Below are 57671 nucleotides of genomic sequence, written 5' to 3'. Positions count from 1 at the left end.
GAGGGTTGAAAGAGACACCTCAATAATATCAATATCGGCGGCTTTCAATGAAGATACATATTTATCTATTTTTTCACCAGTTACTCCTCTTACAATCGGCAAAATGCGATTTTTCAGGACCTTTTCAACAATATCCATAATTTTACCCCCTAAAACGCCAGCCACCTGGCTGGATTTTCAACGAATATCCGCCTGATGATTGCTTCATCTACGCCCTCGGCGATCAACCGGGGAATGAATTTTTTAATGATATATTCAAAACCCGGCCCTCCCTGATATGCCTTCAAATAACTTTTTCTGCCCATATCACCCGAAATCAGCAACTTATCACCGTATCCGTTGTTTATGATATTTTTTATCAGCTCAACTCTAACACTATCCGGATAGTATTTTATTTTTCCAGGTCCGTCAAATTGGATATAAGCACCCATTTTTAATATGGAAAGATGATAATAAGGATCCGCATTTCTATCAGAATGCCCAACGGCTGTCTTAGAAAGATCCGCGCCTTCCTGCTTTAAGATCTCCAGTTGTTCTAAGCCCATGGTACCGTTTTCGGTATGTACCCAGATGGGCGCCCCTGTCCGTTTCTGAGCTCTTGCCGCCGCTCTCGTGACTTTTTCCTCAACGGCGGTTATGACATTGTAAGAACTTCCCACTTTTATCTGCCCTGCTTTTATGTCGGTATTATCCATTCCTATTTCAATTTCTTTCACGAATAACTCTGCCAGTTCCTCTATCGATTTTTCTTTCACCCACTCCGGGTAATACGGGCCTTTGTTAAAGCCTGTGGTGGCTATAATATGGACAGGTACCTTTTTTGCAATATATTTCAAGCCTTCGGGGTCTCTGCCGTAATCAATAGTGCTGCCTTCCACCAGCGACCTTCCCCCGGCCCTGTGAAAATATTCCAGTTCTTCAATAGCCCTATCTATTTCAGGAAGTTCCAGATCGGGATCCTGCTTGATTTTCCAAGCGGGCGGATGTGTTATTAAATGTTCGTGCGTATAAGTAAATCCAAGTTCCTCCGGTTTTATATCTCCCAACACCGTTCTTATCTTTTTCAATTTGATCGCTCCTTATAAAATTTTATTTTTACAGGCCAAACGCCTTGCCTATCAATCTCATCAATGTAAGGACGATTATAGCATCCGGTGAAGCAAACCAAAGTCCCTCTACACCGTATTTAGTTACATCTGCCAAGGGATATCCAAAAGCGACCATCAGAGGCCATGTAAACCCCAGGAAAAATCCCGCAACTATAGCGCCCCGCCTGCCGCCCAGGGTGTTTCCGAAAACTCCGGCACATGCCCCCATAAAGAACATGCCAATTACACTGGGCAGTACCACCACCGGCGCTACGACTCTTGTAATAAAAGTTGCAAGCAGCGAACCTATAAGCGCCGCAATAAATCCTACTATCACGGCTATGGGCGCGTAAGAATAAAATACGGGAACGTCTAATGCCGGTTTTGCACCGGGAACGATTTTTTCGCTGATTCCCTGGAAAGCCGGTATAATCTCCCCTAAAAACATTCTGACGCCCTGCAGTAAAACCAGGACACCCGCCACAAAAGATAGAGCCTGAAGCATTGAAAAAATTAAGTAGTTTTTACCTCCGCTCAACTTGCCGACGATTTCCGGACCGGCTATGAAGGCCGTGATAGTATAAATTATCACCATAACTATAGACATAAAAATCGCCATATCTCTGAAAAATCCAAGGCTTTCTGGCACTTTCATATCTTCGGTGGTTTGCTCTTTGTTGCCAAAAAGTTTGCCCACCCATCCTGAAAGCGTAATCCATGAGCTGCCCCAGAACCCAAAAGCAACATCGTCGCTGCCGGTAACCAATCTTACGGTTTTCTGGGAAATAGCCGGAAATACAACCATACATATTCCTTCTACTATTGAACCTATTAAAACAACAGTCCATCCTTTAAAGCCCATTTGATCGAGCACTATGGCCATGGTGCCGGCAAAGCTCCACATCATGTGACCTGTTAAGAATACGTATTTGAATGGTGTAATTCGGGCTAGAATTAAATTTATTATAAATGCAAAAACCATAATGAGCGCCGTTTCTTTGCCTAGAAAGGTTGACACAGCGGCCACCAGCGAATTATCTTCAGCAACTATTCCGGTTAAATGAAAAGCCTCCTGAAACATTTGACTGAATGGAATTAAGGCATTTACTATAAGACCAGCCCCACCGCTCAAAATTAAAAACCCCAGAGTGGTCTTTATCATTCCGGTTATTACTTCATTTGCAGATTTCCTGAGGGAGATGAGGCCTAACGCCGCCACCACAGCCAGGACCACCGCCGGTTCCCCCAGGAGCATACTGATGAAATTTATTAATTGCATATAAAAAGCCTCCTTTTTATTTTTTTAAGTTATTTAAATAATCTTCCAACTTTTCCTCTAATTCCTTTTTATTAATCAGATTATTTATAAAAATCTTATCCACCGTGACATCCTTTATTTGGGACATCATCTCTTTAGGTGCAATTATCAAATCAGCATTTGCACTTTTTATTGAACCCAAATCAATATTTGAAATTTCGGCCTTTTGTCCCCTTTTCCGCAACACCTGCTCTATGTACATTTTAAGCATCAGGCTGGTTCCAAGCCCCATTCCACATATGGTTACGATCTTCACTTATTACTCCTCCTTTTCTGAAAAATTGTTTATATATTTAATGAGCAATTTTTTATCGGCATTTTTTTCCCTTAAAAGCTCGATTACATCTTTACTGTCCAGAAACTGCATAAGCTGAGAGAGCGCTTTAAGGTGAGTGATAGAATCTGTAGAGCATAGACAAACAACGATTTTAACCGGGTCATTTTCCGGATGACCAAAGTTTACCGGCTGGGTTAACGTTATGAGGCTCATGCCAATTTTCTTCGCTCCCATTTCCGGCCTGGCGTGGGGCATGGCAATGCCGGGCGCTATTACTATATATGGGCCTAATGTCCTTACAGCATCTTTCATTGCACTTATATACTTTTCTTCTATATACCCGTTTTTTAACAGCAGGTTGCCTCCCACATCAATTGCCTCCTGCCAATCGCTTACTTTTACGTTCAACAAAATGTTTTCTTCTTTTAATACATCTTTTAACACAGGTTTTAATGCCTCCTCAGTTGTATAAAATCTGTTCGCAATTTTAATGTTATGATTTTCGAAAAAGCTTACAAGCGCCTTAACCAAGTTGCGATAATCTATAATTTGACAGTTTTCTCTGATTATGGATAAGAGACTATTTAAAGGCACCACTTCAGACATCCCGACGGGTAGATTAATGCAGCTCAAAAAATTCATGAGCCTGCTTTTGTCTTTTTCGTTAAGAAGCGGTGAAATATGTATGCAGGGAATATCTTTATACTTCAGAGGTATTGTGGAAATTATTATATTTTCTTTAAGGTCTTCTTCATTAAGACAATGATAAGAAGTTATTTTTGTCACCAGTATATTTTCAAATTCACGATTCAGACGGGATGCCAGAAGTCTTGCCGTGCCCATGCCGGTGCTGCATACGATCACTGCCTTAACTTTTCTATTGTTTCTCAGTCTTTCTATTGCCGCTCCAAAATGCATAGCTATGTAGGCCACTTCATCTTCCATTACATAACTTTGGAACTTATCTTTAAGCTGCAGGCAGGCTTCTTCAACAGCTGAAAAAATTTCCGGATATTCTTTTTTTACTTCATTTAAAAGGGGATTTTTTATGGAAAGGCCATTTCTCATACGATACAGCGCGGGTTTTAAATGTTCTTTAAGACCGTTGAAAAGTATTTCATCAAAAGAAAGATCAACATGGATCAATTTACCTACATGACTAATAAGTTTCGAGGTAATAAGAGATACTTCCACCCAGTTGCCTTCTTCTTCAGGCGAAGGCCTGGTAACTTTTCCGCCCAGGAGATGAAGAGTTATATACCCCACCTCTTCTATCGGAATTTTAAGCCCGAAACGTTTTTCTAATTTCTCCGCAATTTGCAGAGCTATTATAAACTCTTTTTCAACCATCAGCTGCTTTAATTTTTCCCTGGGCATCAGGATTTCTCTGCCGACAGATATGCGCTTTATAGCAATTGCGATATGTATTATGAGACCCGAAAAAGCCATGTCGCTCAAATCCTTGCCCAGCCGCCTCTCCGCCTCTTCGACACAATGTCTTATATACGACACATCGATATCTTTTACAAGCGTTCGCAACTGGTGCGCAATACCGGGCTCAATTGTTTTATATTGCAAGTCCCGGTAATCAAGGATGTTAACTATTTCCTCCAGATTCATGTTCTCGGTTATACTCTCAACCAGAGCTCTTCGTAAATCTTTTTCTTCACCCACTACTTTAATGCCCTTTTTCGTTATATATTTCACTTGTAAATTAAATTTCTTCAACCAGTTCTTGACATCTGCCAGGTCGGAAATGACAGTGTTACGGCTAACAAACATTTTATCTGCCAGTTCGTTTATCTTCACACATTCTTTTGTTCTTAAAAGTTCTGCTACAATTAATTTTTTTCTTTCTTCCGGAGCAAGCTGATAAATATAATAATTTAAATCTGACAATTTTTCTAAAATCTTATCTTTATACTTTCTGTCTACAGCAATTCCAATATTAGGTTTTCTTATCAATTTACCTATATCATTTTTGCTCAGCCAGTAATCCAGCTGATTTAAATCATTTTGAACGGTTCTTTCACTAACATTTAAATAAGTGCCCAACTGACGGATCGTCAAAGGTTCGGTGCTTTGCAATAAAATCTGCAGTATTTTAACCGCCCTTTTTTTTAAATTCATATTAAATCCTCCCGGTTTAAATTATATTTCTATAACGATATGTATTAAAGTCCAAAATACTTCAACAAAATTGCCGCAAAAAAATAATAGTTTTCTGACCGTTTCCACCCCGGCGATAAACCAAGATAGTAAGGCTAGAAATTTTACAGGAAAAGTCCGCATGTCTGTAATAAATTATTTTTTGATGTCAGCTATCTTTCGCTCTGCGAAAGTTGAGTAAATTGTATTTAAAACGATTTGTTGTGAATCTCGAATTTTAAAATGGAAAAAATTATTTTTTTCACAAAGCAGGAATTTTTTGATAAATAACAGAATAGAATATTTATGAACATAAATGAACAGTTTTTAGAGGTCAAATTAAACAGTTTTAAACATGGAGGTTTCAAATGTTAACACTGGAACGGCGCAAAAAAATTTTACAATGGATAACACACCGGGGCCGGGCGGAAGTGGGGGAACTGGCGGCAAATTTCGGAGTGTCTCCAATGACCATAAGGCGGGACCTTAAGTCCCTGGAGCAGGAAGGCCTCCTGCTACGAGCCAGAGGCGGTGCGCTGGCTAAAGATTCTTTTGTCGAAGAGGTACCTTATCGCTGTAAAGCAGGCACCAATATTGAACTCAAGAGGCTCATCGCCGAAAAAGCGTGTTCTCTTATCAAAAACGGCGACTCCATAATACTGGATGCCGGTTCAACTACTCTTGAGGTTGCAAGATGTTTGAAAAAGAGCGGCAAGAATCTCATGGTAGTGACCAATGATTTGAATATAGCTCTGGAACTGGCCGATACATCGAACATTAAAGTACTGACCACCGGAGGCCAGGTGCAATCCGGGATATACTGCCTCCTGGGCGAAGAAGCCGTCAATTTTATAAGGTCCGTAAGTGTAAATATAACATTTCTGGGTGCGGGAGCTATCGATACAGACCTGGGGTTATACACACCCACCCTGGAAAAAGCTCATCTGAAACGGGCTATGATAACCTGCGCTGCAAAATCGGTGGTGGTGGCGGACCACACCAAATTCGGCCACAGAGCTTTCGCCAGAGTATGCGGTCTGGAATCTATAGACACCGTCATTACCGACGATGGAATAGATGAGGAAATAAAAGCTAAAATGGAAAACCTTCAAATCGAGGTAATATTATCTTCGACCAAAAAAACATCATCGAAGCAAAACGAGAAAGGAGGATGAATTTATGGCACTTTTTGCAGTAATCGCCGACGACCTCACCGGCAGCAACGCCACCGGAGCGCTCCTCGCCGGAAACGGTTTTAAAGTGGTTACAGCAATAAACTACGAAAACCTTGATACTTTTAACTTCAGTACATTCGACGGCGTTATTATCAACACTTTTAGCAGGAGTATTGATAAACAGGAAGCTTTAAACCGCGTCAGAACCTGCGCTTCCCTTCTTTATAGAAAAGGAATCCGGTATTTCGGCAAGCGAATCGACAGCACCATAAGAGGTAACCTGGGAGCGGAAATAGAGGGAATCCTGAAGGGTTTAGATTCCGAATACATAGCCGCTGTAGTGCCCGCCTACCCCCGTTCAGGCCGCATTGTGGTGGGAGATTATCTTCTTGTAAACGGTTTACCTGTAGAGCGGACAGAAGCCGCCCGAGACCCGAAAACCCCCGTCACAGTTTCAGATGTGCTGGCGGTCATCAGAGAACAGACTTCCATACCGGCCGGGCATATTCCTCTTGGTACGATTTTGAAAGGTCCTGAAATAATCGCTAAAAGTATAAGGCAGAAAATAGATTCCGGCAAAAAAATCATCGCCTTTGATGCCATAAGCGATGAAGATATCGCCAATATCGCGCTGGCCCTTCAAAAATCAGGTGTAAAAGCTGTAACGGTAGACCCGGGGCCTTTTACCCAGAAATATATATCCTTGATGCTGGAGAAAAACATGCCAAAAAACGCTAAGGTAATGGTAATATCTGCCAGTATAACGCCTTTAACCCGAAGCCAGCTTGAATTTCTTCAAAAAGAATACGGGGCCGGAATTTTAAGTGTCGATGTAAGGCTATTGCTGGATGATAAATTAAGGGAAGACTATCTGCTGAATACGGCCCTCAGTATCCATGACCTCAGTGTCAAAGGCGATATCTTCGGCCTGAGGGTGGCGGAAAAGGAGGAAATGATTCTTGACATGAACACTGAAGCCCGGCGGCGGAACACCACCATAGATTTTCTTTCAAGGCAGATAAACAATGCCCTGGCCCGCATAGCCATAAAAGTTCTCGATATGGGAGTTCCAAACCTCAAGGGTGTATACATTACAGGCGGTGATATGACAGTGGCCTTTTGTCAGGGGGTAAAGGCTCATGCCATTGAAATCGCCGGTGAAGTGCTTCCCCTGGCGGCCCACGGGACTCTGGTGGGGGGAAAATTCCCCGGTCTGCAAATAGTAACAAAGGGCGGGCTGGTGGGAACCGCCGAAAGTGCCGCAAAATGTATCGATTTTATTCTAAAACGGTAATTAAAATTTACTCGCCAAACAAGGAGTGAAGCATCTTGTCAAAAAAACCTTTAATAGGAATCACAGCAGGAGACCCGGCCGGTATCGGACCGGAAATCGTTGTAAAAGCTCTCGCAAAAAAAGAAATATACGAAAAAGTCAACCCCATAGTAATCTGTTCAAAAACGGTTATCGAGAGGGCTTTGGAAATCACAAAGGTAAAGATGGATATTTTTCCCCTGGAAATCAATTCCATCGACCGCGCTGTAGAAAAAGACTTTTCTTTCGATAAAATTTATCTGGTGGATTTAAAAAACGTAAAACAGAATATCCCTTTTGGAAAAATCTCTGCCGAAGCCGGAAAGGCTTCCTTTGAATACATCAAAAAATCCATAGAACTCGGGATGGCCGGCCTTATAGACGGCGTCGCCACAGCCCCCATAAATAAGGAGGCGATTCACGCCGCAGGAATAGATTTCATAGGTCACACCGAAATGTTCGCCGAGCTCACCAAAAGCCGGGATGTGCTGACCATGTTTCAGGTGAGAAACCTGCGCATATTTTTCCTCACCCGGCATTTATCGCTGCTGGAAGCATGTTCCAGGATAAAGCTGGAAAATGTATTCAATACTCTTTTGAGCTGTCATAGGGCACTGCAAAATCTGGGAATAGCAAATCCTTCAATTGCAGTGGCTGCTTTAAATCCCCACGGAGGTGAAGGAGGACTTTTCGGTGACGAGGAGGTGAGAGAGATAATTCCGGCTATAAAAAAGGCCCGGGCGGAAGGTGTAAAGGTGGAAGGGCCGGTTCCTGCAGATTCGGTTTTCTACCTGGCAAACCTCGGCCGCTTTGACGCAGTCCTTTCCCTGTACCATGATCAGGGCCATATTGCAGCAAAAATGCTGGATTTTGAAAGGACCGTAAGTGTCACCACCGGTCTTCCCTTCATAAGGACATCGGTGGACCACGGCACCGCCTTTGATATCGCCGGAAAGGGGATCGCGAGTTCGGTGAGTATGGAAGAAGCCATCAAGGTGGCGGGAGATTATGCTTTTACGGTTAAAACCCAAAAATAAGTTGTAAAGGAGAGGATCTTATGACAGGCGCTCCCGGAGCTCAGATGATACTGGGACTTATTATTGGTGTGGCTGTTCTGGTCTATCTCATATTGAAGACAAAAATCCATGCTTTCCCAGCCCTCATTATTGCGGCGTCACTCACAGGCTTGATTGGCGGTATGCCGCCGTCTGTCGGCGACATCAATGTGGCCAAATCAATAACTACAGGCTTTGGCAATACCTTAAGCAGTATCGGCATCGTCATCGGTTTTGGCGTCATGATGGGAAGATTGCTGGAAGTGTCGGGCGCTGCGGAACGCATGGCCTACACTTTCTTGAAATACCTCGGCCGGGGCAAGGAAGAATGGGCCCTGGCAGCTACCGGATATGTGGTATCCATACCTATTTTCTGCGATTCGGGTTTTGTGATTCTTTCACCCCTGGCAAAGGCCCTTTCCATGAAAACCCGCAAGTCCGTATTGACTCTGGGCGTGGCTCTGGCCATCGGCCTCGTGGCCACCCATCATGCAGTTCCGCCTACCCCGGGGCCTCTGGCGGTGGCAGGTATTTTCAAGGTGGATGTGGGCAGCATGATACTGGCAGGCCTTTTATTCGCAATCCCCGTAACGGTGGCGGGGGTACTCTATGCCCAATGGCTCGGAAAAAAAATATACCAGATTCCCAAAGAGGACGGCAGCGGTTGGGAACGTCCGGAATTTCAGCCTTCCGGGTCTATGGAAATTCCCATAGGAGAAAGGCCTGACCTTCCTTCAACTTTCGCGTCCTTTGCTCCGATTGTCATACCCGTGATATTAATAATCTTCAATACGGTTTTGTCCGCCCTTAAATTAAAGCAACTATGGGCTCAATATCTTATATTTCTCGGCAACCCCGTAATCGCTGTAGGAATTGGTCTTATAATTGCCATATACGGCTTAACTCCAAGGCTTACCCGGGATGAAGTGATTAAAAGGATGGAAGAAGGCGTCAGTTCCGCAGGTATAATAATTCTGGTAACCGGTGCAGGAGGCGCTTTGGGACAGGTATTGAGGGACAGTGGAGCAGGAACCTATATAGCAAATTTTATTGCAGGCACGGCCATGCCGGCAGTTCTGTTGCCCTTTTTTGTTTCAACACTTGTCCGCCTTGTACAAGGAAGCGGCACAGTAGCTATGATTACATCAGCATCAATTACGGCGCCGATTCTGGCAAATCTTTCGGTGAATCCTCTGATAGCCGCACAGGCTGCTACCCTCGGCGCAATGGTTTATTCATACTTTAACGACAGTTATTTCTGGGTGGTTAACCGTCTCCTGGGGATAGAAAATGTCAAGGAACAAACGCTGACATGGTCCATACCCACTACCATCGGATGGGGTGTTTCCTTAATATTAATCCTAATAGCGGGAGCTATTTTTTAACTTTAAATGTCATTAAAAAAATTACAAAATCAGGCGGTGGGGTGCAATACCCACCGCATTTTAACGACTAGCCGTGATACGGCGGTATGATGAATCCTAAAACGTCAAAATATTCCTGGCGTTCCCGAACAAAACGGATTTTTTTCTGGGCTCTCCTGACGGCGGCACCAACGGCATGTGCGCAATCAATGTAATTTAAAAATTCCCTCTTGTGCACTTTTTCTCCCATTCCCAGGCGGTCTTTATGATAAAGCCAAGGTCGTCGTATTTGGGCTTCCAGCCAAGTTTTTCTTTTATCTTGCCGGAATCCGCCACCAGCACAGGAGGGTCGCCCGCTCTCCTGCCGGCCAACTCCACCCGGAAGTCCACTCCCGTGACTTTTTTCGCCTCATTCACCACTTCCATCACCGAAAAGCCCCTGCCGTAGCCGCAGTTGAAGACGTCGCTTTTCCCGCCGGCAAGGAGGTATTCCAGTGCCAGCCTATGGGCTTCCGCCAGGTCCATCACATGTATGTAGTCTCTTATGCATGTGCCGTCGGGGGTGGGGTAGTCCGTCCCGTAGACATAAAGCCTGTCCCTTTTTCCGCAGGCGGTCCTGACGCACATGGTGACTATGTGTGTGGCGTCGGGCTTGGTCTCCCCTATTCTGGCTTCGGGGTCCGCCCCGGCAACGTTAAAATAGCGTAGGGACACATATCTGAAGTCTTCCGCCGTTGAAAGGTCCTTGAGCACTCTCTCCACCATCACCTTACTCGTGCCGTAAGGATTTATGGGTTCAAGCGGCATATCCTCGGTGATGGGCATCTTTTCCGGCTGGCCGTAAACCGCCGCGGTGGAAGAAAAAATGAATTTATTCACGCCGCACTCGCGCATGGCTTTGAGCAGATTGACCGCGCCGCAGGTGTTGTTTTCGTAGTATAAAAGCGGTTTTTGCACCGACTCGGGCACCACTATCTTTGCCGCAAAGTGCATGACGGCATCGGGCCTGAAGGCCGACATCACTTCTTTTAAGCGCGCAAAGTCCAGCACATCTCCCTCCGCCAGGCTGCCGTAGAGCACTGAACTTCTCCTGCCGGTGGAAAGATTGTCATATACCAGGACATTTTGGCCCTTTTCTCCCAAAAGCTTGACTACGTGGCTTCCTATGTAGCCTGCCCCGCCGGTTACCAAAATTCTTGCCATAATTATAAAAACCCCCCCTCTTTTTGCCCGATTGCTATTTTCGTCAGGCGGACTGATCCGCCGCGGCTTCGCTCATGCCGGGAAATCTCTCTTTCATCAGGCCTATGAGATAGGCGGCGAAATCGTCCCTCAGGTCGTCTCTTTTTAAGGCGTATTCTACCGTGGCGATGAGATAACCCAGCCTGTCCCCCACATCGTATCTTCTTCCCTCAAAGTTGTAGGCGTAGATAACCTCGTAGTTCAAAAGCTCCTTCAGGGCGTCGGTGAGCTGTATCTCTCCCCCGGCGCCGGGTTTTGTATGCTCCAGGATTTCGAAGATCCGGGGGGTGATTATGTACCTGCCCAGTATCCCCATGCGGGAGGGGGCCTGTTTCTTTGACGGCTTTTCTATCAGGTCGTTTACTTTGTATACTTTCTCCTCAATGGGGTTTATGTTTACTATGCCGTACTTGCTCACATCGTCTTCGGGGACCTCCTGGACTCCCAGGATGGAGCAGTTGTACCTGTCATAAATATTTATCATCTGCTTAAGCACCGGCTCTTCGGCGTCTATCACATCGTCGCCCAGCAGGACGGCAAAGGGCTCGTCCCCCACGAAGGTCCTGGCGCAGTAAATGGCATGGCCCAGGCCCCTGGGCTCCTTCTGCCTTATGTAGTGGATGTCCACCATGTTGGAGATGTCTTCCACCAGGCTGAGCAGGCCCTCCTTGCCCTTTTTTTTCAGTTCCAGCTCCAGTTCCACCGACTTGTCGAAGTGGTCTTCTATGGCTCTCTTATTCCTGCCCGTGACTATCAGGATCTCCTCTATCCCCGATTTCACGGCCTCCTCCACTATAAACTGGATGGTGGGCTTGTCTACTATGGGCAGCATCTCTTTGGGCTGGGCCTTCGTGGCGGGCAAAAACCTTGTCCCCAGCCCCGCCGCCGGGATAATGGCTTTCTTTATTTTCATTCGCCACACTCCTCTTGATTTATCTTGTATATAAAATAGTATAGCATTATTTTCCTCTGTATGCAGCAAAGACTGTTTTATAAAATTAAAAGAGCCGCACTTCGTGCAGCCCCGAATGCATTTTCAATGTCTGCGCTTTCCATCTTTAAAGCCCTTAAAATGCCCGCTTTAGTGGTATTTAATTATGGAGGTTATTTTTCACTGCTTCAAGAATCTATCGAGATCACTTAGAGACTCAAGCCTTTTTCCATACCTTCAAGAAAACCTTCCTGTTTCCCTCTTTCTTCGGCATACTTGAACACATTTAGCATTCTAAATTCCTCCCATAATTTGTCAAGGGTTTCTCTGTCCAGCAGTTTGTCAACCAGGACTATTATGGTCGCTATAAGTTTGTCTTTTTCATATCCGTCCCCGGGTATTTTCTTTATTATTTGTATGGCTTTTTGTGTAATTTCTTTAACGTCTTCTTTTCTGCTCATTATGGGTGAAAACAGGATTTTGGGGATATCCGGATTTTCTTCTCTCCCGCTCCAATATCCTCAACCCCATTATATTAATTTTTTGAGTATTTGTAAAGGCAAGTGTAAAGGAACGTTTGTTCGTATATATTATACAAAAATGACAATATTTTTCAATAAAAAGATATTGACATAAAAAGATATTGACCGGAGCCCGATCTCACGCCGGAAGGGGGATTTATAAAAAGACCGCCGGAGCGGTCAATTTTAATCCATGAGTCTTTTCTCTCCCTTCAGCTCTTTAATTCTGCCTATTTCCTGAGTCACTTCCAGCGTTCCCGCATAATCGCCCTTCCCATCCCTCACGGCGAAATAGCGGATGTACACCAATTTCCCCTGGAAGTTAATCCAGAACTCCTCCGAGTCTTTTTTACCCTCTTTGAAGTCCTGCAGGAGCCTTTCCACCACGTGCACGCTGGCCGGGGGGTGGCAGTTCTGCACCGTCCTGCCGATGACCGCTGCCGTCCGGGTGAAGATCCGTTCCTTCCCGGCGGAAAAGTATTTTACAACGTCATTTTTGTCCACAAAGGTAATGTCCACGGGCAGGTGATTGAAAATCAACTCCACTTCTTTGGGAGAAAGAGTTCCGGTTTCAAATTTCAAGAGGTCGCCCGTTTTGCCGCCGGCGGGGATTTTTCCCGTTTCCTCCAGAGGTATCCTCGGAGGCCGCCACTCCCCGGCCGGCTTTACGAGGCAGTAGCCTATCTCGTCGCTTTGCCTGTAGATTTCATACCACTCATCCTGGGTGAGGGTCTGGAGGGCCATCGGAAAGAGGATTTTCTCTTCTTTAAAGACCATTTCCTGCACCCTGCTTACGGCTTTTTCCAGCTTTTCCGTAACTTCTGCCTTTTTATCGGGTTGGTAATTTGTGAGGAGGTTTACCGCCTCTTTCAGCGCGCCTCTTATCTCGTCGTCTACCCCCCACATGACCTTGGGGGGCGCTGTTATGCCGTATTTTTCCAGGTAAGGGAAGAGGAGATTTTCCTTCCGCTTATAGTGCCGGTCCACTTCCATAAGGAGTTTAAAACTTTCCAAAAGCTTTGCGGACGCCTGTCTTTCTTCACCGCCTCCGGCGGCTTTTAGCGCTTGTATGGCGGGCATTATTTCCCCGGAAATAAGCCTGTTTATGGCAGAATTTTCCAGTTTAAATGTGTGAAGGGGATGACCCGGTGTGATTTCGGGTTCCGGTTTGCTCTCCAGGCTTTCTTTAAATATGGAGGCGTGGACGTCGCACATTCGCTGGATCTCCTCCACCGGCATGCCTTCCTGGATGAGGGCCTGTTCCATGGCTGCCACCTCATCGTGGGAAAGGTCTTTTACCACCTCCCGGAATCTCTCCTTTACCTCGTCAACGCTTTTCCCCCTGTGAAGGTCCATTATCACATCCTTCAAGAGCTTTAGACGGTATTCACGGTTGGTTATCAGTTCGGACACAATATATCCCCCTTTCAATTTATATTTTTTATAGCTTGCCCATTTGTTAAAGCATCTATAAAAAAAAGCTGCAGTATGTTTGCAGCAATAAAAAAGTTAACATAATTTATTAAATAGCAAAACGAATAATTCTTAGCTCTTCAAAGAATCCATGATACTCTGATCCAAAATTAATGAAAAAACCTATTCCGGGCTATGCTTCCTACTTCGGAGATAATCTGAAGATATTTTATTTAAAAAAGACTCAACTGGGGTTCCTTCTCTTTTTCGCCTTCTGTTAACTCTTTTATTACTTTAATTTTTCTATTCAGCAAAAACTCAGAATCAGGATCATGCTGTTGAAAATTTTTGGTGGCGGTTTCTTTTTCATAATTGGCATAACAATACCAGCAGCGAGGTTGCGTAGTACCTGCTTTTTCTTTAGGTGGTCTTTGAACTGGAGGCGCGGTATTAGTTTTCATTGCCTTTATTGAGCCTGTAGCAATGGGTTCCAGCAGAAGATGTGGTAACCAACATCCCCATTTGAGGCTTGCGGGAACGTCTGCGGTGCGGCTTTGGCGGCCGGTGCTTAGATGAAGATATTGCAGTTTAAGGATGTTAATGTTAAAATATTCTAAAGAAAGGAGAGAAGGTGGATGGCGATGGTTGATCCAACAAAAGAAGTTGCTGCTGGAATGGACGAACCTAAAGAGCCTAAAATAACGGAAATGGGCTATTTTTATTTATCCCAACAGTTCATTAATATAACGCAAAATATAGCTGATATAAGAAAAGAGATCAGTGATTTAAGAAACAACATTGATATAAGATTTGACAACCAACGAAAGGAAACGATAGATTTAAGAAAAGAAATTGACCAAAAAATTAGCGACCTTAGAGCCGAAATAAAGGAAGATAACCGGGATCTAAAACAAGAAATCGGGAATTTACGTATTTGGTCTATAGGCACTATAGTAACCATAATACTGGCCACAGTAGGCTGGTTTATAAGCAAATAATTAGCCCCCTGGAGAAAACCCATGTAATGCAGTTCTGCTGGAATCACTTCTTACCTTGCTTAGTCTTTTTAGGCCTTATGCTATCTATAACTTCCCGGGCATCAAATAGTGGTAAAAGCTTTTCGCTTTGGGTCTTCAGGGCAATACCGTCTATGTGCCTTCTATCCATTTCTATAAAATTACCGGCAAACCTTTTATAGGGGTTCGGTCCCACACCGTAAAAAACATTGAATCCCGATTCCATTAAAAACTTGAACTTGGAATCACCGGGAGAAAGGTTGCTGCCATAAGGGTAAACATATATGGATGTCTGTCCTATCAAAGGTTCAACCTCATTCTTCCACTTCAATGTATCTCTTTTTAGCTTTTCGTAGCTTATTTTTCTCACATCAGGATGGCCGTAACTATGGGAAGCGAAGACCCATCCGGTTTCCTTCAAACGTTCAACCACCCGCAAGACTTCAGCTTTTTGTTTCTCATAATCCGCAGAGTCGACGTTATTGGTCCTGTAGCCCAGTATGCCTTGATAACCCGTAAGCGCAATAATACCTTTTGCTCCATGAAGCGAGAAATCCTCATGCTCCTTTATAAAGTTATCAAGGATGGGGATTAGTTCATTGTCACGAGAGACAATGACCTGCCCCTCCGGAGAAACGGAATACGTGGCAACATCCCCTTTTTCATCCAAAATTAATTTAAAAACATTTCCGTTTTCAATCATGTATTCGTAATAGTTGAGGTCGTCCACTGAAATTATAATAGGTTTTTTGCCCGGAGGAAGCAACAAAGTTTTTTCAACCAGGTTCCTTTTTCCATTCATTATCTTTTCCTCAAAAATAGATCTTACGTCCACCAAAATGAAGTTATTTTTATAAAGTGCGTCGAGGATTTTCTTGAACTCACTTACGGTAACGAACCAGTCATCATACCCTTTAGAGATGCGGTCACCGTCAAACGCTAGCTCAGGATAAGCAATTAAAGGATGAAAGAATATATTTTCTATGGGGCCATCGTAGGGAACAAGTTCGGAGGTTGTTTGCTTTTTGTCGCTATGCGAAAAAGAATTGTTATTTTTATTGTTGTCTATCGTCTTATTTTCATCAATTTGTTTTGTTGTGTCGTTAATTACACCTTGATTGACCACAGTAAAAACAGGTTGCCCATCAGGCATCGAAATTTTAAGCGCTAGAAAAAGAACTGCTATAGATATTACGGCAATCGATAAAAAAGCTTTTTTATTCATTCGACCCGACCTTTCGATAAAAACTGACTATAAGACTCCGACATGATTTTATTCTCTATCTGTTTAGACGTAAAATTTAAGTAAAAGTTCCTTTTTTTTATAAAATATTTTATTTCTTTGATTTAGAAACTAAATTGCGGATGGTTTCTTTAAAGGCCTTTATTTTTCTTGGGGTGGATGTTTATATGCTTGGGGTGGATGATAAACCCCAGTTCCGCTTGTCGGGGTGTCCGGGTGAAGATTAGGATGTCACCGGCATAACGGACTATTCGGATGCCTCTTTGTTTCATCGCCTGGTCAAAGTTATTTGTTCATGAATCTCTCGGATTTTGCTACTGCCTGGTGGCAGAAGCGCCCCGGTCGGTATCCATAGCTTGACGGGTGAAAGTCTGGCTCAAGATCGGCTCGCTTCATGAATCAAAAATACAAAGGTTGTTGACCTGATCCAGGTCAACAACCTTTGTCGTTTAATGCCAGGTCCGGTTTTTGAAGTTAGGGATCTACCTGCACGGGATCGATTTCAATTGAACAAATACGGTTTGCGGGAATTATGATTTTCTTCATGATCTCTTTATCAACGATCTTACCACCGCTGATAACTTTCAAGAAGAGGCAGTCGCCCGGCTCAGGAAGAAGAATAGCGAAATTACCGAGGAAGAATAAATGGGACCCGTTTATGACTTTTTTGCAACAATCTCCACACTCGAACTCAATACCGATTTTTTTGTCTCCCTCGTGTTTCATTTTGTTGATGGCAGACTCCACACCTTCCAATGATGGGTCCTTTTGTTCGGACAGCTCCTCTTTAAGTTTGTCAAAAAATGAATTCAATTCAGTATGTTCAGACATTGAAAATCACTCCTTTTTTTATCTTTTGATAATATAATATGATTTATAACAGGAATTGTTACATGAATTAAAGGATAGAGGTAAAAACATTTTTTCTAAAGTTGAAAAGATACAAAATGGCCTGTAACTGATATCATGCTAAATTATCAACCGGACATGAAAAAAGCCGCGCTTTTTTTGCGCGGCTGAGTTTATTCACTGCTTCAAAAACCTGTCGAGATCGCTAAGCGACTGTATATCAAAAATATGGTCCGCAATGAGTTCAAGAGTCGGTCTATCCTGGCCCTGGATCCTTTCTTTGTATTCAACGGGCAGTTCTCCAAGTCTTTTGCAGAGCAATCTCACCACCGTCTCAGCTATGCCTTTTTCCAATCCTTTTTCAATGCCTTTTTCAATGCCCTTTTCTATACCTCTTTCTATACCTTTTTCTATACCTTCTTCCAATCCTTTTTTATATAATTCTTGATTTATAATGGTTTTACCTTTTTCCATGCCTTCTTCAAAACCTCTTCTGTATATCTCCGGGTCGATTATCATCTTTGCCATTTCATTCACCTCCTGCTCAATGTCCTTTACTTCTTCGCTAAAAAGTTCGCCAGCCAAGGTGCTAAGTTCCAGAAGTATTTTGTTGCATTCTTCGATGATAAGCTCGTTTATTATCAGGGCGTCTTTTAATTCTTTTATTATGCTCTCTATTACTTGTGTTATTTTCTTACGGTATTCGTTTTGAAGTTTTGTTTTTTCTTCTTCCTGAAGTTTTCTTTTCTTCACGTTTTCGAGTTCTTCGCTTAGGTTTATTATCCGCAGTGGGAGCATGATGTAGAGCTTTTGTTTTTTATAATAGTCCGGATCATGTTCCCAGATTTTGAAAGTAGGTACTATGTATTTTATTTTCTGTTCTGTATACGGCATTTTTATTGTGAGGTTTAGTTCGTCGGGTATGGACTTATTGTGTTTTAGAAATATGATGATTTGGGATGGGAATTCTACGGTTATTTCTTCATCTACTTTTATTTTGCTGTAGTCCAGGTCGTCTATGGCGATTCTAAATCCGTAATCTATCATGCGGATTATTAATGTCCTGTCGTTAATGGTCTGGAATTCTATGTGGTATTTTGTTTTTTGTTCGTTTATTTCTATGCTCAAGACGGTGTCGGCTATGGCGGTGGTTTTGTCCAGTCTTATGTATTCCCGGTTTAATTGTTCTATCCTGGCGTCTTCTTTAAAGTTCTTTTTAAAAAGGGCGTTTATGGCGTATATCGTAAGTCTGTTTGAGATGTTAAACAGGTTTTTCAGGATTTTGTCGTAGTGTATGGTTTTTTTCTCGCCGTTCCCCATTTATTTAACTCCCTGTATTTTTATATTACTATTTATGTTATGGTTTTTCAATAAGTTGCATTTGATATTATAGAACATTTGTTCTCTTTTATTATATAACCTTATCTAGATTCCGTCAACGGGATTTTTTTTGCCGGAAAAACCCTGATACCCAGCCAAATAATTATGGTCCTCTGCAAAAAAAGCCGCGCTTTTTTCGCGGCCGATTTATTTTAATTTAAAGAATTTATGATTACAAAGTCGGATTTTCTGTTAAAATATATACGGGTGAAGGATTTTGAAAATAAGATGGTTTAAATGGCTGCCGGTAATCATCTGGTGTATTATAATTTTTTGGTTCACGGCGTCTCCCCTGGCTAAAACTTCTAATGGTTAAACCAGGCCAATGGCATTCCCTGCTCCCTCATCCCCCGAACTTCTTTATCCCTTCTCTCACTTTTTCTACCACACTTCATTCTATCTTAACATTCAACCTCTCAAGAATTTGAATTTGTTTATCAGTTATTTCCTCAAGGCAGCCTATACATAATAATTCTCTTGCTCTGCTAAATCCCACGTAACCAAGACGGTATTCATCACTTTTTGTCCGTAATTTTTTCTTATCTGTTTCCAACCATTTCATCAAAATATTGGAGGTATCCGCTACCATCAGCACACAGGTGGCTTCTAATCCCTTTGCACTATGTATTGTTGAATAATATCCGCAGCATTCCGTAACATTATTATCTGATTTGCGCGGCCTGGCCAGTATCTTCCCCACTTCAATATCGCTTCTATGCTTTTTAACTATAACCTTTCCGAATTCGCTTTGAAACGTAGGTAAAATAGCTAAGCTCGTCAGCCCTGTTTTCAATTTTTGTATCGGTATCTACATCCGTCATCACAACACATCTGATAAAATAACCGTTATGTTGAGAAAATTTCTAAAGGCAAGCCCATTAACATTTACGATATTGCATCTCATTTTTTCAATTTCGCTACCTGTAAACTTTTTAAAGATAACAGGACGCCACTGGCTCGTCTAAACAAAGCGGTCGAACAGCTGCCCCGGCGGCAACAACAAAGACAATAGACTGGAAGTGTTTAACACGCCGAAGAGAGTATAAATGGGAAAATAATTCCTTCTGTCCAGGGGCAAGAGATTAGCAAAGGTATTTAAGGGGCTGGTGGCGATCTGCTGAGCTTTCAGACCAGCTATAACGGCTAAGCCATTCGAGCCACTAAAGGCAGTTTCCACCAAACCTAAGTTATTCTGGATGGCACTGGTAAGAAGGTTTTGGTTGATCGTTAGGGTGCCCGCGGGGTTTTGAGTAATGCCGATAGCAGCCAGGTTAGCAGCCCGGTAAGTATAGCTTTGCTTTAACCCGGTAAGCAATAGGGGATTAATATACTGAGCGTTTTGGGAGGCAAAGGTTATCAAGTTGCTATAAGCAGCGACGAAATTGTTAATGGCGTTACTTATCGCCTGGGTGTCCGGGGTGACACTAATCGCTGCACTGGCCACGGGCCCTAAAAGGTTTAAGCTCACTTTCCGGTTGTCCAGGTACACGGTATTGTTTTCGGAAGTGTAGGGCACCCCGTTAATCGTATAGCTAGCGTTGGCAGCGGCTACGGCAACTGTGTTAGCCCCTGTATAAACGACGGCGTTGCCAGTTACGTCGGTTAAGGTGAAGGCGTTACTGGTGCCGGTATTTTTGGCTTGTATGACCAGCCGGCTGGTACCGGCGGTAGAATCGGTGGCTACGCTGGCTGCTACCGGGGCTCCGGAGGCGTTTATGGCCTTGGCCATATTGTTAAGTACGGTCTGGTTAGTATCCCCTGCGTTAACCGTAAAGGATATGGTGTAAGTTTTACCGCCTGCCTGGAGATTAAATGTATAGCTGCCTGCTGCCAGACCGACAACTGCAGTGCGTCAGGGCCGTACCGAGGTTTTGCTGGGCGGTGGCGATTCGGTCTATGGTGATGGTATAGGTGGCCAGGGTGGCTCCCGGCGTAGCCTGGGCTGTAACGGAATTAGGAGCGGACGAAGCAGCGGCCCTTTGCAGGAAAACGTTGTTCCTGGTACTCAGTTGCAGGGGTTGAGAAGCCTCCCAAAGCTGCCGGGCATAGTTACCCAAGGTGGTTAAGGTAGTAGCCAATATTGACGGCTGCTGGCGAGCCCAGTTATTTAGCCATAAAGCTCTTTGAGCGATATCCAACGGAGTTACAGGTTGGTAACGGTTAGAGCCCAAGGAAGGAGTTAAAAGGTAATTAGCCAACCCAAAATTGGAGTACCAGTAAGTATTGTATAGAGGAGCTGTCATGGCATTCATCTCCTTGTAAGATATATTTAGACATAAAAGGCTATACAAACCCGCTTGGAAGAACAAGCTAAAAACCGCATGAAAGACAAATTAGAGGTTATCCCCCAGGGATAGGGAGTATTAATGGGTTTTTGTTCCGTTATTGGGCAGGTCCATCTTGTCCGCAGGGCTTTTGCTTCGGATTATGTTCTAGCATACCATTTAGTTTATGTTAAAATATTCAACATGTGTTTAATAATTCCTGCATAAGTTAATTATGGAATTTTTTTATTTAATTGAGCCTATAGTAACTCTGGCGGGCCGACCTCTTTTATTTTCTAGGGGGTTTTGCTTTTCCTTCAAAAGCTTAAAAAGGGCTTCTATTGCCTCAGCTTCTCAGGCAAAACCTATGTTGCTCAGGTCTTCGCTTTCTTAATTGCATTTGACGAAAAAAGCCGCGCTAATCGCGCGGCTGAGTTTATTTACTGCTTCAAGAACCTGTCGAGATCGCTCAGCGACTCTATATCAAAAATGCGGTCCGCTCCAGCATGGCACCTTTTAAGTCTGTGTGGCTACCAGATTTTATTTATTTCTTCAACCAGCATTCTGACCCTCGCCGGGTCTACCGGTCTCTTTACTATGCCATCCTCTTTTATATACGAACCGACGATGACACCGTCCGCATATTCCATCAATTCACCTGCATTTTCGACGGTTACCCCGCTTCCGACTAGCAGGGGAACATCAGGGATCTGATTTTTTGCGGACCTGACATCTTCCGCAGAAGGGTTCCGTCCCGTTTCCGCCCCTGTTATTATTATAGCATTAGCCCCTGCTGAAACTGCCTCTTTTAAATCCATTGAAAAGTCCTGGGCAGCCAGAGGATACGTATGCTTTACATTTATATCCGCAAAAACCAGGGTTTCCGCCTTAAGTTTTGCCCGGTAGCGCATGAGCTGCGGCGCCTGGGCGAAGGTCACTCCAAAAGGTCCAATCCTGCTTTCCACAAACGCCTCTACTCTTATGAATTCCGCCCCGCATACATAGGATATCGCCATTTCCTCTCTGGCACAGTTGAACTGAAAATTGACACCAAGGGGTATGGATGCTTCACGTTTTAGTTCCGCCACAATGGCGGTCATAGAAAGCAGTGTTTCCAGCGGATTTTCTGCAGTATAGGGTAAATCGGAAAAATTTTCTATTATCGCTCCGTGGGCCCCGCCGGCCTCCAGAGCTTTTAAGTCTTTCAGGGCGCTTTCGTAAACCTGCCTCAGATTGCCGTCAAACCCTGCAGAACCCGGCAGCGGTTTAAGATGGACCATCCCAATAACAACTTTTCTCTGCGGAAATAAGTCATGGAAGTTTTTCAAATTTATCACTCCTCCAGCCGCCAGAGTTTTCTGGCATTTTCATAGAATATTGCTCTTCTTTTATCCTCGGTCAGGTTCAGGCATTTAAACTTTTCCATTTCACTGCCGATATACTTATATGGCCAGTCGGAACCAAAAATAATCCTTTCGGGCCCCAGGTCCTGAAGTGCCTTTTCCAGCACCGGTATTTCATGCTGGCCGGAAGTTTCGACGTATACGTTGGGCAGGCGCTTTGCACATTCGACACATCCGTAGCCGAAATCATAATATCCTATGTGTGCAAAAACAAAGGTCGCATTCGGATGTTTTTCGGCCACCGCTGCCCACTGCTGCGGCAGGCTCAGCGAAGCGGTGCCCGTATGAGTCAGGATGGGGACTTTATACGGCTCGATGGCATCTATCACATCATGTAATTGAAGGCAGTTATCCGGGTAATAGCCGTGCTTCCATGAGTGAAATTTTATCCCCTTCATCTTTAAATCCTTCAGGCACCGGTGAACCTCTTCAATGGCCTGCGGGTCCCTGGGGTTTATGTAACCATAGCCCACAATGCGATCGGGATATTTCCCCATGGCCTCTGCCACTGCATCGTTTTGCTCTTTCATGCTGACACCAGCCAGCACCGAAAGACCAGCTTTCTGTATTCCGAAATAATTCATGGCTGCAATAAGGTCATCTACAGAAAATTTCTTCCCGCGGCTGGTGGTGCCCAGATGCACATGAAAGTCGAAAATCATTTTTCCACCTTCCTTCCCGATGTTTTTTGCTGTACGGGCCCGGCAACCGGCCCCTCCAAGTCAAGCCAGTATTTTCAGATAAACCCCTATAACTCCAATCAACATAAGTAAAAGCATCAGCGTTACCGGAGACATCCTTTTTCTTGTCATAAGATAATACATAAATAATGTGATGCCCAGAGGAAGAATACCGGGAATCAGGCCATCCAGCGTCTCCTGCAGCTTTATCACCGTATCGCCGGCCTTGTATGCAACAACTGTTTTTACATTGACCACCTGGGGGATAAAACCGCCGATTACAACCAGAGCCGCCACTCCCGCCAGTTCCGTCAACCGGGCTATGAGGCCTGACTCCTGCAGATCAGCCACCATCCGGACCCCATGCTCATACCCTTTAAATACACCGTAATAACGAACTCCCAGGGTAATAATGGTCATTCCGATTAAAAATATGATGGGACCGACAATACTGCCCTTCATTGCCAGAGCTGCTGCAAAACCGGCCAGTATGGGCCGGGCCGTGCCGTTTATTAAACTGTCCCCAAGCGCAGCCAGAGGGCCCATCAATGCGGTTTTTACAGCGTTTATGCTCTCGGGATCAATATCTTTCTTTGTGGCATATCGTTCCTCCATAGCCGCCGCAATTCCTATAGGAATGGCCGATACCATGGGCTGTGTCAAAAAAAGCTCCATATGGCGTTTTAAAACCTCGGCCCGCTCCCGCTGTGTTTTGTAATACTTTCGTATAACGGGAATCATGGCATTTGCAAAACCCATGGCCTGATGGCGCTCAAAATTCAGGGCACTGCGGATAAAAATCTGCCTGAAGAAAATATTCCACAGTTCCTTTTTATTCAGTCTTTCAGTCGTCTGTCCCTCGCCCATATACAATCCCTCCGCTCATTACATTTCAGAGCCTTCCGTGTAATTTTTCTTTCCCGCAAAATGAGAGTGCAAAGCCGCGGCGGTAACAGCCAGCAGGCCTATGCCCAGAATGTTTATTTTTAAATACGCCGACGCTATAAAACCTATCACAAAGTAGGGCCATAGATAAAGAGCCTTAATCGACTTGAGCAGGAGGGCAAACCCCACCGCTCCGATCATTCCACCACCTGCCGCCAGCCCCTGAATCACTTTATCGGGAATCATATCGATATAAGGTTTAACATAGGTAGGGCCGTAATACACCGCCAGAAAGGCGGGCAAACCGTAAAAGATGAAATTCATTAATAAAGGCAGCGTATTCATCAATGTCAGGCCTTTTAGATTCCCTTCGGCAGCATATTTATCCCCGCGATGCAGGAAAAATACATTGACAACGGTGTATTGCAAGGTGGTCACAACCTGCCCGATCAACGCCACAGGTAGAGCCGTAGCCACGGCAATATCGGCGCCCTTACCGGTCAGTATGGCGAAGGCTGTGGCAATGGCCGAACTCAGCGTCGGGTCCGGCGGCACAGCCGTCCCCACAAAAACCACAGCCAGGAACATAAGTTCCACAGTCGCCCCGACCAGCAGGCCCGTTTTAACGTCTCCGAGGATCAATCCCACCACCGGGCCCGTTATTATTGGCCGGGTCGTCTGAAATTGAAAGGTCTGTTCGTCAATAAGGCCCCAGGTCACCCACAATGCCACCAGCAATGCCTTCAAAAACATGCAACCTGCCTCCTTCTATTTTATCAGTGAAAAAAGTGGAATCGGCCTGTCATTCGGTACGACTCTCACCTCCAGTTCTATACCTAAGGAATTTATTTTTTTAAAATGTGCAATATCATCCTCCCCCACCCAGATAGACTTATAAATATTCTTTTTCTTCGGGTCCATACTGAGATTGCCGACATTTACGTATTTGACCGCAATTCCTTTTTCAATGAGAGTAAGGGCCTGCATGGCACCTTTCACCAGGACCAGCGCCCTGCCCGAATTTCCAGGGTCTTTCAAGTACGAAGCCGCCTCCTCCACACCAAATATTTTTAAGTTCATATTAGGCGGCGTAGCCATTTTCAACATCATCTTCTGCAGGTCGTCTTTTACCGTTCTATCGTCAGCCACCACAATGGTATCGACCCCCAGATCCGAAATCCATGCAGAGGTGATCTGACCGTGAATAAGCCGGTCATCAATCCTCACCAACCGGATATCGACCAAAGAACCTTCCCTCCATTCAAGCAAGCCTGGACTCATCCGGAAGCAAATCGGAAAAAAACTTTACACCGGATGTTACCACTGCCTTTACAGCTTCGCCCAGCTCTGTTAAATTTTTTATGTTTTTGAACGTACACGCTTCAATAACCATCGGCAGATTCATTCCTGTCACAATGTCTACAGGAGTCTTAAACCCTTTATCGGTCACCAGGCTGACGCATGAATTAAACGGGGTCCCCCCGAACAGATCGGCGAAAATCAGGACACCCCGCCCATCATTTATTTTTGATATGGCCCGGCTGACCCTGTCCCGAAAAAATTCCATCCCTTCGCCCGGATATAGCCCCACAGCCTCTACTCCATCCTGCGGTCCCATTATCATCTCCACCGTTTTCAAAAGCTCCTGTGCCAGATTTCCGTGCGATACCAGAAGAACGCCCGGCACGATTTCACCTCCTACAAATGCTCCTTTTTCACCCTTTACCTGTCTTTTTAGCCCAGATTTGCGGCAAGAATATCGCACCAGCACATCATAAATTAAACAACCATAAAAACCAGTTTCATAAAATTTACAATCATTGCAGGAAATGATAAAATGATTTTGTAGCAGTGTGTTGAAAACTAATATGATTCTTTGATCTTTTGTTAAATTAACAAAAATTAATTTTTTTGTATCCTCCTTTCTTTTTAGTCGAATTAAAATAAAAAACCCAAAATGTTCCTTATGGGAACATCGCTAATTATATTATAGTGTCTTTTGGGAACATTGTCAAGAATTATTTTACATATTTGTGATGCCTAGAAACATAAAATGCATAGCATTAAAACACGTAATACTGAGCAATCGTATACATATCGGGGGTTCAAATGAAAATGAATTTTGGAGAAAAATTAAAGAAGCTAAGAAATGAGCGAAAAATGACCCAAAAAGAATTGGCTGAAAGGATAGGAGTGAGCCGTGCCACCATAGCCGGATATGAAACCAAAGGAAAGGAACCGCCATATTCTACTTTAATAAAGCTGGCTGAAGTGTTGAATTGTAGTATAGATTATTTACTGGAAAATTCTGTTAATATTAAAAATGAAAATAATATTAACACCGATAACCAAAATCTAAATCATTATTACACTGTAATATCTCGACGCAAGGATCTTCAACAGCTTCTCAAAGAAACTGAAAAATTAAGTCCTGACTCCGTCCATCGGATTATTAAAATAATAGAAATTATAAATGAAGAAGTAAAGGAAAGAGATAAAAACGATTCTTTCTAAAATTGAAAAGGATACAAAATGCCTATAATTGATATCATGCTAAATTATCAATCGGACATGAAAAAGCCGCGCTTTTTGCGCGGCTGATTTATTTTAATTTAAAGAATTTATGATTACAAAGTCGAATTTTCTGTTAAAATATATACGGGTGAATGATTTTGAAAATAAGATGGTTTAAATGGCTGACGGTAATCATCTGGTGTATTATAATTTTTTGGTTTACGGCGTCTCCCATGGCTACCGGAGATAACACCGCTAAAATTATTGCCGAAAATACAAGCCTGCCTTACAATGGGGTAGAAATGGTTAACGTCATAATCCGCAAGTACGCCCATCTTATGGTCTTCGGTATACTGGCTCTCCTTTTCCGGCGTGCGATAAACCCCGCCCGCCATGCATATTTTCTGGCATGGGGTTTTACCAGACTTTACGCCCTATCCGATGAATGGCATCAGGCTTTCGTTCCGGGCAGAAGCGCATCCATACGGGATGTGATTCTGGATTCAGCCGGAGCATTGATGTTCCTGGCAATCCATTATTTTAGAAAACAGACAGCTAAAACTTCTAACGGTTAAACCCGGCCAATGGCATTCCCTGCTCCCTCATACCCGAACTTCTCTATACCTTCCCTCACCTTTTCTACCACGTAGTCTATTTTTTCATCGGAGAGGTTGTTGTGAAAGGGGAGGGACCGGCGTCCCATTGGCAATATCGGCAGGGGCATCAGTTTTTAATTCAGATACTTTCTCGCATCTTCTATGCTGTTTATATTAAAAATATCCTCTACCATTTTTTCGATTTTCTGGGTGTCTTTTGATTTATCGATGATTTCTATAATATCATCTGGAATATTTGAAAGCTTCTTTTTAAGCAGCTTTACAGCCAGCTCCCTGGTTTTCTTCTCTATACCTTTCTCTATCCCTTTTTCTATCCCTTGTTCCATCCCCTCTTTTTTGCTCTTTTCTTCTACCTCTTTTAATTCTTGCTCGGTATAAATTTTAAGCTTGGTCTGCTTCAGAGTCTTTATCACATATTCCTGAACTTCTTCGTTTACCATGTCTTCATACATTTTATACACCTCCACCGCCTTTATTATGTTTTTCCTGAAGGCTGCTTCCAGGAGTCTCTTTTTCTCTGATAGATTTTTTTCATTTTGGATGGTTTGAAAGTATTTTTTCAGTGCTTCCTGAAAATATTCATTGTCGCTCAGTAGCATTAGAGCGAAGTTTTCTTCGACATTTCTTATTTCGCTCTGGACTATTATCTGTACAGGAGTCCATTCGCCTTTTATATAGTATATACCTTCCACGGGTTTTTGTATTTGTTTGTCGTGTTTTTTCAGGTATGATATGAGTTTCTCGGGATATCTGTTGCATACAAAGCTGAGGGTCATTTCTTCTATGTTTATGTCGTTTGTTTCTTTTTTGGTTTTTCCATCTGCGTTCATTGTGGATTTGTACAGGTATGTGTAGCTTAATCCTTTAAAGTAGTCGTCGATGGATATGTAATCTGTGGGGGATTTATATTCTATGATGTTGTATTTTTTGAATATTCTTCCAACCTGCTTTTTTATCTGATGGCTGTCCAGGTTTTTTATGATGATTACGTCTATGCGCAAGGGTTCTTTTGATAAGTATTCTTCCTGTATTATTTTTAGGTTTTCGTCTTTGAACAGCTCTTTTATTGCAGCGTAAAAATCGCTATGCCAGTCGTTCATGTTTCATTCTCCCGTTTTTATTATATTATTTTGGTTGTCCGGTATCAATTGATTTTATTGGTCTTCTAAATTTTCTATATTCTTCTTCATATCTTTTTCGCATGTAATCAGTTATAATGCCACCATTATCATCAGGATACCCAATGAATCTATCTAACAACATATCAATGGTATTGTCAGGATCATGAAACAAAATACCGAATTTGCCGCATAATTCTGGTTCTCTCGTTGTTTCCGTATAAATAGTGCGCAAAAAAATATCCCATTCCCCTAACCGGGTTGATTCCAGTAAAATATTATCTTCCGATGCCGGTAAGAAATTCAGCTCTCCATTTAAATTTTTATTAAAAACGGTAATATCAGAAATTAGATAAAGTACTGAAATGCTGAAGTTAGATAAAAAATCTCTGAACGTAACACCTTTTGGCAGAACAAAAAAATCTATCCTTGCATTATCACGATTATCAATTTCCACGATATAATCAAAAGCATTTATCTGGACATCAGGTACTCCATTCATTTCCATCTGTCCTGGAATATAGAAACTGCATATAGGAAATAAAAAAATATTTCTTTGATTAATTGTGCCTGTATGCCTGTAACACCAAACTTTGTCATTGTTATGTTTAAAATTTATTACGGGTGGTTTTATGTTTTCTCCTCTTTCATCATAAAAGCCATGCCATGAGATTGAATTAATTAACCCTTCACAAAACTTTCTTCCAAATTTGGTTTGTATACATGCCAGTTCGAAGAATAATTTGCTTTTTGCATCAATGATTATATCTACTTCCCCTTTGTTTGTATTATACCTCTTAGGGGTCTGGTTTAACTTTATACGAATTAAACATTTATTGTTTTTTACAATTTTTATAAACCTATATTCTTTAGCCCTTTTCACGTTATGCACCTGATTCAATTACAAAATGTTACCTCCCTCACCCCCCGAACTTCCCTATCCCTTCCCTCACTTTTTCCACCACGTAGTTTATTTCTTCATCGGAGAGGTTGTTGTGAAAGGGGAGGGAGATTGTGGAGGAGGCGACACGCTCCGTCACTGGGAAATCGCCGGGTTTGTAGCCGAACATTTCTCTGTAAAAAGGCTGTGGATGGGAGTAAAATAAGGCCGGCAGCCGATGCCGCTGTCCAGCAAATGCTTCATGACTCTGTTCCTGTCTATGTGATGATCGAGCTGTATTACATATACAGTTTCCGCAACAAGCGCCCGCTTCCGTATAAACTCATCGAGCCTTTCCAGCTGGACCAGACCCAGAGCAGCGTGGAGTTCGCTCATTTTCCACGATCATAAATTCCTTGTTTTGACGAACATTTTCAATAACATATTCAAACTGTCACCATTTAATATTTCAATAAAATCAAACCCTTTGTTTCTCAGAATTTCATTACAACTTTCAATGTTTTTTCTTAATGTAGCCAGATAAAATAAAATAATATCATTTTCCCTTTTATTTAATTTAATTAATTTCATGAGTTCCAACTTTTCCTCAGCATTTCTGGAAAATGAATATTTGTTACTTGGAGGATTGTGGATAAATGTCATTAAATCTAATTTACACTCTATTATTTCAGCAGAAAGTATCTCATTTGAATTATATGAGTAAAATACAACGTCGAAATCTTTTTCCGAATGTAATTTATTTTCTATATTAATTTTGCAGTTCCTTTTTTTTATAACATTATCAGCCACTATATTAAAAGGGCCAATTTTATAAATTATATAATCCAGTAATTCTCCCTTTTTGATTTTATTATTATTAAGATATTCATTGAAAAGACTATAAAAATATTTAACTTCAGCCCTCTTTATAGAATTATCTGCCAAAACTATTTGAGCCAATTTCAATTTTATTTTTTCTGCATCATAATACTGGTTATTTGGATTATGTTTTTTACATGTAATTAATACATCTCCAACAAAATAAAAAAAATCAGGCTTAGATATTAAAAAATTGCCTAATTTACAAATAATAGAATCTCTGCAAGATTGTTCATTAAATTCCTGTCCGTTAAATTCCCAGTACATTTGACCCCATCCAAACATAAATTTAATAAACTTTATACAGACCAATATTAAGAGGGGGTAAACCCATTCTAGCTGTAATTGAACTAATTATTTCACGTCCATATGGCCATGCATTAAGAGGAACATTTCTCTTTACGAACTCGTTCAAAACACTATCCTCGCATTCTTCTTTATAATTATAAATCAATAAAAAAGATACATTGATGTTAAAAACCATTTTTTGATTTTTTTCTTCAATTACATTTACATCAAATATAGCTTCAGCATACAGTCTATTTTTTTCCTTCTTTTTAAGATTAAACTCAGGGTTAAAGTTCACTTTTGCTCGTTCAAATTTTTCTTCTAATATATCAACATTTATCTCACAATTTAACTTACAAAGTATTATACGATTCAATTCAATACATTTAACAAGCTCATTATATTTTTCTTTATCCAAAAAAAGCACCCCTTTATGCAGCATAGGGAATATTTGGATAATCACTTCTATTATTTTTTTCATTATTAATATAAATCGTTTCCTCATATGTTATTTCTTGACTTGAGGCAAGTTTCTCTATATATTTTTTTAAAATAAAAAGACTATCTTCAATCCAATCAATCATCTCATTGAGAATATCATAATCCATCTTCATTTTATAATATATGTTATATTCTTTCTTCATCAGTCTAATTATTTTTGATAATTTTTCCATTGAATATTCGTTCAACACCATTAAAAGCGTTTCAAGATTTTTCTCGTAAAATGCATCAAAATCAAATTTATCTTTAAAAGATTTTATTCTCGCTAGCAAATATTCATTATTAACCTCCGCACATTTTTTCATTATATAGCTTTCCAGCCGATTCAATTCTTTCAGCAAAAAACTATAAAATTCACGAACGATAAAATAATACACCGGTTTTCCTTCATAGTATTCTATTCCAGTATTATATTTCTCAAGGCATTTCGAATAAATTTCAACCACCGGATCACTGCTATATTCTTTTTCAAATATATTGTTCATACTATCATCTCCTATAATATATACAATTCTCCAACAACCAAAATAATCCTTCAAAGATGCTAAATTTATTTCCATATTACCATAATTCCCCTCTCTTGTCATCACTAAAATTATTTCTCTTTTATAATAATTTATACTTTTCGAAGGGGAATTATGATAATAATCAGGCAGAGTTGATTTTACCCGCCTGGAATTGAAGGTTTTGTCTTGATGAGATCAAGGTAATGCCAAAAATTCAATACCTCGCTATGGCAATCGATCAACTCCAATTTTTTGTGTAAAATTCTCTCTGGCTAGAATAAGGTGATAAAAGTTTAAAAGTTTAACTTATCGAAACCACTTTTTCTCTTCATTTTTTCGAGTTTTCTTTTTGCCATTTAAAGTATTCGTCCATATCCAAGTATTTTATCAGAAGTCCATTTTTCGTCCTGTTTCATAATCAATGCCCCAATTAGAATTGAGCTATATCTCATCCCTCCAGTTAGCTTTTTTGTTGGCAATTTTTAATTCTAACCAGAGGGATAGGGGTGGCTCAACCCCTTTTTACATTATTATATGGACTTAACTGGCAATCATAGGAGGACTTGTATATTCTTCAGCAGGAAATATATTAAACGACATATTATTTCTTGCCCATTCTAGTAAAGAATTATATAAAGTTGTTTCTTTAAAATAATTAATATTATATGCTAATCTAAAACTACCTTCTAATCCCCCACTAGTAAGACTTTTTATATTATAACCTCCAATTTTATATTTTAAGACTAAATATAATAAATAAATCAAATCGTGGCCACAACAAATATCATACGGATTATAATTTTTTGCTAGTAATTCATCTAAGCTTTTTCTTATTTCTTCCACCGGTTTTGTTATATTCTTAGAGTTATTCAAAATATAATTAATAAGTTTATCTATATCTAAAGTAAAATTATCTTTATTTATTATATCATCATATTTTATATATTCAAAATTAAGCCAAATATCATTTAATAATGAATAAAATCTCAAGCATCCAATGATTATTCCATTTTTTATTATAATGTTTTTTAAATCTGTAACTGTTTTAACAACAAAATTAGTTAACTTATTTTCATCAACATATTCTTTTAATACATCATCAAAAGCTCGCGATTTAAACATCATATTTTCTATATCATGATCATCTGTTTTATAAAGATTTTTTATGTTGTTAAAATTATTCATTAACCCGTCAAAGTCTTTATCTACTATTCCAACTATACCTTTAAAATTGACTTTATTAGCTATTTTAACAGCTTCTATTACATTATTTTTATTATCTGCAACAATAATTTTACATTTTTCATTATCAACAAACTTACTATAAAATCTTTTATCAGTAATTCCCTCAACTATTATGTAACACATCTTCTTAAATAATGGTCGATACATTAATATTACTGAAAACACTCTCTTTCCATCTACTAGATCACGCATCAAAATTATCCCCCAATCCCACAGCTATATCCCATCTGCCATTAATAATATCAGGAGAATGTGTTGCTATTAACATTTTGATGCCAATCAATTTAGAAATTTTAATCATATCGTCAAGAAACTCATGCTGCCAAGCAATATGTAATGATATTTCAGGTTCATCGATTAATATTATTGAATTAGGTTTTGATTTGAACAAAAGTTCATAAATAAGTACCAATTCATTCTGCTCACCAGATGAAAGTTTTTCGGCTGTTAAATATTTATTATCTGGTAATTCAAAAATAAATCCACCTTTTTCTATATCAATTTTCATTGTTTTATTTAAAAATCTTTTATTTATTATACTTGTCATTAAATTTATCTTTTTTTCAACATCATTGAAAAAATTTAATTTATTTTGTGTATCTTTAATATATAAAGAAAGAACTTTTATTGTATGTTCATCAATTTCACCAGTAGGCTCCACATTTACATCGTTACCTGGTTTCAAAAGACCTACTTCGATTAAATCTTTTCTTTTATTTTCTAACTTAACTAATTCTTTGTTTATTTCTTCTTTTGATAAAATCATATCTTTGTTTTTAGACGTCATAATTTGTATTAATCTTCTAGGAAATGTTCTATCTAACTCCTGCGTATAAGCGCTTGATTGCGCTAATTTATTTTCAATTATCTTAACTAATTCTTTCGAGTAAGTTAAAACAGCAGGCAAAATAACATTTTCTTTCCTATAATAATCATATACATTATCTGTAATTACTTCCGGTTTAAATAATCTATTCGCTTCAATGAAATGTACAGATATTTCTTTTCTTATTTCAGATAAAACATCATATAATTCTTTATTTATAAAGAATAAATCCGAATATGTATCAATTATTTCATCATAACTCAATCTTTGATTAGTCCTAATATCAATCCAAAATCTCGGTCCTACTCTTTTCAAATATGGTATATATTCGCTAATAACACTCACAGGTATATGAAAATCATTAATATTTTCTTTTTGATATTTATTTAATTCATTTTCGAATACATGATCATTTATTTTGTAAATCATATTATTTCGCTCATTATTTTGTTTTATTACTTCTATATAGAAATTATTGTCAAATAATATCTTAAACCTTTTAAATAAAATAAAATTGATTTCAGTTATATTCCCATTTATTATATCTTTAATTAATTTTAAAATGGTTGTTTTACCATATCCATTTGGCCCATATATTATGGTAATACCTTCATCATTATAAAATGGAATTTTATAACTATACAAATCATATAAACCATCAACTTCAATTTCTAAAATATTCATAAAACACATCTCCTATTATTTTATTAGTAGATTTTCGGAAACTCAGTTTCCTTCATTCTCAAGCCCTCTCAAGAGGGCTATTATTTTTTTACCTCCACTTAATTCTCCGTTGCCAAAATAGCTGATAATTATTGATTTCAAGAGATTTTATGAATATATATGTGTTATTCATGAATATCCGCTTGTAATCATACTTGACTTTTTCGGATCGCCCCCATAATTGAAGTGGATGGTATTTTTTACCATTACTTCTAATATATGAGGGTGATATTTTTATGCTTATCAAATGTTCTTCTCATCTGGAGTTTCAACTGTTTTTACGGCAGAGGATTCCTCTGTTATGGGCTCTGGAGCAAGATAGGCTTAGGTCTTTCTCCAGGTCTTTGTCAAAGGGTTGGTTTTTGAATCTGGACCCTGCTGTTCCTTTGTTGTACAAATGTTTTTCTTCTTCTATGGGCCGGCCTGTTTTGTATGATCCTGTGTGTATTTTAAGGTCTTTGGTGTTGATGTTGGATCTTGGGTATCATAGTGTTACTAAGTGGGTTGAAGTTCTTCGCTCGGATGATATTTTGGCTGTTTTGTCCGGCTTTGAGCCTCATAATACGCCCGGTGTGGGGACGTTTTATGATTTTTTTGATAGGCTCTGGCTTGAGGATAGGAAGACCAGGATTGAAAGAAGGTTTAAGTTAAGGTCTCCTATTAAAAAGCCTAAAAAGAAGCTCAAAGCAGGTTCTAAGCAGCCTGTTAAACATCCGGGGGTTGTAGGTAAGTTGTGTAAAAGGTTTATGGATGGTAGAGTGCCTTTCCCCCTGCGGGCTGAAAGGTTAATTCAGGAGATTTTTGCCCGCTGTTTTGTGGATGTTTCTGTCCATATGGGCCTGATCCCGGATCCTTTGAACCTTGTTTTGTCGGGTGATGGTTCTTCTTTGAGGACGGGATCCAGCCCACATGGTGTTAAGGTTTGTGATTGTAAGCGTCGTTTTTCGGATCCTGAGGCTTCTTGGGGCTTTGTGAGTTTTGGGGTATTGAGCCTTTTATTGATCTTAATTCTAAGGGCAAGGGCAATTTTAAGGATTTGCCTTCGATCAACGTTAATGAGTATGGTATTCCTATTTGCCCCAAAGGTTATGCTATGTGTTTTTGTGGTTTTAAAAAAAGGCGCAGTCGTTTGAAGTGGCGCTGTCCTTTGAAAGCTGGCAGTAGACGTTTGAGAAAAAGTATTTTTTGTGATTGCCCTTGTTCTGATTCTTTCTATGGGCGTACGGTTTATACTAAGCCTCAGGATGATTTAAGGCTTTTTACCAGAACTCCCAGGGATTCTAAGGCTTGGCGTAAGGTTTATGCTATGCGGTCTTCTTCGGAACGTTCGTTTAGATTTTCATTATCTATCAAGTTTTCATATTCTTTCAAACAGTTAAGCCCATTTTGTTTTTCTCCATTTAAAAAATATGAATGAATAAGATTTGAATATGCAATATGTATTAATTTCTTATTCAAGGATTTTTTGGCCAAATCGGCACTTTTTCTATAAAAGTAACATGCATCATAATAATTCCTTTGCGCAAATCTTATGCGGCCATATTGATTATATACGGATGCCTTTACTGCATAAGATTCATCTTTAAAGGGACTATTCAGAGCATTAGTAAGGCATTGAACCCCTTATCCAGATCACCTTAAAATTTGCGATCTATGTGATACTTAGCTTTAAGAAGATCGTATCTGTAGCTTTCAACAAAATCTATCAAAAAAAAAACGGCTTTTTATGAAATAAATCATCCCTCTGCCAGGTCCGCCCTAGGGACAGGTTTTTTTCCAATTCGTTCAAAACTCTCTCGGCAAAAAGAATAGGTCCCTTGACTGACTTATACGCATAAAATTATTTCCTCACCCCCCGAATTTCTCTATCCCTTCCCTCACTTTTTCCACCACGTAGTTTATTTCTTCATCGGAGAGGTTGTTGTGAAAGGGGAGGGAGATTGTGGAGGAGGCGACACGCTCCGTCACTGGGAAATCGCCGGGTTTGTAGCCGAACATTTCTCTGTAAAAAGGCTGCAGGTGGATGGGAGTAAAATAAGGCCGGCAGCCGATGCCGCTGTCCAGTAAATGCTTCATGACTCTATTCCTGTCTATGTGATGATCGAGCTGTATCACATATACAAACCAGCTCATTCTGGTGACCTTTTTATCTATATAAGGCACCCTTACCCCTTCAACGTCTTTGAACTTCTGATTGTATTTTTCCGCCACCACAGCCCGCTTTCGTATAAACTCATCGAGCCTTTCCAGCTGGACAAGCCCCAGGGCGGCATGAAGTTCGCTCATCCTGTAATTGTAACCCAGCCTCTCATGCTCCAGCCACAGTCCCGTCACAGCCCTGCCCTGGCTTCTATAACTCCTGCACAAATTCGCCACTTCATCGTCATTGGTAACAATCATCCCGCCTTCGGCGGTGGTCATCTGTTTGTTCGGATAAAAGGCGAACACCGACCCATCCGCCATGCTTCCCGCTTTTATGCCGTCGTATTCGGAACCCACGGCTTCGCAGGAATCTTCTATCAACTTCAATCCGTATTTTTGGGCGATTTTTCGCAATGCCATGATATCCACAGGCTGTCCAAAAGCGTCCACGGCCAGAATTGCTCTTGTCTTCTCCGTTACTTTCGATTCTATCTGACCTATGTCCATATTTAATGTCAGCGGGTCTATATCTACAAAAACAGGCCTTGCTCTTTCAAACAAAATGCAGTTGGATGATGCAATAAAGCTAAACGGAGTAGTTATGACCTCATCTCCTTCGGCTATATTAAAAGACTTAATAAGAAGATGAAGACCGCTGGTACCGCTGTTTACTCCGATAGCGTGTTTGACTCCTATGTAACTTGCAAATTCTTTTTCAAATTCTTCTATTTTGGGCCCAATGCTCAAAATGCCGCTCCTTAAAACTTCCGCTACCGCATCTATCTCCCTTTCCGATATATCGGGTCTTGCAAGTGGAATTTTCATCAGCACAGCCTCCCATGCGCATCTCTATCATGCATTAGATTTTATCTTTTTTTCACTTTTTACGTATGTGGGAACCAGCTTTTTTATGACACTTTCCAGATCACCGCCGGAACCGAACAATACTTCATTCAGGTTTTTAATTTCTCTTTCAAAGGTACTTACATCTGTAAAAGTTGGCTTAGCTATAAATATCTTTTTATATTTCGTTGCGGTAACGCCTTCTTCATTTAACAGTATCTCTTCAAAAAGTTTTTCGCCGGGCCTCAATCCGATAAACTCTATTTTTATGTCAACATCTGGCTCGAGTCCTGACAGGCGGATCATATCCCGCGCAAGATCGACTATCTTTACGGGCTCCCCCATATCCAGAACAAAAATTTCTCCACCTCTGGCCAGGGCCCCGGCCTGAATAACCAGTTGTACAGCTTCTGGAATGGTCATAAAATACCTGGTTACATCGGGATGGGTTACCGTAACGGGCCCTCCCTCTTCTATCTGTCGTTTAAAGAGCGGGACAACACTTCCCCGACTTCCAAGGACATTGCCGAATCTCACCGCCGCAAAAATAGTCTCACTTTTCATGGACATCATTTGAATGACTATTTCCGCGATCCGCTTGGAAGCCCCCATGATGTTGGTGGGGTTGACGGCCTTATCCGTAGAAATTAAAATAAATCTTTCCACATTATATTTATCTGAAACTTCCGCCACATTTAGGGTTCCGAAGACATTGTTCTTAATAGCCTCTGTAGCATTTAGCTCCATCAGCGGTACATGTTTATGGGCCGCCGCATGAAAAACAACCTGCGGTCTGTATTTTTCACATATGTATTCCAATCTCCCCCTATCTCTGATGCTGCCAATTAACGCAGTATATTTTAGATTCGGAAACAGAGTTTTTAAATCAAACTCCAGGTCATACACATTGTTCTCGTTTATATCGAAAATCAAAAGCTCTCTCGGCCCAAAACCGGCTATTTGCCTGCAAAGCTCCGATCCTATAGAACCTCCTCCGCCGGTTACCAGCACCACTTTATCCTTTATATAGCCCGAAATCTCCTCAAGGTTTACCTTTACCGGTTCTCTGCCCAGCAGGTCTTCTATTTTCACATCCCTCAGTCTTTTTACGCTAACCTTGCCATCAAGAAGTTCATACACGCCCGGTAAAATCTTTAATTTGCACCCGGTATTTCTGCAAATATTAATAATCTCTTTTATCTCCCGCCGGTCAATAGACGGCATGGCTATAACAATTTCATGGATGTTTTTTTTCAAAACAACCTCCGGAATTTGCTTGCGGCCACCTTCAACTCTTATCCCATGAATCCTTAAGCCATGCTTGTTTCTATCATCGTCTATGATGGCCACGGGTTTCATTTTGAGTTCCGGATGCCTGATAAACTCTCCTATCACCATGGACCCGGCTTCCCCGGCCCCGATAACAAGAACGTTTTTATATCCTTCTATCTTTCTAAATCCCGGAGCCAGGCTGTTATAAGTCCTGAAAATAAATCGAATACCGCCGGTCAAAACAGTTAATAGCAGCCAGTATAATATGTAAATACTTCTTGGATATGTATTTCCTATCATAAAGGTGTAACCCAGAACAGCAAGGGTTCCAAAAGACGTAGCCATCACTATCGAAATCAATTCGTTAATACTGGCATATCGCCAGATACGGTCGTATAAATTAAAGATGAAAAAACTCGTTATTGTTATGAGGGTGACCATCACAAAAGTTTCTCGAAACTGTGTGGCGTATTGTGGCGGTATTTTATTGTCAAATCTAAGAACATAAGAGTAGAACAACGAAATATTGATTATGCAGATATCTAAAATGATAATTAATATCTTTCGAAAAATGTTTTTCACATATCCCACTTCCTGAAATAATTAACTATTTGTAATTTTTAATGATTTTACCGGTACACCTGCCACTTTAGAATATGACGGTATATCTTTTATGACTACCCCTCCCGCTCCAACTATAACCCAACTGCCTATAGTAACATTATTAATAACCGAACTCCCTATTCCAAGAAAAGTCCCTTCTCCTATAGACACATTCCCTGCCATATGCACCCCCGGCGCAATATGGACATAGTCTCCAATTTTACAATCATGATCAACTGTAGCCCCCGTATTTACAATAGCATGCCTGCCTATTTCTGTTTCTGGTTGGATTACAGCTCCGGCAAAAACCACAGTGCCTTCACCTAATTTTACGCTGGGGTGAACATATGAATGGGGGTGTATCACGGTTATCCATTCACAGTACGCATTCAGTCGTTCCGCAATATTTTTTCTTGCAGAATTATCTCCTATGGCTATCACGGCTTTTTTGATTTTCTTTTGCCCTATCAACTCCAAAGGGCCTATTACAGGGATTCCTAAAATTTCCTTACCCCACTTTTTTTCATCATCATCAAAAACAGCATTCACCGGCATACCGGCTTCTACGATAGCAGATATTACAACTTTAGCGTGTCCACCTGCTCCCACTATCGCTATTCCATCATCCTTTAAAATCATGTATTCCACTTCCCCTAAATTTCGGCATAGTAGCATAACCTTTCGCAGAAATCCCTTCTCTATGTAGCACTTTAACAATGGTGAGCCACAAAATTTTTAAATCCAACCACAGATTCCAATTATCCACATACCATACATCAAGTTTGAATTTCTCTTCCCATGTTATGGCGTTCCGGCCATTAATTTGCGCCCAGCCGGTAATGCCGGGTTTTACTTCATGGCGGCGGGCCTGTTCGGGCGTATATAGGGGCAAGTACTCCGGTAAAAGAGGTCTCGGCCCTACCAAGCTCATATCTCCTTTAATAACGTTCCATAATTCGGGAAGTTCATCCAGACTGTAATGTCTTAAAAAATTCCCCAGAGGGGTTAAACGCTTCTCATCGGGGAGTAAATTCCCACGTTCATCTTTCACATCCGTCATGGTCCTGAATTTATACATGGTAAACAGCTTTCCATTCAATCCCGGCCTCGCTTGTTTAAAAATTATCGGCGGCCCCATTGTAAGCCATATTAAAACAGCAATTACAAGCATCAACGGAGATAATAAAAATAGACCAATCAATGCTGCAGAAAAATCAAATATTCTTTTTAATATATATTTTGCCAATTCTCTATCCCCCCTTAGGGTTGAAAGCCACATCAATATAATCAAAACTCTACTACATTTATGATTTAAAAAGGTCTGCCGTCTTCATGCCCATTCACTGGCAGGATATGTCACACCATAACCTTAAATTCTCCAAACCTGCACATCCATCCCAGCCTTTTTTGAAAAAAATATTGCCTTACATGAATAAGGCTAATAAATAGGTAACCTCTTAAAAATATCAACAATCCCGTCCCCTTGATACCTCATTCTTTAAAGTAAATTATGCCAATCTCGTCTACCATAGAGAACCTTTACACCCCTTGATACCCGGCGTCCCCCTGGCAACATTGGCAGCGTCATCAGTTTTTAATTCAAATATTTTCTAACATCATCTACATGATTTATATTAAAAATATCCTCCACCATTTTTTCGATTTTCTGGGTGTCTTTAAATTTGCTGATGGTTTCTATAACATCATCGGGAATATTTTGAAGCTTCTTTTTAAGCAGCTTTATGGCCAGTTCTCTGGTTTTCTCTTCTAAACCTTTTTCTATTCCTTTTTCCATACCTTCTTTTATACACTTTTCTTCTCTCTCTTTTAATTCCTTTTCGGTATAAATTTTAAGTTTTGTCTGCTTCAGAGTCTTTATCACATACTCCTGAACTTCTTCATTTACCATGTCTTCATACATTTTATACACCTCCACTGCCTTTATTATGTTTTTCCTGAAGGCTGCTTCCAGGAGTCTCTTTTTCTCTGATAGATTTTTTTCATTTCGTATGGTTTGAAAGTATTTTTTCAGTGCTTCCTGAAAATATTCATTGTCGCTCAGCAGTATGAGTGCAAAGTTTTCTTCGACATTTCTTATTTCGCTCTGGACTATTATCTGTACAGGAGTCCATTCGCCTTTTATATAATATATGCCGTCTACGGGTTTTTCTATTTTTTTGTCGTGTTTTTTCAGGTATGATATGAGTTTTTCCGGAAATTTGTTGCATACAAAGCTGAGGGTCATTTCTTCAATGTTTATGTCGTTTGTTTCTTTTTTGGTTTTTCCTTCAGCATTCATTGTGGATTTGTACAGGTATGTGTAGCTTAATCCTTTAAAGTAGTCATCGATGGATATGTAATCTGTGGGGGATTTATATTCTATGATGTTGTATTTTTTGAATATCTTTCCGATCTGTTTTTTTATCTGATGGCTGCCCAGGTTTTTTATGATGATTACGTCTATGCGCAAGGGTTGTTTTGATAGGTATTCTTCCTGTATTATTTTTAGGTTTTCATCTTTGAACAGTTCTTTTATTGCGGCGTAAAAATCGCTGTGCCAGTCGTTCATGTTTCATTCTCCCGTTTTTATTATATTATTTTTGTTGTCCGGTATCAATTGATTTTATTGGTCTTCTAAATTTTCTATATTCTTCTTCATATCTTCTTCGCATGTGGTTTTCTCCTCTTTCATCATAAAAGCCATGCCATGAGATTGAATTAATTAACCCTTCACAAAACTCCCTTCCAAATTTGGTTTGTATACATGCCAGATCTACCACCTGGCATTCTTCCATCCACATGGGAACCAATAAGTGCGCAATATTTACAAATACCCAATACGACCGGATTCGTAATCTGTAACAACTGCACCGGCTCTGGTTTTCCGCCAATCACGTATGCATTCAAGTATTTCAGTTATTAAATCACCGAAAATAATATAATAATCCGGGTTAACAACATACACCGATAATAATTCACTTTCTTTAACATTCGGCAGAATTTTTTCATCAAGTAATTGTTCATAGACTGATAAAGAATACAGCTTCACTGTGCCTATCGGAGATTCTTTTGGCTCAGATACTTTACATACAAATCCTTTAACCTTCAAATCAGTACGCAAAAACAAGTCATCTCTATGGCTTTCCACAAAGGTTTGTAACATCTTAGAAGCCTCTAACAAATGAATTATTACCGAGACCTCTTCATCATCCATTCTCTCCATAATAAAGGAATTCTTCAGTAATTCATTTAAACTTTCAACAATATCTTCTAAATCGATATCAACAATCTGATATCCTAAATATTGAACTTCTTCAATAACCGGTACGACTGTGTCCTTTTCTAGACCATATATATCGAATCTATCATCTTCATCCTCATCATAATCCTCTAACTGATACTTTAACTGATACGGGTCTCCGTCTTCATCATATAATATTTTCGATGTATCCTTCATTTTTAAAATGTAATTATTGGGATCACTATCATCAATTACAATATCGTCATCATCAAAATACACACAGAATCCTTTTAAAAACATTTCCATATATCTTCTTATCTCAAGCATCACCTGGCTTATTTCATTTTCGGCATACCTGTATACATTCTCATTCAAGGCCCTATGGATTTTTTCATTCCATAAATCATACGCTATAAAAATGATGGGGATAGAAATAAGGCTGGCAGCAATATTCACAAGCAAACCCTTAAAATCTTTTGATAATCTGATTGCAAATAAATATATTAAAACGCCGACAAGAGCGACTGCAAATTTCGGCCATGTCTTCAGCAATATTCGTTTTAAAGAATTCTTCATCTTATCACTTCTTTATACAAATAGGATTTATATATTTCATCCATCTCTTTCAAAACATTTTACAGCGAAAAATCTTTTATTATTCTCATGCCTTCCTGACCCATTTTTCGTCTTAGCTCTCCATCATGGCTTAACCGTACAATAGCCCTTGCGGTACCATCAACATCATTTACCGGCACCAATATACCGTTTACGCCATCTTGAATTAAATCCCTGTTTCCCCTCACGTCCGTTGCAATCACCGGCTTCCCAGCCGCCATAGCTTCCATAATAACAACGACAGAAATATTTGTTAAATTCTATAATCTTCAAGCAAATACATAAGGATTTGTGGATTAATAATTAAAACGCTTGTTTTTGCCAACATATTGTATTATAATGCTACTATGAATACTATATATTGAGAAAGGAGGGATATAATGGGTAAAAATCAACATGTCGTTCCACACGATGGATTCTGGGCTGTGCGTGGAGAGGAAAATCAAAGAGTAACATTAATTCACAGAACCCAAGAAGAAGCAATACAAGCAGCAAGAAACATTGCAATAAATTTATTTTAAAAATCCAATTCTTTTATCTTTCTTAGAAGCTTATTCCCACCCAGATTCCCCTTATTTTTAATTAGCCTAGCGATATATTCTTACATAACACCGCTCGCGTCTATTTTCAAAATCTCTAATAAAGGTATCATCATCATCTATTTGCCTTTCAGGGTCATATACAATAAATAATAAACCGTATGCTTTTGGTACTTTTGTCATATCTTCAGCGATACCACTGGTTGCAACGGAAGGTGTTGTATTTTTGCGAATAAACTTAGTTTCAATCAGCAAATCATGTTGTGAATGATCGGGATTATATGTGGTAATTCCAAATCTTATTGGCGGATATTCACGCTCGAATTTAGTACTTTCGCTTATCAGGATAGCCTGAACTTTATCATTTAGATCATTCTCACTTTTGGGTTCTTCTCTTTTAAATAATATGGGTATTGTTTTTTTCAATATGTTATCAATCTCTATAACCTTATGCTCTATGGGTGTTTTTTTATATGCACGACTTGCAAGCATTTCAAGAAGAGAATCTTTAGGGATTTGACTTGACAAATCTTCATACTTCATTTGCATACGCTTTGCAGCATAGAGAATAGAGTCTCCATATCTACAGAAAAGATCATAAACGTCTGACAACTTATCATCAGGGTTGTCTCCCGGTATATAGTCAATTAAATCATCGAGCTCATTTAAGAACTTTTCCCGAAAATCTGCTTGATTTCTAATACCTTCCATACAGGCCAGGCGAAGAGTACCATACAATCTTTGCTTTGTCTCAGAATCAGGAATATGGTTTATAAAATCTTCCGCATATACACCTTCATCATATGCCTCTAGCTCAGCAGAAAACATTGCAAACCTTCTATCAATACATTGTGAACAATAACCACAATGTGAGGCGCCACCTGGTTTATTTCGTGTTGAACTACAGGATACAGCATTTTCAATCATATTTAATTCATGCGTTTCCTTAAAAATATTAACTACATCCTTTTTTGTTTTCATTATAAATGGATTTTTTATTGTAAATGTATTATCAAAACATTGAAGAAAAGCTTGCATTAAGCCTATTGTCTTTGGATGAGTTGTCCGACTAGCCCTTGCATTCATGATATCGCCTTGTTTCGGTAAATTGATACTTGTAATGCCATTTTCATAAACATTAAAACTGTGCTTATCATAGTAATTACAAATAGAAAAAGCGATTGAAGCATATAGAAACATCCTCGTTCTTTGAGTTTCTTCCAGGCTTGAAAATTTTCGTAAATGACATTCATATTTATAATGATTAATTCTATTAGGAAATTTTTTCTTTAATAACTCAACCAAAACATCTTGCGTATGAGTTACTTTTTTATTAGCTTGATGACTTACTAGACATAACTTTTTTTCTGGATAGGTATGCAAAAAATCTAGCGCTCCTGCTAAAGAATCCAGGCCACCAGAAAATAATATAATCTCAGTATTAGAAGCATCAGAAATAGGCAAAAAATCTTTGGTAAATAAAGATAGCTGGGTATAATTACTTTCATTTGGTTGATTTTCTTGATCCATTTGGTAAAAATAAAAATTATATTTTCTATCTCCAGACATAAAAATTAAAGCATTAGATAAAGCAGTCTTAACCCTATCTTGTTCCCAAAAAGCTAGGTCCCTGACTGGAATATGAAACTCGAAGATTCGAGCCCAGCTTTCATTATAGAGACTATCACGCTCTCCTCTATCCACAGCTCTATCGGCTGAAAAAACATATGAAGCAATTTCTAATAAATCCAAGATCCTTTCAGGTAATTCATCCGGATTTTTAATAAAACGGCTAAGTGCAATACGTACGTTTCCTTTTTCTTTTTCATTATCAAAATATGATAACCTAATAACTTTTCCGTTTGGATTTATTTTACTTGGATGAACATTGCTACAAATAATTATATTTGGAGACTGACTCATAGAGCTTCAGCCTCCCTCCGTAACTCGGCTCTTATTTTGCCGAACGTGATATTTAGAAATCTGATTATTTCTTCATTAGTAGGAATATCACTACGACTATATTTATTAAACCATCCTGCAGCAAAAGATTGCATAATCTTTGAAATCTCAAAAGCATGTGTAGACAAAGCCTCACTTTGCTTTGTTAGCTTTTGTGAAAATATTTCTATTGAATCATAATCATCAATAGCTTGAGCGGCTTCTCTTTCTAAATAATATCTCAGATGTCGATTTGTAAATTCTGCAAAGAAAAGTCTTGCCAATTCACAGAAAGCTGCACCTGTTCCTATATTTTTCCATGGTGTTTCATTTGGATTATTAAAGAGTGAAAGTTGGTTGTTGCCTTTTTTTCTTTCATAAGAAGAAAGAACATATAAAACAGCATCAACAACCATTTTATTGATCTCAAGTGAGCCGGTATCTGTGACTATATAATCCTTTGCACATCTTATAAGAGAGAATAAGGAAAATCTTTCATCAACGATGAGTCCGTTTTTTGCAAGATATTCCCTTTGATCTTGTTGATTTGCAGAAAGAGATAGGATTATCAAAAAGCGAATTGCTTTAATAACAGATTCATCAGAGGACATTTGTTCATATTTCTTTTTAATATTCGCAAGCGTATTATTGGAAATTTTTACAACTGTATCATCTGAGCAATCAAAATCAGTAAGTTGCTTAATAATGTCAACCCAGGGCTGTGTTCGCGGTAAAAAACCTATTCTTTCATGCCCCATTTTGATTCCCCCCTAAAAAAATACAAGGAACAAGCGTCAAGCCTTTTAAAGTGTCGACAACCCTTCACCTTTGTAGCTAAACGTGAGAGAAAACCTTATATAAGTAGCTGCTAGATTGCCTCCATCATTCATCTAAAACTTGAAGCACAATATCTTTAATCTCTTTAACAAATTCTGGAATAAAAGAATAATTCTCAACAATTTTTTCAGCTATAAACCTGGCAATCTGGCCTTTGTTTTGATTTTTTAAAGGTTTTATAAAATCTTTTGCTTCTTTTTCATATTCATCTATTTTTTCATCGGAACCGAATCGTCGCAACCAGTCTTTTCTAAGCGCAGTTTCAAAATTTTTTTCTAATATTACTAATTTCTGTCTGAAAGTAGGTTCAATAGGATTATCAGTTGCCTCTATTATTTTATAAATGTTAACATCTTTTAAAATATCTTCTATCGAACAATGAAAGCATTCAGCTATATTTTTATTACTGCTTTCTTTATCTTCTGAATTATCGTTGTCAAAAATAACTAATATTGGTATGTCAAATTTATAGAAAAGTCTCCAATATTTCGGCATTTGATTCTTTCCGTTTACAGCAATAATGGATATTCCAAGAAGGTCACAATCAACACCTGCTTTTTTTAGATAGACAGGAAGAGCGAGCTCCTCTGTTTCGCCTTCAACCAGAATTAAAAACCTAGCAAAGAATCCTTCATTTAACTTGTAATTTGAGGTTGTCCTATAAAATTCGAAAATGTTGTCGCCAGTTTTTTCTTTTGGTACACCAGTTTTAATACAAAAGTCAACAAGGTCATCTTTGGTGACTAACTTAAGTTTTGTATTAAGTTTTTTATTCTCGTCATAGACTTTATAAACTTTGCCGATGGTATCAAAATCCTCAGTTCTTACAAAAGTTGAGGAATGAGTAGTTAATATAATTTGCATATTAGAGTTTTTCACTATTTCCCAAAAAATGTTATATAAGTGCCTTCTTGCCTGAGGATGCATAAATATTTCAGGTTCTTCAATGGCGATAATACCCTCAGCATCATTACGAAAATTTTTTGCATAACTTCTTAAAAGTGCTAATAGAACAATATTTCTCGCTCCTTCTCCAAATTCTTCTAATTCTATATCAAATTTATCAGACAAGTTAGGATCAGAAGCGAGTATATTAATAGTCTTAAAATAATTTGAAGGGGAAAATGGTTTAAAATCAACTTTTAATGTATAGGATGAGTTGACCTGCATCTCATTAAAAAATTTAATAAAATCTTTTTTAAAGTTAACAAAGTTTTCTATTTGATCAAAAATAGCCATTACATCATTAAATTTCTCCTTTAATAATTTTTCTTTTTCCTTATCTATTGTATTGCTAAAACTTTTTGATATTCTTCCCATGAGAGTCCAATTTCTGAATTCCATCTCTTTTGATAAATTTCTACTTGCATCAAGATAAGTACATGGAAAATCTTCTTTAACATTTCCATTATATTTATTAATAATATTTCCAAATGGGTCCAAATATCGTGGAAAATTATTATTCATATCAAAACAAACTTTTCTACCATTATCAAATTCAATTCTTATTTCGATTTTGTTATCTTTATTTCTACAATAATAATCATATATTTCCAGTTTATCATTCGAAAACCAAGTATCTCCCAATAGAGCATTTATCGCCCTCAAAATATTGGATTTCCCCGCATTATTTGGACCAACTAACACCAAAATCCCCTTCTCAGGAAAAGTAAAGCTTAGTTCTTTTATAGAACGGAAGTTTTTAATATATACTTTTTTTATTTTCATACCTTTCCTCTCCTAGAATATACTCCTCTTTATAAAACTTCAAATCACTTTTATTGTCTATTTCAACCTGTTTACAAATTCGTATTCCATAATACATCTGGGTAGGCCTTCACGCAATGACATTAACGATGCTGTTCGAAAACCCAAAAAACTTATTTTATAATCCAGTTTATTGTCTTTTACATGTTTTTTTAATTCTTCTTCAAGTGATCTATCCCCTGCAAAAAAGCAGAAAATATTATGATTTCCTGTTATTTTTTTCATTGCCTCAATTAGTTGAATACGATTTTTGTTCGGTATCAGCTCCGCTACCGTCAAAATGCAGATATCTTCATCTTTCAGGCCCACGTCATTCCTTACTTTATTTTATTACAACCTCATCTTCATTGAAATATCTTTTTAAATCCACTCCTACCCCATGGACTTTATATATGCCATTTTTATTTCTCAAAGGCAGAAATTTTGCCACTCTATAATCCTCTTCATTCATGGTTATCAGTCCATCCGTCAACCGGGCCACACTTTCTCCAGATGTAATAAATAAGCCAGTTTTTTAAAGAGGCCCCCTTGTAAAAATGAAAACCATAGGCCGTATAAAGTACCGGCCCTGTCCCCTGTTACCTCGCCAGCCTTCCTAAAAAGCACCAAACTTATTCATTTTCATACAGCACCTACAGAAATATTGTTAAATTCTATAATCTTTATGCAGAAACAACATAGATCCTTTTCCGAATTTATAACGCTTGTTTTAAACAACATATTGTGTTATAATATGTTATAAATACAATATATTGAGAAAGGAGGGATATAATGGGTAAAAATCAACATGTCGTTCCCCATGGTGGAGCCTGGGCCGTGCGTGGAGTCGGTAACCAAAAAGTAACATCAATTCACAGAACCCAAGAAGAGGCAATACAAGCAGCAAGAAGCATTGCTATAAATCAGCAATCTGAACTGATTATCCACAGGCCTAATGGTCAAATAAGAGAAAGGAACTCTTATGGGAACGATCCTTATCCACCAAAAGGTTGATGAAAAAATTATTTTTTACCAGCAGGAAAGCTGCTGGGTTTTTATCTTCACTCTATATTTTAAGCATTATTTGAACACAGGAATTATTTTACAAATTCAATTCTTTTATCATTTTTTGAGCTAACACAGCTGTGCTGAAATATTTTTTTACGTATTCATATCCATTTAGACCCATCGCCCTTCTTTCATCTTCAGACATATTCTTAAGCTTCAATATCCCATTGACAAGTTCTTCCGGATCACCGGATTTTACTGAAATACCTGCTCTTGCCTCATCTACTATATTATTTGAAGCATTAACTGACATAATAATAGGTTTTCCGCTTGCCAGATAATCAAACATTTTATTCGGGCTTATTCCATGTTTAAAAACATCCATCGGTTTTAGACAATGCAGTAATAAATCTGCTTTTTTTAAAACATGTGGCATATATAACTTAGGAACTGGGTCCAAAAAACATATATTTGAAAGTGAAAATGTTTTCGCCTTATCTATCAAATTTTGTTTTTCTGGTCCATCTCCGATTAATAAAAATTGAATACTATCATCTTTCTCTTCCATTAACTTTGCTGCATCTATAACCATATCCAACCCATTGGCGGGGCCATGGGCGCCCGTATACACTACTTTAAATTTATCCTTGTATTCATCGAATATTTTCAATATTTCCATGTCCATATTTTCATTATTCAGGTCTTCGTATCTTGATAAATCTACTCCATTGGGAATCCATACTATCTTATCTTTCGAGATACCTTTCTTTGTTATATAATCAGCAGCATTGGGCAGCAGGGTAATTATTTTTTCAGCTTTTTTATACATAAATTTTTCCCATACATACAATAAACGTACAATAGGCGATGAAGGTTTTAAAGCATTCATGTCAACAGCCGTTTGGGGCCACAAATCTCTTACCTCAAAAAAGAACCTTGAGCCAAATTTTTTTGAAAGCCACCAGGCAGCAATTACTGCAAAGGGATGCATAGACGAACCAATGATAATATCGGGTTTCTCAAACTTGCGTGCAATTCTTATTACATTAAGAGCATATGAAAACATATTCTTAATTCTATTTAAGTCATTTCCATAATATGGAGTTGTTTTTACCCACACAAATTGTACTCCATTATAATTTTCAACCCTGAATTTATCTTCAGGAATAATTCTCACATATCGCTTTGTCATATGGTCAAACCCTGAAGCAAAGATTGTTACATCATATCCATATTTAACTAATTCTTTTGCTAGATCATAATGTCTTGTGCCGCCCGACATGTCAGGCGTTATTGCATAATGATTAAATATCCAGATTTTCTTTGCAGCCATTCTATCACTCATTCTATTTTAAAATATGGTTTATGGCATCTACTATCTTTTCGCCAGCTTTTCCTTCCCCAAAATAGTTCTTTCTCTTATTTGATGGCCGGAAATATTTGATAGCCTCAATTATTTTTTCTTTATCAGTGCCAACCAGTATATTCCATTTATCTTTTACAGTTTCTACCCACTCTGTCTCATGTCGCAATGTAATGCACGGTACGCCTAATATATAAGCTTCTTTTTGAATTCCTCCACTATCAGTCACAATCTTATTAGCATACTTTTCTAAAATTAGCATATCAAGATATCCCACAGGGTCAATTACTTTAACATTACTTAAAAGTTTTATTCCATAATCCTGGATAGCCTTTCTAGTACGAGGATGAACGGGAAAAACGATTAATTCTTGAGAGTCATTAAATGAATGAATTATATTATATAAATTTTCGTATGTATCTGTATTTTCCGCTCTATGAACAGTAGCCAAAATATATTCATTTTTCTTCAATTGTAATTTAGATAATATATCAGATTTTTGTTCGGCAATATCTAGATTGAATAAAATTGCATCATACATTACATCGCCAACATTGAAGACATTATTCGTTATTCCTTCTCTCAGAAGATTTTCAACGGCATTTTGTGTCGGACAAAATAAAATGGAAGATATATGATCTGTTAAGACCCTATTTTGTTCTTCAGGCATATTCCTGTTATAGCTTCTTAAACCCGCTTCAACATGTATAACAGATATAAGTAATTTACTTGCCGCAAGGGCACCCGCCAGAGTGGAATTGGTATCCCCGTAAACTATAACCGCATCAGGCTTTTCTTGTACCAATACTTCTTCAATTTTAATAAGCATTTCTCCCGTCTGTTTCCCATGCGTCCCCGAACCAACATTCAAGTTGTAATCCGGCCTGGGTATATCCAATTCATCAAAAAAAATATCCGACATATTTTTATCATAATGCTGGCCGGTATGAATCAATATTTCATTATGATATTTTCTAAGCACCCTCGAAACAGCAGCAGCCTTTATAAACTGCGGCCGTGCACCGACTATTGTTGCAATCTTCATATTATCAACCTTTCATTAAATAAAGGAGCCTGTCTACCACATTTGGTAAATAAAATTCTTTGTATACTTTTTTATACCCCTTCTCTTGCAGTTCTCGCCGAAGTTCTCCGTCATTTATTAATCTTTCTATGGCTTCGGCTAAAGCATCTGGATCTTTTTGTTCTACCAAAATTCCGGCTCCATCTCCTAACAATTCGGGAATCCCGCCTGTATTGGTAGAGATAACAGGAATTTTATTAGCCATTGCTTCCATCAAAGAGACCGGTATACCTTCTTTTTCTCCATCATCTGTAACGATGCTTGGAAGTACTACACAATCGATTTCACCTTTAGCGTAAAGCTCCAGCAGTTCATCATGACCAATTTTGCCTTTAAAAATAATATTGTCTTTTAGTTCTAATTTATTAATCAATGCTTTTAGCTCATTTTCTAGCGGACCATCCCCAAAGAAATAACAAGTTACATTATAATTGCGTTCTATCAACTTTTTAATAGCATATATTAAAAATTTATGACCTTTTACCTCTATTAAATTTGCAGGAGTAGCTATTACAAAATTTTGATATATAAACTTGTTATGTTTTTGTATCATTTTACTATTAATTCCCACATGAATAATATTGCATTTATGTTTATATTTTTCACTTATTATTCTTAAAATTTCCGCATATCCTTTTTTGTTAATAACTCTTATAAACCTTGCACTTCTTGCTTTTTCTTTAAGCATATTATTTTCTGCAATATCCCATCTGTGGCATGTAAAACTCCACGAAATCCCAGTTAATTTAGAAGCTATGTATGCTACTGTAGAAGGAGTCGATGCCCAGTGAGCATGAATATGTTCGATATTGTGTTTTTTTATAACTTCACCTGCTATTAAACCTTTTGGCAAGACAACTAGATTTTTAATAATTTTTCCTATGTTTCCTGAATTCCGCAATATAGAATAAATTATTTTACATATCCTAAAAGGATATATAAAAAAAATAAAGATACTTTTTAGTAGTAAATAAAAACTTAATAGAGGTATATATATTGTGTATTCAGAAACCTTTTCAGGCTCTCTACCTTTCGCTATTTTGTTTTCGGGCCTTACTGGTATGACTATTACATCATTCCCCTTATTTATAACTTCTAAAATCTCCGGCAGAATGAATTGCTCACCATTCCCATAAGGGGTCTGGGCAGTTATATATGCTATTTTCATATAATCACCTATTATTTTACAATAATTATTTCACCTGGGTCTTTAATCTTTTGATATGCTTTTATAATAAAAGCTCTTCCTTTATTATAACTACTTTTTAAATAAGAATCCCACGTATCTCTTACAATTTTAAATTCTTCAATATTAAATAAATCGTATAAAGCATCAAGTAATGCAATATGCAAATTATGATAAAAAGGACTTGCTAGGTGGCCACGTTGATCATAATAACTCCAATAACCAGAATCGTATTTTTTTAATTCACCTTTTAATGTGTCTAATGTTTTCTCAAGAGCATATTTATATTTTAAATCAGATATTATTTTTGTTATATCAAACAATCCAAAAATAGCAAAAATCCAGCCATTTAATATCAATACAGGTTTTGATTCTACCGTTTCTTCCAAAAACAATTTATCATTACCATATCTTGATGTTCCACCTTTTTCAACAGGCAAAAGCATCAAATCTATGGCCTTTTTAGCTTTGGCTAAATATTCTTCGTTATTTGTTTCTTTAAAAGCTCTAATTAATAATGATGCTCCCTCCCCCTGCGTCATCGCAGAATATTTATATGTTCTTTTACTACCCAATCTTTCAAAAACATCCCATCCACCACATTGATGTTGATCTTTAACCATCCAGTTGACAGAATTAATAAATTGCTTATAAAAAACATGACTATTTGTTAATAAATATAAATCATAGTTTCCTAAACCAAATTGAGCAATGGTTGTAGGATTATACAATTTTACACCCATTTCATTGACATTAATAGGCAACCCATCTAAATCAAATTCACCACGCCAGTTAACTTTTAAAGTAAGATCGTTATAATATCCTTTTATACCTTTTTTTGAATAAACCCTGATTAACATGTAAATTGCTTTTTCCTAAAAGCATTTTTAACCATTTCAAATATAAATTAAATCTTTTTTTCATTCTTAAACGCCTCGTATATATATATTTAGAAATTCAATTATATATTTTTTAAATCCTAACATTTAGCATTTATCTTTTTTAAACCTTCAATTAAACCTAATATACAACCAATTATTAATGTCATACGATAATCCCAAAAAACATAATCTACCATTTCGATAATGAGTAATAAAATGATAGAAGCTATTAATAGTTTTTCTTCTTTAAGATTTTTATTAAAAAGTGGTATATATATTATATATACTAAGAAAATAATAAAACCAATCAAACCTAAAATACCACTTTCTGATAAAAACATAAGAAATAAATTATGACAATGCCAATAATAATCATAAATTCTTGGTAAATTACTTACTGTTGGCCAATAATAACCAAAATTTCCTACTCCTACACCAGTTAAAGGCATCATAATCCATATATTTAATGCCCCTTTGATTAATTCAATTCGATTTATATCTGTAATACCTGCTTGCAATAATCTTCTAAAGGGTTCAATTACATTTAAGTAATTTAAACAAAATTTAAAACCTAATATAAAAATAAAAAATATAAAGTAATAACTTTTACGAAGAAAAGTATATTTATATCTATAACTAAAATAAATCAAATATAATATCAGTCCAGCAAAACCTTGTCGAGAACCAGTTAATAATATTACAAATACAGGAATTATAATTAGAAACCAAGAAATACTTCCATATCTTTTTTTACTACGTAATATAAATAGTTCAATTAATGGAAGGCTAATAACTCCAGTAACAGCTAATGTATTTACTCCTAATCCAACGGTGAAAAGTCTATTTTTAACAGAGCTATCAATTAACCATCTAAATAAACCCATTATTTCAAGACCCAATATACTAATAACTAAACTATTAAATATACGTTCCCATTTTTTTTCATTATTCTTGATTGACATTGAAATAACGAATGTGGTTAACGGAAGGCGAAAATATTCAATTATTCCTGCTATTGTCTTGTAACCTGATATTAAGCTAATAATTATTGAAGGTAATAACAAAACAAAATAAATTATAAACCATAACTGAATTTTAAAAGATTTTATTAAGTAATAAATAAAAAATGAAAATATTAAAATATCTGCAAGCCATATTCCTTTTGTAACTTCTGTAATAGGAATTCCAAGACTAGTTGTGTCAAATACCTTATTTAATATAATAATATTTACATATTTATCTAATGTTCTAGGTGTCCAAAGTATTGCAATAATTATTGCAGGCAAAAAGCCAATAAATATACCAATTAATAATATTCCAAGCATAAAGAATATGTACAATATAGCTATAATTGGAAAAAAGTTACTGATAGTCAGTGAGATTACGATAATACATATTTCTATATTTAGAATTAGCAGATAAAAGTATTTTTTGTTTGATATGTAATTAAGAAAATAATCCATATAGTTTTAAAACCTCACTTATTTGATTATCTAATGAATATTTTTTACTTTTTTCTCTACTTATTGATCCCATTTTAATCCTCAGATCTTTATTTTCCCACAAATATATTAATTTTTTTGCAAAACTATCAGGTTCACTATCTTTCTTAACTACAAACCCATTTAAATTATCCTCAACAAAATTTTGTGTAAAACCACTTTCTAAAGATATTATAGGAAGACCTGTAGCCATGGCTTCTAGAATCCCTAAACCAAAACCTTCTGTTAATGATGTTGAAACTGCAATATCTGAGCTTTTAAGAAATAGATTTACATCATTACGCTTTCCTGTAATAATTACATTTGATTCTAAATTATAAGTTGATATCAATTTTAAAATATTATCTTCTTCAGGGCCATACCCTACTAATAAAAGAATTGGTAATATTTTTCTATCACAATTATTTTTAGCAATATTAAAGGCCGAAATTAGATACTTATGATTTTTTTCTTTTCGAAACCCCGCAACGTAAATAGTTATTATACAATCTAAAGGTAATAATAACTTACGTCTTAATTCCATTTTTTCTTTTTGACTATTTATTGGTGAAAATACATTAATATCAACCCCATTATTTATTATTTTTATTGGTTGGTTATTATAAATTAAATGATTTTTTATTAATATTTTTGCTTGTTCTTCAGAAACAAAAACTGAAGTCACCTTTATTAATTTATACAATAACCTTCTAGGTAAAAATTTGATGAAATTTTTATAATGACTACCAATTTTTAATGGTTTAGAATGATGGTGCACAAATATTGAAATATCTCTAAATGTAGCACCATAAAATAATAATGCGAGCAGTGAATTATAGACTGCTTTATCAAAATGAATATGAATTATATGTGGATGTATAACCCACAATAGTTTTAGTATCTTAATTATTGCTTTCATATCAATTTTCTTTTTCATCTCAACTATATTTATGTTAGCTCCTAATTGTTTAATTTTCGCAGCGGTCGGACCTTCACTTGTAAAAATAAATGTAACTTGTTGTCCTTTAGTTATAAGTTTCTTAGTGAGACTTTCATAAAATTTTTCTACTGAACCTTCAGAAGTTCCAGGTGTTCCTGAAATTATTAATATTTCCATATGTGCTCCTCTTTAAATCTAATTTAAATTTAAAAGTTCATTGTAAATTTTAATTAAATTTTCTCCCATAACTTCTAATGAATATTTTTTTTCTATACTTTTCCTAGACTGAATAGAAATAGTTTTTTTATTCAAAATGGCTTGTTCTATAGCACTCGCAAACAATCGAGGTTCATTAGGAGGAACCAAATATCCATCGATACCATCTGTTATAATTTCTTTTAAACCTCCTATATTAGATGCAACAACAGGAACCCCACATGACATTGATTCAAGTGCTGCTATAGAAGTCGCTTCTTCGACTCCTTCGTGTGGTATGGAAGGTATAATAACAATATCTGAAGAAGATATTAATTTTGGCATTTGTGAATGATGTATTAATCCCAAAAATTTAACTACATTTGATAGATTGTTTTCTCTAACATAAGTTTCTAATTCTTTTCTTTGTTTTCCATCACCTGCAATTAGTAATTGAATAGAGGTATCTGGTTTTTTTTGTATATAAATTTCTATAGCTTTGATTGCTATAATTACACCATTTTTAGGGTTTAACATCCTTGGGCATAAAACATTTATTTTGTCTTTATTCTCCGATTTTTTCATAGGTTTAAAGACTTCTGTATCAACTACATTGCGTAAGATAAAAGGCTCTTTATCCTTACATAGTTTAGATACGTGTTGCGCAATTCTTGTATCTACACAAATTATTTTATCAGCCATTGAATATAATCTTGATTCTTGATTTAACAAATATTTATAACCTTTAGAATTACGTTTAATTGTACCTTTAGATACAGCTTCATCCGCTATATATCCATGAACTGTTAGAACTACTGGAATATTTAAATTTTGCTCTTTTAATATGTCTTTTAAAATATCTGCATAGATTAAATGACAATGAATAATATTGGGTAATGGATCTATATTTCTTAAAATATTTCTTAATATAATTTTTCTCATCGCATCTATAAATCTAAACCCATTTGGTTGCCAAATTTTATTAATAACTTTACGAGCTCCAGCCCATAAATAAAAATAAAAAGTACCATAACTCGGTTCAATTACAACTAACTTTGAGTTAATTCCCTTTTTTAAAAGTGATTTTTGATGACTTATTACATGGCTTGCAACTCCGCCACCACCATCTTTAGAAATAGGACTAACTATCAATACCTCCAAAGTATCACCGCTTTCATAATAAAAATAACTCACAAAAATAAAAGATAATATAAAACTTCTTAATAAATCTCATTAATTTATTTAATGAATCTCCCCGGATTCCCCACCACTACCTGCCCTTTTTCTACATCTTTTGTTACCACGCTTCCCGCTCCCACGAAGCCATCCTCTTGGATGGTTTTCCCGGGCAATATGGTGGCGTTGACTCCAATTCTTGCGCCTTTTTTGGCGGTGATGCCTTTCATTTTTTTGAACCGGTCGGGGTCTTTTCCGGCGGAGTTGTCGTTGGATGTGGCCACACAGGGGGCGATGAAGACATCGTCTTCCAGTTCGGAATAGGCCGTGATGTAAGCATCGGTTTCTATCTTGCAGCGGGAACCTATCTTGCAGTGGTTTTCTACGGCGGCTCCCCGGCCTATTATGGTCATGTCGCCCACGGTCACATCTTCCCTCACCGTGGCAAGGTCGGCGATGAGGCATTTTTCGCCTATAGTGCATCCGGCGTAAATCACGGCCGATGTGCCTATGATGCATTCATTGCCTATCCTGCAAGGGGGCTTTTCGCTTTTATCCTTAAAAATGCTGTTGGCTGCCCGCATGGGCTGCTTCCCAATGACGGCATTGTCGTCTATGCGGACGTTTTCACCTATGAGGCTGCCTTTATATATGGTGACATTGTTGCCTATCACAGTCCCTTTGCCGATGACGGCATCGTCTTCTATGACCGTAAATCTTCCTATTTTCACACCGGGGCCTATTTTTGCTTTTTCGGATATATAGTTCATACGCTTACTTTGTTCCCCCTATCATATCTTTCGTCGAAAAATCGCCGGGAGGCAAATCGACAGGCTTTTTTGTGAGGGAAGATTTGTATATCGAAAGGATGAGTTCCACCGCATTTTTGCCTTCCCGGGCGTTTATCAGGGGCTGTC

62 protein-coding genes and 2 pseudogenes (2 of these 64 only partly in view) are annotated in these 57671 nt (G+C 38.3%); 10 read left to right on the top strand and 54 right to left on the bottom strand.

Translation table 11 applies throughout. From position 1 onward, the window contains the following. The 5 genes in view from ACKX14_RS06070 to ACKX14_RS06050 are tightly spaced (at most 28 nt apart) and all read right to left on the bottom strand, a layout consistent with a single transcriptional unit that may run on beyond the window. Window positions 1-138, bottom strand: partial view of a bifunctional 4-hydroxy-2-oxoglutarate aldolase/2-dehydro-3-deoxy-phosphogluconate aldolase gene (locus ACKX14_RS06070; RefSeq protein WP_422445678.1) — the 5' portion only. The gene continues 498 nt to the left of window position 1, outside the view; 138 of the gene's 636 nt are visible here — the first part of the coding sequence; its start codon is at window positions 136-138; its stop codon lies off the left edge, out of view. Window positions 139-149: 11 nt separating this feature from the next. Next, window positions 150-1067, bottom strand: coding sequence for a phosphotriesterase family protein (locus ACKX14_RS06065; protein WP_422445677.1), 918 nt, complete (start codon window positions 1065-1067; stop codon window positions 150-152). A 28-nt stretch (window positions 1068-1095) separates the two neighbouring features. Further along, window positions 1096-2367, bottom strand: a complete 1272-nt coding sequence (locus tag ACKX14_RS06060; protein WP_422445675.1) for a PTS ascorbate transporter subunit IIC — start codon at window positions 2365-2367, stop codon at window positions 1096-1098. A gap of 16 nt (window positions 2368-2383) precedes the next feature. Beyond that, window positions 2384-2662, bottom strand: a complete 279-nt coding sequence (locus ACKX14_RS06055) for a PTS sugar transporter subunit IIB (protein WP_422445673.1) — start codon at window positions 2660-2662, stop codon at window positions 2384-2386. 3 nt (window positions 2663-2665) lie between these two features. Then, a complete protein-coding gene (locus ACKX14_RS06050; RefSeq protein ID WP_422445671.1) occupies window positions 2666-4813 on the bottom strand; it encodes a BglG family transcription antiterminator in 2148 nt (715 codons plus the stop codon). A gap of 386 nt (window positions 4814-5199) precedes the next feature. Here ACKX14_RS06050 and ACKX14_RS06045 point away from each other — a divergent pair, with 386 nt between their 5' ends. Genes ACKX14_RS06045 through ACKX14_RS06030 form a run of 4 tightly spaced genes read left to right on the top strand, consistent with a single transcriptional unit; the run spans window position 5200 to window position 9758 of the window. Next, the gene (locus tag ACKX14_RS06045; protein WP_422445669.1) at window positions 5200-6006 is read left to right on the top strand and encodes a DeoR/GlpR family DNA-binding transcription regulator; all 807 of its coding nucleotides are present in this window, start codon (window positions 5200-5202) and stop codon (window positions 6004-6006) included. Between the two features lie 4 nt (window positions 6007-6010). Further along, window positions 6011-7300, top strand: coding sequence for a four-carbon acid sugar kinase family protein (locus ACKX14_RS06040; RefSeq protein WP_422445667.1), 1290 nt, complete (start codon window positions 6011-6013; stop codon window positions 7298-7300). A 32-nt stretch (window positions 7301-7332) separates the two neighbouring features. Beyond that, entirely contained in the window at window positions 7333-8355 is a 1023-nt protein-coding gene (gene pdxA / locus ACKX14_RS06035; protein WP_422445702.1) for a 4-hydroxythreonine-4-phosphate dehydrogenase PdxA, read from the top strand. Window positions 8356-8375: 20 nt separating this feature from the next. Beyond that, the gene (locus ACKX14_RS06030) at window positions 8376-9758 is read left to right on the top strand and encodes a GntP family permease (RefSeq protein ID WP_422445665.1); all 1383 of its coding nucleotides are present in this window, start codon (window positions 8376-8378) and stop codon (window positions 9756-9758) included. 195 nt (window positions 9759-9953) lie between these two features. On the opposite strand, the gene galE is transcribed toward ACKX14_RS06030, so the two are convergent. From galE to ACKX14_RS06005, 5 genes are all read right to left on the bottom strand, one after another. Continuing rightward, window positions 9954-10940 carry a UDP-glucose 4-epimerase GalE gene (gene galE, locus ACKX14_RS06025; RefSeq protein WP_422445663.1) on the bottom strand — a complete coding sequence of 329 codons (987 nt, stop codon included), beginning with the start codon at window positions 10938-10940 and terminating at the stop codon, window positions 9954-9956. Between the two features lie 43 nt (window positions 10941-10983). Next, window positions 10984-11892 carry a UTP--glucose-1-phosphate uridylyltransferase GalU gene (gene galU / locus ACKX14_RS06020; RefSeq protein ID WP_422445661.1) on the bottom strand — a complete coding sequence of 303 codons (909 nt, stop codon included), beginning with the start codon at window positions 11890-11892 and terminating at the stop codon, window positions 10984-10986. Between the two features lie 227 nt (window positions 11893-12119). Next, window positions 12120-12371 carry an RpnC/YadD family protein gene (locus tag ACKX14_RS06015; RefSeq protein WP_422445659.1) on the bottom strand — a complete coding sequence of 84 codons (252 nt, stop codon included), beginning with the start codon at window positions 12369-12371 and terminating at the stop codon, window positions 12120-12122. 246 nt (window positions 12372-12617) lie between these two features. Further along, window positions 12618-13844 (bottom strand): DUF438 domain-containing protein, encoded by a 1227-nt coding sequence (locus tag ACKX14_RS06010; protein WP_422445657.1) that lies wholly within the window; start codon window positions 13842-13844, stop codon window positions 12618-12620. Between the two features lie 233 nt (window positions 13845-14077). Then, on the bottom strand, window positions 14078-14305 hold the full coding sequence (locus ACKX14_RS06005; protein ID WP_422445655.1) for a hypothetical protein: 228 nt from the start codon (window positions 14303-14305) through the stop codon (window positions 14078-14080). Between the two features lie 174 nt (window positions 14306-14479). On the opposite strand from ACKX14_RS06005, the gene ACKX14_RS06000 reads away from it, so the two are divergent. Further along, window positions 14480-14842, top strand: coding sequence for a hypothetical protein (locus ACKX14_RS06000; protein WP_422445653.1), 363 nt, complete (start codon window positions 14480-14482; stop codon window positions 14840-14842). Between the two features lie 43 nt (window positions 14843-14885). On the opposite strand, the gene ACKX14_RS05995 is transcribed toward ACKX14_RS06000, so the two are convergent. From ACKX14_RS05995 to ACKX14_RS05935, 13 genes and pseudogenes are all read right to left on the bottom strand, one after another. Beyond that, window positions 14886-16085, bottom strand: a complete 1200-nt coding sequence (locus ACKX14_RS05995) for a polysaccharide deacetylase family protein (protein ID WP_422445651.1) — start codon at window positions 16083-16085, stop codon at window positions 14886-14888. A 212-nt stretch (window positions 16086-16297) separates the two neighbouring features. Beyond that, a pseudogene (locus ACKX14_RS05990) lies at window positions 16298-16481 on the bottom strand (hypothetical protein); the annotation flags it as partial. 96 nt (window positions 16482-16577) lie between these two features. Next, a complete protein-coding gene (locus tag ACKX14_RS05985; RefSeq protein WP_422445649.1) occupies window positions 16578-16934 on the bottom strand; it encodes a hypothetical protein in 357 nt (118 codons plus the stop codon). Between the two features lie 195 nt (window positions 16935-17129). Further along, a complete protein-coding gene (locus ACKX14_RS05980; RefSeq protein WP_422445647.1) occupies window positions 17130-18272 on the bottom strand; it encodes a DUF4351 domain-containing protein in 1143 nt (380 codons plus the stop codon). Window positions 18273-18723: 451 nt separating this feature from the next. Then, window positions 18724-19125: a 3'-5' exonuclease gene (locus ACKX14_RS05975; protein WP_422445645.1), complete on the bottom strand. Its 402-nt coding sequence runs from the start codon at window positions 19123-19125 to the stop codon at window positions 18724-18726. Window positions 19126-19293: 168 nt separating this feature from the next. Continuing rightward, a complete protein-coding gene (gene fliD, locus ACKX14_RS05970; RefSeq protein WP_422445643.1) occupies window positions 19294-20061 on the bottom strand; it encodes a flagellar filament capping protein FliD in 768 nt (255 codons plus the stop codon). Window positions 20062-20140: 79 nt separating this feature from the next. Beyond that, window positions 20141-20410: a flagellar cap protein FliD N-terminal domain-containing protein gene (locus ACKX14_RS05965; RefSeq protein ID WP_422445641.1), complete on the bottom strand. Its 270-nt coding sequence runs from the start codon at window positions 20408-20410 to the stop codon at window positions 20141-20143. Window positions 20411-21126: 716 nt separating this feature from the next. Continuing rightward, a complete protein-coding gene (locus tag ACKX14_RS05960) occupies window positions 21127-21924 on the bottom strand; it encodes a BtpA/SgcQ family protein (protein WP_422445639.1) in 798 nt (265 codons plus the stop codon). 5 nt (window positions 21925-21929) lie between these two features. Next, window positions 21930-22661 carry an amidohydrolase family protein gene (locus ACKX14_RS05955; RefSeq protein WP_422445637.1) on the bottom strand — a complete coding sequence of 244 codons (732 nt, stop codon included), beginning with the start codon at window positions 22659-22661 and terminating at the stop codon, window positions 21930-21932. A gap of 60 nt (window positions 22662-22721) precedes the next feature. Continuing rightward, a complete protein-coding gene (locus tag ACKX14_RS05950; RefSeq protein WP_422445635.1) occupies window positions 22722-23546 on the bottom strand; it encodes a PTS system mannose/fructose/sorbose family transporter subunit IID in 825 nt (274 codons plus the stop codon). Between the two features lie 18 nt (window positions 23547-23564). Then, a complete protein-coding gene (locus tag ACKX14_RS05945; RefSeq protein WP_422445633.1) occupies window positions 23565-24317 on the bottom strand; it encodes a PTS mannose/fructose/sorbose/N-acetylgalactosamine transporter subunit IIC in 753 nt (250 codons plus the stop codon). A 15-nt stretch (window positions 24318-24332) separates the two neighbouring features. Then, entirely contained in the window at window positions 24333-24809 is a 477-nt protein-coding gene (locus ACKX14_RS05940) for a PTS sugar transporter subunit IIB (RefSeq protein ID WP_422445632.1), read from the bottom strand. A gap of 16 nt (window positions 24810-24825) precedes the next feature. After that, complete coding sequence (locus tag ACKX14_RS05935) at window positions 24826-25251, bottom strand: PTS sugar transporter subunit IIA (RefSeq protein ID WP_422445630.1); 426 nt, start codon at window positions 25249-25251, stop codon at window positions 24826-24828. Window positions 25252-25673: 422 nt separating this feature from the next. On the opposite strand from ACKX14_RS05935, the gene ACKX14_RS05930 reads away from it, so the two are divergent. Then, complete coding sequence (locus ACKX14_RS05930) at window positions 25674-26078, top strand: helix-turn-helix domain-containing protein (RefSeq protein ID WP_422445628.1); 405 nt, start codon at window positions 25674-25676, stop codon at window positions 26076-26078. 158 nt (window positions 26079-26236) lie between these two features. Then, window positions 26237-26653 carry a VanZ family protein gene (locus ACKX14_RS05925; protein ID WP_422445626.1) on the top strand — a complete coding sequence of 139 codons (417 nt, stop codon included), beginning with the start codon at window positions 26237-26239 and terminating at the stop codon, window positions 26651-26653. Here the strand turns inward: ACKX14_RS05925 and ACKX14_RS05920 are convergent. From ACKX14_RS05920 to ACKX14_RS05875, 10 genes are all read right to left on the bottom strand, one after another. Next, entirely contained in the window at window positions 26650-26781 is a 132-nt protein-coding gene (locus ACKX14_RS05920) for a hypothetical protein (RefSeq protein ID WP_422445624.1), read from the bottom strand. The two genes, ACKX14_RS05925 and ACKX14_RS05920, sit on opposite strands and share 4 nt — an antisense overlap. 27 nt (window positions 26782-26808) lie before the next feature. After that, a complete protein-coding gene (locus tag ACKX14_RS05915; RefSeq protein ID WP_422445622.1) occupies window positions 26809-27795 on the bottom strand; it encodes a DUF3445 domain-containing protein in 987 nt (328 codons plus the stop codon). 25 nt (window positions 27796-27820) lie between these two features. Continuing rightward, window positions 27821-28714: a hypothetical protein gene (locus ACKX14_RS05910; RefSeq protein ID WP_422445620.1), complete on the bottom strand. Its 894-nt coding sequence runs from the start codon at window positions 28712-28714 to the stop codon at window positions 27821-27823. Between the two features lie 19 nt (window positions 28715-28733). Further along, window positions 28734-28883 (bottom strand): DegT/DnrJ/EryC1/StrS family aminotransferase, encoded by a 150-nt coding sequence (locus ACKX14_RS05905; protein ID WP_422445618.1) that lies wholly within the window; start codon window positions 28881-28883, stop codon window positions 28734-28736. Beyond that, a complete protein-coding gene (locus tag ACKX14_RS05900; protein ID WP_422445616.1) occupies window positions 28850-29089 on the bottom strand; it encodes a DegT/DnrJ/EryC1/StrS family aminotransferase in 240 nt (79 codons plus the stop codon). The genes ACKX14_RS05905 and ACKX14_RS05900 overlap by 34 nt, the downstream gene beginning before the upstream one ends. 9 nt (window positions 29090-29098) lie before the next feature. After that, a complete protein-coding gene (locus ACKX14_RS05895; protein WP_422445614.1) occupies window positions 29099-29839 on the bottom strand; it encodes a hypothetical protein in 741 nt (246 codons plus the stop codon). Window positions 29840-29861: 22 nt separating this feature from the next. Then, a complete protein-coding gene (locus tag ACKX14_RS05890) occupies window positions 29862-30278 on the bottom strand; it encodes a protein-export chaperone SecB (protein WP_422445612.1) in 417 nt (138 codons plus the stop codon). Between the two features lie 13 nt (window positions 30279-30291). After that, window positions 30292-30951: a hypothetical protein gene (locus ACKX14_RS05885; RefSeq protein WP_422445610.1), complete on the bottom strand. Its 660-nt coding sequence runs from the start codon at window positions 30949-30951 to the stop codon at window positions 30292-30294. A 456-nt stretch (window positions 30952-31407) separates the two neighbouring features. Beyond that, complete coding sequence (locus ACKX14_RS05880) at window positions 31408-32304, bottom strand: DUF4435 domain-containing protein (RefSeq protein ID WP_422445608.1); 897 nt, start codon at window positions 32302-32304, stop codon at window positions 31408-31410. Further along, the gene (locus tag ACKX14_RS05875; RefSeq protein ID WP_422445606.1) at window positions 32297-33622 is read right to left on the bottom strand and encodes an AAA family ATPase; all 1326 of its coding nucleotides are present in this window, start codon (window positions 33620-33622) and stop codon (window positions 32297-32299) included. The genes ACKX14_RS05880 and ACKX14_RS05875 overlap by 8 nt, the downstream gene beginning before the upstream one ends. 509 nt (window positions 33623-34131) lie before the next feature. Here ACKX14_RS05875 and ACKX14_RS05870 point away from each other — a divergent pair. After that, window positions 34132-34794: a hypothetical protein gene (locus tag ACKX14_RS05870; protein WP_422445604.1), complete on the top strand. Its 663-nt coding sequence runs from the start codon at window positions 34132-34134 to the stop codon at window positions 34792-34794. Window positions 34795-35509: 715 nt separating this feature from the next. Here the strand turns inward: ACKX14_RS05870 and ACKX14_RS05865 are convergent. The 8 genes from ACKX14_RS05865 to ACKX14_RS05830 all read right to left on the bottom strand — a co-directional run bounded on the left by ACKX14_RS05865 (window position 35510) and on the right by ACKX14_RS05830 (window position 42607). Beyond that, window positions 35510-36628 carry a DegT/DnrJ/EryC1/StrS family aminotransferase gene (locus ACKX14_RS05865; protein WP_422445602.1) on the bottom strand — a complete coding sequence of 373 codons (1119 nt, stop codon included), beginning with the start codon at window positions 36626-36628 and terminating at the stop codon, window positions 35510-35512. Window positions 36629-36655: 27 nt separating this feature from the next. Continuing rightward, complete coding sequence (locus tag ACKX14_RS05860) at window positions 36656-38500, bottom strand: polysaccharide biosynthesis protein (RefSeq protein WP_422445600.1); 1845 nt, start codon at window positions 38498-38500, stop codon at window positions 36656-36658. Window positions 38501-38521: 21 nt separating this feature from the next. After that, complete coding sequence (locus ACKX14_RS05855) at window positions 38522-39160, bottom strand: acetyltransferase (RefSeq protein ID WP_422445598.1); 639 nt, start codon at window positions 39158-39160, stop codon at window positions 38522-38524. After that, complete coding sequence (locus ACKX14_RS05850) at window positions 39144-39767, bottom strand: sugar transferase (protein WP_422445596.1); 624 nt, start codon at window positions 39765-39767, stop codon at window positions 39144-39146. Before ACKX14_RS05850 ends, ACKX14_RS05855 begins: the two co-directional genes overlap by 17 nt. A gap of 348 nt (window positions 39768-40115) precedes the next feature. Then, window positions 40116-41090: a DUF4351 domain-containing protein gene (locus ACKX14_RS05845; protein ID WP_422445594.1), complete on the bottom strand. Its 975-nt coding sequence runs from the start codon at window positions 41088-41090 to the stop codon at window positions 40116-40118. Between the two features lie 25 nt (window positions 41091-41115). Next, entirely contained in the window at window positions 41116-41301 is a 186-nt protein-coding gene (locus tag ACKX14_RS05840) for a hypothetical protein (RefSeq protein WP_422445592.1), read from the bottom strand. 44 nt (window positions 41302-41345) lie between these two features. Further along, window positions 41346-42338 (bottom strand): hypothetical protein, encoded by a 993-nt coding sequence (locus ACKX14_RS05835; RefSeq protein WP_422445590.1) that lies wholly within the window; start codon window positions 42336-42338, stop codon window positions 41346-41348. A 59-nt stretch (window positions 42339-42397) separates the two neighbouring features. Next, the gene (locus ACKX14_RS05830; RefSeq protein ID WP_422445588.1) at window positions 42398-42607 is read right to left on the bottom strand and encodes a glycosyltransferase; all 210 of its coding nucleotides are present in this window, start codon (window positions 42605-42607) and stop codon (window positions 42398-42400) included. Between the two features lie 150 nt (window positions 42608-42757). Between ACKX14_RS05830 and ACKX14_RS05825 the strand changes: the two are divergent. Beyond that, window positions 42758-42889, top strand: a pseudogene (locus tag ACKX14_RS05825) (DUF2188 domain-containing protein); the annotation flags it as partial. A 75-nt stretch (window positions 42890-42964) separates the two neighbouring features. Here the strand turns inward: ACKX14_RS05825 and ACKX14_RS05820 are convergent. The 4 genes from ACKX14_RS05820 to ACKX14_RS05805 form a co-directional block, all read right to left on the bottom strand. Further along, window positions 42965-44839, bottom strand: a complete 1875-nt coding sequence (locus ACKX14_RS05820) for a PD-(D/E)XK nuclease domain-containing protein (protein ID WP_422445586.1) — start codon at window positions 44837-44839, stop codon at window positions 42965-42967. Beyond that, the gene (locus ACKX14_RS05815) at window positions 44836-45615 is read right to left on the bottom strand and encodes a hypothetical protein (RefSeq protein WP_422445584.1); all 780 of its coding nucleotides are present in this window, start codon (window positions 45613-45615) and stop codon (window positions 44836-44838) included. Before ACKX14_RS05815 ends, ACKX14_RS05820 begins: the two co-directional genes overlap by 4 nt. A gap of 124 nt (window positions 45616-45739) precedes the next feature. Then, complete coding sequence (locus ACKX14_RS05810; protein ID WP_422445582.1) at window positions 45740-47422, bottom strand: ATP-dependent nuclease; 1683 nt, start codon at window positions 47420-47422, stop codon at window positions 45740-45742. Between the two features lie 57 nt (window positions 47423-47479). Next, window positions 47480-47770: a glycosyltransferase gene (locus ACKX14_RS05805; RefSeq protein WP_422445580.1), complete on the bottom strand. Its 291-nt coding sequence runs from the start codon at window positions 47768-47770 to the stop codon at window positions 47480-47482. 462 nt (window positions 47771-48232) lie between these two features. On the opposite strand from ACKX14_RS05805, the gene ACKX14_RS05800 reads away from it, so the two are divergent. Beyond that, the gene (locus ACKX14_RS05800) at window positions 48233-48454 is read left to right on the top strand and encodes a DUF2188 domain-containing protein (protein ID WP_422445578.1); all 222 of its coding nucleotides are present in this window, start codon (window positions 48233-48235) and stop codon (window positions 48452-48454) included. An 88-nt stretch (window positions 48455-48542) separates the two neighbouring features. Here ACKX14_RS05800 and ACKX14_RS05795 read toward each other — a convergent pair whose 3' ends face one another. The 9 genes from ACKX14_RS05795 to ACKX14_RS05755 form a co-directional block, all read right to left on the bottom strand. Next, window positions 48543-49781, bottom strand: a complete 1239-nt coding sequence (locus ACKX14_RS05795; protein ID WP_422445576.1) for a glycosyltransferase family 4 protein — start codon at window positions 49779-49781, stop codon at window positions 48543-48545. A 13-nt stretch (window positions 49782-49794) separates the two neighbouring features. After that, entirely contained in the window at window positions 49795-50856 is a 1062-nt protein-coding gene (gene wecB, locus ACKX14_RS05790; RefSeq protein WP_422445574.1) for a non-hydrolyzing UDP-N-acetylglucosamine 2-epimerase, read from the bottom strand. A gap of 4 nt (window positions 50857-50860) precedes the next feature. Next, window positions 50861-52063 carry a glycosyltransferase family 4 protein gene (locus ACKX14_RS05785; protein ID WP_422445572.1) on the bottom strand — a complete coding sequence of 401 codons (1203 nt, stop codon included), beginning with the start codon at window positions 52061-52063 and terminating at the stop codon, window positions 50861-50863. Between the two features lie 11 nt (window positions 52064-52074). Beyond that, window positions 52075-52941, bottom strand: coding sequence for a D-glucuronyl C5-epimerase family protein (locus ACKX14_RS05780; RefSeq protein WP_422445570.1), 867 nt, complete (start codon window positions 52939-52941; stop codon window positions 52075-52077). A 119-nt stretch (window positions 52942-53060) separates the two neighbouring features. Next, complete coding sequence (locus tag ACKX14_RS05775) at window positions 53061-54425, bottom strand: O-antigen ligase family protein (RefSeq protein WP_422445568.1); 1365 nt, start codon at window positions 54423-54425, stop codon at window positions 53061-53063. Then, window positions 54409-55560 (bottom strand): glycosyltransferase family 4 protein, encoded by a 1152-nt coding sequence (locus tag ACKX14_RS05770; RefSeq protein ID WP_422445566.1) that lies wholly within the window; start codon window positions 55558-55560, stop codon window positions 54409-54411. The genes ACKX14_RS05775 and ACKX14_RS05770 overlap by 17 nt, the downstream gene beginning before the upstream one ends. An 18-nt stretch (window positions 55561-55578) precedes the next feature. Then, window positions 55579-56739 carry a glycosyltransferase family 4 protein gene (locus ACKX14_RS05765; RefSeq protein WP_422445564.1) on the bottom strand — a complete coding sequence of 387 codons (1161 nt, stop codon included), beginning with the start codon at window positions 56737-56739 and terminating at the stop codon, window positions 55579-55581. 77 nt (window positions 56740-56816) lie between these two features. Next, window positions 56817-57524, bottom strand: coding sequence for an N-acetyltransferase (locus tag ACKX14_RS05760; RefSeq protein ID WP_422445562.1), 708 nt, complete (start codon window positions 57522-57524; stop codon window positions 56817-56819). Window positions 57525-57528: 4 nt separating this feature from the next. Next, on the bottom strand, window positions 57529-57671 hold the end of the coding sequence (locus ACKX14_RS05755; protein ID WP_422445560.1) for a Gfo/Idh/MocA family protein. The gene runs 925 nt beyond the window's last position; 143 of the gene's 1068 nt are visible here — the last part of the coding sequence; the start codon falls outside the window, past its right edge; it ends in the stop codon at window positions 57529-57531.

Source organism: Thermorhabdus hydrogeniformans (assembly GCF_049310025.1).
In the GTDB taxonomy this organism is placed as follows: domain Bacteria; phylum Bacillota; class Thermosediminibacteria; order Thermosediminibacterales; family Tepidanaerobacteraceae; genus JBJYKD01.
The sequence above is the reverse complement of the archived record's forward strand: the minus strand, read 5'-3'. Positions and strand labels throughout refer to the sequence as shown.

Excerpts from the sequence above, each read along its gene's own strand:
- ACKX14_RS05785 (WP_422445572.1), bottom strand. The coding sequence starts at position 52,063 with ATGAAAATAGCATATATAACTGCCCAGACCCCTTATGGGAATGGTGAG.
- ACKX14_RS06015 (WP_422445659.1), bottom strand. The coding sequence starts at position 12,371 with ATGAGCAGAAAAGAAGACGTTAAAGAAATTACACAAAAAGCCATACAA.
- ACKX14_RS05950 (WP_422445635.1), bottom strand. The coding sequence starts at position 23,546 with ATGGGCGAGGGACAGACGACTGAAAGACTGAATAAAAAGGAACTGTGG.
- ACKX14_RS05895 (WP_422445614.1), bottom strand. The coding sequence starts at position 29,839 with ATGTACTGGGAATTTAACGGACAGGAATTTAATGAACAATCTTGCAGA.
- ACKX14_RS05855 (WP_422445598.1), bottom strand. The coding sequence starts at position 39,160 with ATGATTTTAAAGGATGATGGAATAGCGATAGTGGGAGCAGGTGGACAC.
- ACKX14_RS05815 (WP_422445584.1), bottom strand. The coding sequence starts at position 45,615 with ATGGGGCATGAAAGAATAGGTTTTTTACCGCGAACACAGCCCTGGGTT.
- ACKX14_RS06000 (WP_422445653.1), top strand. The coding sequence starts at position 14,480 with ATGGCGATGGTTGATCCAACAAAAGAAGTTGCTGCTGGAATGGACGAA.
- ACKX14_RS05810 (WP_422445582.1), bottom strand. The coding sequence starts at position 47,422 with ATGAAAATAAAAAAAGTATATATTAAAAACTTCCGTTCTATAAAAGAA.
- ACKX14_RS05865 (WP_422445602.1), bottom strand. The coding sequence starts at position 36,628 with ATGAAAATTCCACTTGCAAGACCCGATATATCGGAAAGGGAGATAGAT.
- ACKX14_RS05930 (WP_422445628.1), top strand. The coding sequence starts at position 25,674 with ATGAAAATGAATTTTGGAGAAAAATTAAAGAAGCTAAGAAATGAGCGA.
- galE (WP_422445663.1), bottom strand. The coding sequence starts at position 10,940 with ATGGCAAGAATTTTGGTAACCGGCGGGGCAGGCTACATAGGAAGCCAC.
- ACKX14_RS05875 (WP_422445606.1), bottom strand. The coding sequence starts at position 33,622 with ATGAATATTTTAGAAATTGAAGTTGATGGTTTATATGATTTGTATAGT.
- fliD (WP_422445643.1), bottom strand. The coding sequence starts at position 20,061 with ATGGCCAAGGCCATAAACGCCTCCGGAGCCCCGGTAGCAGCCAGCGTA.
- ACKX14_RS05845 (WP_422445594.1), bottom strand. The coding sequence starts at position 41,090 with ATGAACGACTGGCACAGCGATTTTTACGCCGCAATAAAAGAACTGTTC.
- wecB (WP_422445574.1), bottom strand. The coding sequence starts at position 50,856 with ATGAAGATTGCAACAATAGTCGGTGCACGGCCGCAGTTTATAAAGGCT.
- ACKX14_RS05760 (WP_422445562.1), bottom strand. The coding sequence starts at position 57,524 with ATGAACTATATATCCGAAAAAGCAAAAATAGGCCCCGGTGTGAAAATA.
- ACKX14_RS05995 (WP_422445651.1), bottom strand. The coding sequence starts at position 16,085 with ATGAATAAAAAAGCTTTTTTATCGATTGCCGTAATATCTATAGCAGTT.
- galU (WP_422445661.1), bottom strand. The coding sequence starts at position 11,892 with ATGAAAATAAAGAAAGCCATTATCCCGGCGGCGGGGCTGGGGACAAGG.
- ACKX14_RS05920 (WP_422445624.1), bottom strand. The coding sequence starts at position 26,781 with ATGGGACGCCGGTCCCTCCCCTTTCACAACAACCTCTCCGATGAAAAA.
- ACKX14_RS05905 (WP_422445618.1), bottom strand. The coding sequence starts at position 28,883 with ATGTTCGGCTACAAACCCGGCGATTTCCCAGTGACGGAGCGTGTCGCC.
- ACKX14_RS05835 (WP_422445590.1), bottom strand. The coding sequence starts at position 42,338 with ATGAAGAATTCTTTAAAACGAATATTGCTGAAGACATGGCCGAAATTT.
- ACKX14_RS05830 (WP_422445588.1), bottom strand. The coding sequence starts at position 42,607 with ATGGAAGCTATGGCGGCTGGGAAGCCGGTGATTGCAACGGACGTGAGG.
- ACKX14_RS05820 (WP_422445586.1), bottom strand. The coding sequence starts at position 44,839 with ATGAGTCAGTCTCCAAATATAATTATTTGTAGCAATGTTCATCCAAGT.
- ACKX14_RS05900 (WP_422445616.1), bottom strand. The coding sequence starts at position 29,089 with ATGAGCGAACTCCACGCTGCTCTGGGTCTGGTCCAGCTGGAAAGGCTC.
- ACKX14_RS05780 (WP_422445570.1), bottom strand. The coding sequence starts at position 52,941 with ATGTTAATCAGGGTTTATTCAAAAAAAGGTATAAAAGGATATTATAAC.
- ACKX14_RS06005 (WP_422445655.1), bottom strand. The coding sequence starts at position 14,305 with ATGAAAACTAATACCGCGCCTCCAGTTCAAAGACCACCTAAAGAAAAA.
- ACKX14_RS05795 (WP_422445576.1), bottom strand. The coding sequence starts at position 49,781 with ATGGCTGCAAAGAAAATCTGGATATTTAATCATTATGCAATAACGCCT.
- ACKX14_RS06060 (WP_422445675.1), bottom strand. The coding sequence starts at position 2,367 with ATGCAATTAATAAATTTCATCAGTATGCTCCTGGGGGAACCGGCGGTG.
- ACKX14_RS05985 (WP_422445649.1), bottom strand. The coding sequence starts at position 16,934 with ATGTCTGAACATACTGAATTGAATTCATTTTTTGACAAACTTAAAGAG.
- ACKX14_RS06030 (WP_422445665.1), top strand. The coding sequence starts at position 8,376 with ATGACAGGCGCTCCCGGAGCTCAGATGATACTGGGACTTATTATTGGT.
- ACKX14_RS06045 (WP_422445669.1), top strand. The coding sequence starts at position 5,200 with ATGTTAACACTGGAACGGCGCAAAAAAATTTTACAATGGATAACACAC.
- ACKX14_RS05955 (WP_422445637.1), bottom strand. The coding sequence starts at position 22,661 with ATGATTTTCGACTTTCATGTGCATCTGGGCACCACCAGCCGCGGGAAG.
- ACKX14_RS06040 (WP_422445667.1), top strand. The coding sequence starts at position 6,011 with ATGGCACTTTTTGCAGTAATCGCCGACGACCTCACCGGCAGCAACGCC.
- ACKX14_RS05980 (WP_422445647.1), bottom strand. The coding sequence starts at position 18,272 with ATGGGGAACGGCGAGAAAAAAACCATACACTACGACAAAATCCTGAAA.
- ACKX14_RS05880 (WP_422445608.1), bottom strand. The coding sequence starts at position 32,304 with ATGCGTGATCTAGTAGATGGAAAGAGAGTGTTTTCAGTAATATTAATG.
- ACKX14_RS05775 (WP_422445568.1), bottom strand. The coding sequence starts at position 54,425 with ATGGATTATTTTCTTAATTACATATCAAACAAAAAATACTTTTATCTG.
- ACKX14_RS05915 (WP_422445622.1), bottom strand. The coding sequence starts at position 27,795 with ATGAACGACTGGCATAGCGATTTTTACGCTGCAATAAAAGAGCTGTTC.
- ACKX14_RS06050 (WP_422445671.1), bottom strand. The coding sequence starts at position 4,813 with ATGAATTTAAAAAAAAGGGCGGTTAAAATACTGCAGATTTTATTGCAA.
- ACKX14_RS05770 (WP_422445566.1), bottom strand. The coding sequence starts at position 55,560 with ATGGAAATATTAATAATTTCAGGAACACCTGGAACTTCTGAAGGTTCA.
- ACKX14_RS05800 (WP_422445578.1), top strand. The coding sequence starts at position 48,233 with ATGGGTAAAAATCAACATGTCGTTCCCCATGGTGGAGCCTGGGCCGTG.
- ACKX14_RS05945 (WP_422445633.1), bottom strand. The coding sequence starts at position 24,317 with ATGTTTTTGAAGGCATTGCTGGTGGCATTGTGGGTGACCTGGGGCCTT.